Origin of the sequence: Pseudomonas aegrilactucae, from assembly GCF_019168305.1 — a bacterium.
Taxonomy (GTDB): Bacteria; Pseudomonadota; Gammaproteobacteria; order Pseudomonadales; family Pseudomonadaceae; genus Aquipseudomonas; species Aquipseudomonas aegrilactucae.
This window is the reverse complement of sequence record NZ_JAHTBI010000088.1, coordinates 1-54475: the sequence shown is the minus strand read 5'-3', so window position 1 is coordinate 54475 and position 54475 is coordinate 1. Positions and strand designations below refer to the sequence as shown.

46 protein-coding genes and 1 pseudogene are annotated in these 54475 nt (G+C 62.7%); 33 read left to right on the top strand and 14 right to left on the bottom strand.

Going from position 1 to position 54475, the window contains the following annotated elements; all coding sequences use genetic code 11:
• The 4 genes from KUO17_RS22075 to pvdO form a co-directional block, all read right to left on the bottom strand.
• Positions 1–1394: condensation domain-containing protein (locus KUO17_RS22075; RefSeq protein WP_425274888.1), on the bottom strand; the 1394-nt coding region annotated here is incomplete at its 3' end.
• Positions 1330–6132 carry a non-ribosomal peptide synthetase gene (locus KUO17_RS22070; RefSeq protein ID WP_217977685.1) on the bottom strand — a complete coding sequence of 1601 codons (4803 nt, stop codon included), beginning with the start codon at positions 6130–6132 and terminating at the stop codon, positions 1330–1332. The genes KUO17_RS22070 and KUO17_RS22075, both read right to left, overlap by 65 nt.
• A gap of 119 nt (positions 6133–6251) precedes the next feature.
• Positions 6252–7901, bottom strand: a complete 1650-nt coding sequence (locus KUO17_RS22065) for a cyclic peptide export ABC transporter (RefSeq protein WP_217977683.1) — start codon at positions 7899–7901, stop codon at positions 6252–6254.
• Positions 7902–8070: 169 nt separating this feature from the next.
• On the bottom strand, positions 8071–8949 hold the full coding sequence (gene pvdO / locus KUO17_RS22060; protein ID WP_217977682.1) for a dihydropyoverdine dehydrogenase: 879 nt from the start codon (positions 8947–8949) through the stop codon (positions 8071–8073).
• Positions 8950–9136: 187 nt separating this feature from the next.
• On the opposite strand from pvdO, the gene pvdP reads away from it, so the two are divergent.
• Complete coding sequence (pvdP, locus tag KUO17_RS22055; RefSeq protein ID WP_217977680.1) at positions 9137–10768, top strand: pyoverdine maturation tyrosinase PvdP; 1632 nt, start codon at positions 9137–9139, stop codon at positions 10766–10768.
• Positions 10769–10822: 54 nt separating this feature from the next.
• Here pvdP and KUO17_RS22050 read toward each other — a convergent pair whose 3' ends face one another.
• Genes KUO17_RS22050 through KUO17_RS22040 form a run of 3 tightly spaced genes read right to left on the bottom strand, consistent with a single transcriptional unit; the run spans position 10823 to position 15365 of the window.
• A complete protein-coding gene (locus KUO17_RS22050) occupies positions 10823–12211 on the bottom strand; it encodes an efflux transporter outer membrane subunit (protein WP_217977678.1) in 1389 nt (462 codons plus the stop codon).
• Between the two features lie 7 nt (positions 12212–12218).
• Positions 12219–14186 carry a MacB family efflux pump subunit gene (locus tag KUO17_RS22045; protein WP_217977676.1) on the bottom strand — a complete coding sequence of 656 codons (1968 nt, stop codon included), beginning with the start codon at positions 14184–14186 and terminating at the stop codon, positions 12219–12221.
• Positions 14187–15365 (bottom strand): efflux RND transporter periplasmic adaptor subunit, encoded by a 1179-nt coding sequence (locus KUO17_RS22040; RefSeq protein WP_217977675.1) that lies wholly within the window; start codon positions 15363–15365, stop codon positions 14187–14189. It lies immediately after the preceding gene.
• A gap of 244 nt (positions 15366–15609) precedes the next feature.
• Here KUO17_RS22040 and KUO17_RS22035 point away from each other — a divergent pair, with 244 nt between their 5' ends.
• The 3 genes from KUO17_RS22035 (at position 15610) to KUO17_RS22025 (ending at position 17971) form a co-directional block, all read left to right on the top strand.
• Positions 15610–15894, top strand: coding sequence for a sigma factor-like helix-turn-helix DNA-binding protein (locus tag KUO17_RS22035; RefSeq protein ID WP_217977674.1), 285 nt, complete (start codon positions 15610–15612; stop codon positions 15892–15894).
• A gap of 189 nt (positions 15895–16083) precedes the next feature.
• Positions 16084–16563, top strand: coding sequence for a histidine kinase (locus tag KUO17_RS22030; RefSeq protein WP_217977672.1), 480 nt, complete (start codon positions 16084–16086; stop codon positions 16561–16563).
• 91 nt (positions 16564–16654) lie between these two features.
• Positions 16655–17971 carry an MFS transporter gene (locus KUO17_RS22025; RefSeq protein WP_217977671.1) on the top strand — a complete coding sequence of 439 codons (1317 nt, stop codon included), beginning with the start codon at positions 16655–16657 and terminating at the stop codon, positions 17969–17971.
• Between the two features lie 102 nt (positions 17972–18073).
• Here KUO17_RS22025 and KUO17_RS22020 read toward each other — a convergent pair whose 3' ends face one another.
• Positions 18074–19738: an electron transfer flavoprotein-ubiquinone oxidoreductase gene (locus tag KUO17_RS22020; protein WP_217977670.1), complete on the bottom strand. Its 1665-nt coding sequence runs from the start codon at positions 19736–19738 to the stop codon at positions 18074–18076.
• 543 nt (positions 19739–20281) lie between these two features.
• Between KUO17_RS22020 and KUO17_RS22015 the strand changes: the two genes are divergently transcribed.
• The 9 genes from KUO17_RS22015 to KUO17_RS21975 all read left to right on the top strand — a co-directional run bounded on the left by KUO17_RS22015 (position 20282) and on the right by KUO17_RS21975 (position 27262).
• A complete protein-coding gene (locus KUO17_RS22015) occupies positions 20282–21031 on the top strand; it encodes an electron transfer flavoprotein subunit beta/FixA family protein (protein ID WP_043863151.1) in 750 nt (249 codons plus the stop codon).
• Positions 21032–21961, top strand: a complete 930-nt coding sequence (locus KUO17_RS22010; RefSeq protein WP_217977666.1) for an electron transfer flavoprotein subunit alpha/FixB family protein — start codon at positions 21032–21034, stop codon at positions 21959–21961.
• Between the two features lie 101 nt (positions 21962–22062).
• Positions 22063–22869 (top strand): substrate-binding periplasmic protein, encoded by an 807-nt coding sequence (locus KUO17_RS22005; RefSeq protein WP_217977664.1) that lies wholly within the window; start codon positions 22063–22065, stop codon positions 22867–22869.
• Positions 22870–22878: 9 nt separating this feature from the next.
• The gene (locus KUO17_RS22000; RefSeq protein WP_217977663.1) at positions 22879–23232 is read left to right on the top strand and encodes a DUF4398 domain-containing protein; all 354 of its coding nucleotides are present in this window, start codon (positions 22879–22881) and stop codon (positions 23230–23232) included.
• Between the two features lie 23 nt (positions 23233–23255).
• On the top strand, positions 23256–24038 hold the full coding sequence (locus tag KUO17_RS21995) for an OmpA family protein (protein ID WP_217977687.1): 783 nt from the start codon (positions 23256–23258) through the stop codon (positions 24036–24038).
• A gap of 190 nt (positions 24039–24228) precedes the next feature.
• Positions 24229–25674 carry an aminotransferase-like domain-containing protein gene (locus KUO17_RS21990; RefSeq protein WP_217977662.1) on the top strand — a complete coding sequence of 482 codons (1446 nt, stop codon included), beginning with the start codon at positions 24229–24231 and terminating at the stop codon, positions 25672–25674.
• A gap of 98 nt (positions 25675–25772) precedes the next feature.
• Entirely contained in the window at positions 25773–26240 is a 468-nt protein-coding gene (locus KUO17_RS21985; RefSeq protein ID WP_255263730.1) for a translation initiation factor 2, read from the top strand.
• Between the two features lie 127 nt (positions 26241–26367).
• Positions 26368–26622 (top strand): YkgJ family cysteine cluster protein, encoded by a 255-nt coding sequence (locus tag KUO17_RS21980; protein ID WP_217977660.1) that lies wholly within the window; start codon positions 26368–26370, stop codon positions 26620–26622.
• Between the two features lie 34 nt (positions 26623–26656).
• Positions 26657–27262, top strand: coding sequence for an START domain-containing protein (locus tag KUO17_RS21975; RefSeq protein WP_217977658.1), 606 nt, complete (start codon positions 26657–26659; stop codon positions 27260–27262).
• A 139-nt stretch (positions 27263–27401) separates the two neighbouring features.
• Here KUO17_RS21975 and gltA read toward each other — a convergent pair whose 3' ends face one another.
• Complete coding sequence (gene gltA, locus KUO17_RS21970) at positions 27402–28691, bottom strand: citrate synthase (RefSeq protein WP_163940680.1); 1290 nt, start codon at positions 28689–28691, stop codon at positions 27402–27404.
• A gap of 350 nt (positions 28692–29041) precedes the next feature.
• Here gltA and sdhC point away from each other — a divergent pair, with 350 nt between their 5' ends.
• The 12 genes from sdhC (at position 29042) to KUO17_RS21910 (ending at position 43364) form a co-directional block, all read left to right on the top strand.
• On the top strand, positions 29042–29428 hold the full coding sequence (gene sdhC / locus KUO17_RS21965) for a succinate dehydrogenase, cytochrome b556 subunit (protein ID WP_088515660.1): 387 nt from the start codon (positions 29042–29044) through the stop codon (positions 29426–29428).
• On the top strand, positions 29422–29790 hold the full coding sequence (gene sdhD, locus KUO17_RS21960; RefSeq protein WP_119142975.1) for a succinate dehydrogenase, hydrophobic membrane anchor protein: 369 nt from the start codon (positions 29422–29424) through the stop codon (positions 29788–29790). The genes sdhC and sdhD overlap by 7 nt, the downstream gene beginning before the upstream one ends.
• 3 nt (positions 29791–29793) lie before the next feature.
• Positions 29794–31566 carry a succinate dehydrogenase flavoprotein subunit gene (gene sdhA / locus KUO17_RS21955; protein ID WP_217977657.1) on the top strand — a complete coding sequence of 591 codons (1773 nt, stop codon included), beginning with the start codon at positions 29794–29796 and terminating at the stop codon, positions 31564–31566.
• 11 nt (positions 31567–31577) lie between these two features.
• A complete protein-coding gene (locus KUO17_RS21950; protein ID WP_163972621.1) occupies positions 31578–32282 on the top strand; it encodes a succinate dehydrogenase iron-sulfur subunit in 705 nt (234 codons plus the stop codon).
• A 245-nt stretch (positions 32283–32527) separates the two neighbouring features.
• Positions 32528–35359, top strand: coding sequence for a 2-oxoglutarate dehydrogenase E1 component (locus tag KUO17_RS21945; RefSeq protein WP_217977655.1), 2832 nt, complete (start codon positions 32528–32530; stop codon positions 35357–35359).
• A 42-nt stretch (positions 35360–35401) separates the two neighbouring features.
• Positions 35402–36625, top strand: coding sequence for a 2-oxoglutarate dehydrogenase complex dihydrolipoyllysine-residue succinyltransferase (odhB, locus tag KUO17_RS21940; RefSeq protein ID WP_217977653.1), 1224 nt, complete (start codon positions 35402–35404; stop codon positions 36623–36625).
• A gap of 87 nt (positions 36626–36712) precedes the next feature.
• Entirely contained in the window at positions 36713–38149 is a 1437-nt protein-coding gene (lpdA, locus tag KUO17_RS21935; protein ID WP_217977652.1) for a dihydrolipoyl dehydrogenase, read from the top strand.
• Between the two features lie 176 nt (positions 38150–38325).
• Entirely contained in the window at positions 38326–39492 is a 1167-nt protein-coding gene (gene sucC / locus KUO17_RS21930; RefSeq protein WP_043863134.1) for an ADP-forming succinate--CoA ligase subunit beta, read from the top strand.
• Positions 39492–40376 (top strand): succinate--CoA ligase subunit alpha, encoded by an 885-nt coding sequence (sucD, locus tag KUO17_RS21925; RefSeq protein WP_003254203.1) that lies wholly within the window; start codon positions 39492–39494, stop codon positions 40374–40376. The genes sucC and sucD overlap by 1 nt, the downstream gene beginning before the upstream one ends.
• A 350-nt stretch (positions 40377–40726) precedes the next feature.
• A complete protein-coding gene (brnQ, locus tag KUO17_RS21920; protein ID WP_217977650.1) occupies positions 40727–42040 on the top strand; it encodes a branched-chain amino acid transport system II carrier protein in 1314 nt (437 codons plus the stop codon).
• 185 nt (positions 42041–42225) lie between these two features.
• Entirely contained in the window at positions 42226–42966 is a 741-nt protein-coding gene (locus KUO17_RS21915) for a DUF599 domain-containing protein (protein WP_217977649.1), read from the top strand.
• Entirely contained in the window at positions 42963–43364 is a 402-nt protein-coding gene (locus tag KUO17_RS21910) for an MAPEG family protein (protein ID WP_217977648.1), read from the top strand. The genes KUO17_RS21915 and KUO17_RS21910 overlap by 4 nt, the downstream gene beginning before the upstream one ends.
• A gap of 46 nt (positions 43365–43410) precedes the next feature.
• Here KUO17_RS21910 and KUO17_RS21905 read toward each other — a convergent pair whose 3' ends face one another.
• Positions 43411–43692 carry a hypothetical protein gene (locus KUO17_RS21905; protein ID WP_217977647.1) on the bottom strand — a complete coding sequence of 94 codons (282 nt, stop codon included), beginning with the start codon at positions 43690–43692 and terminating at the stop codon, positions 43411–43413.
• A gap of 158 nt (positions 43693–43850) precedes the next feature.
• On the opposite strand from KUO17_RS21905, the gene KUO17_RS21900 reads away from it, so the two are divergent.
• The 4 genes from KUO17_RS21900 (at position 43851) to KUO17_RS21885 (ending at position 47582) form a co-directional block, all read left to right on the top strand.
• Positions 43851–44327, top strand: a complete 477-nt coding sequence (locus KUO17_RS21900) for a PaaI family thioesterase (protein WP_217977645.1) — start codon at positions 43851–43853, stop codon at positions 44325–44327.
• Positions 44324–44785, top strand: coding sequence for a PaaI family thioesterase (locus tag KUO17_RS21895; protein ID WP_217977644.1), 462 nt, complete (start codon positions 44324–44326; stop codon positions 44783–44785). Before KUO17_RS21900 ends, KUO17_RS21895 begins: the two co-directional genes overlap by 4 nt.
• A gap of 110 nt (positions 44786–44895) precedes the next feature.
• Complete coding sequence (gene htpG, locus KUO17_RS21890; protein WP_217977643.1) at positions 44896–46800, top strand: molecular chaperone HtpG; 1905 nt, start codon at positions 44896–44898, stop codon at positions 46798–46800.
• A 56-nt stretch (positions 46801–46856) separates the two neighbouring features.
• Positions 46857–47582, top strand: a complete 726-nt coding sequence (locus KUO17_RS21885) for a dienelactone hydrolase family protein (RefSeq protein ID WP_217977642.1) — start codon at positions 46857–46859, stop codon at positions 47580–47582.
• Between the two features lie 103 nt (positions 47583–47685).
• On the opposite strand, the gene KUO17_RS21880 is transcribed toward KUO17_RS21885, so the two are convergent.
• On the bottom strand, positions 47686–48546 hold the full coding sequence (locus tag KUO17_RS21880) for a pirin family protein (protein WP_217977641.1): 861 nt from the start codon (positions 48544–48546) through the stop codon (positions 47686–47688).
• Between the two features lie 114 nt (positions 48547–48660).
• On the opposite strand from KUO17_RS21880, the gene KUO17_RS21875 reads away from it, so the two are divergent.
• The 4 genes and pseudogenes from KUO17_RS21875 to KUO17_RS21865 all read left to right on the top strand — a co-directional run bounded on the left by KUO17_RS21875 (position 48661) and on the right by KUO17_RS21865 (position 51970).
• A complete protein-coding gene (locus tag KUO17_RS21875; protein ID WP_217977640.1) occupies positions 48661–49665 on the top strand; it encodes an amidohydrolase family protein in 1005 nt (334 codons plus the stop codon).
• Positions 49666–49739: 74 nt separating this feature from the next.
• Positions 49740–50204, top strand: coding sequence for a DUF3859 domain-containing protein (locus KUO17_RS21870; protein ID WP_217977638.1), 465 nt, complete (start codon positions 49740–49742; stop codon positions 50202–50204).
• A 140-nt stretch (positions 50205–50344) separates the two neighbouring features.
• Positions 50345–50839 (top strand): annotated as a pseudogene (locus KUO17_RS27325) (MCP four helix bundle domain-containing protein); the annotation flags it as partial.
• A gap of 54 nt (positions 50840–50893) precedes the next feature.
• Complete coding sequence (locus KUO17_RS21865) at positions 50894–51970, top strand: methyl-accepting chemotaxis protein (RefSeq protein ID WP_425274889.1); 1077 nt, start codon at positions 50894–50896, stop codon at positions 51968–51970.
• A 115-nt stretch (positions 51971–52085) separates the two neighbouring features.
• On the opposite strand, the gene fabB is transcribed toward KUO17_RS21865, so the two are convergent.
• From fabB to KUO17_RS21850, 3 genes are all read right to left on the bottom strand, one after another.
• On the bottom strand, positions 52086–53306 hold the full coding sequence (fabB, locus tag KUO17_RS21860; RefSeq protein ID WP_217977636.1) for a beta-ketoacyl-ACP synthase I: 1221 nt from the start codon (positions 53304–53306) through the stop codon (positions 52086–52088).
• A gap of 11 nt (positions 53307–53317) precedes the next feature.
• Positions 53318–53833 (bottom strand): 3-hydroxyacyl-[acyl-carrier-protein] dehydratase FabA, encoded by a 516-nt coding sequence (fabA, locus tag KUO17_RS21855; protein WP_217977635.1) that lies wholly within the window; start codon positions 53831–53833, stop codon positions 53318–53320.
• 205 nt (positions 53834–54038) lie between these two features.
• Positions 54039–54475: response regulator (locus KUO17_RS21850; RefSeq protein ID WP_217977633.1), on the bottom strand; the 437-nt coding region annotated here is incomplete at its 5' end.

Genomic DNA, 54475 nt, shown 5'->3' with positions numbered 1-54475 from the left:
AGCTCGGCATAGCTCAGGTGTTGTTCACCGAACACCAGTGCCGGTGCGTTCGGCGTTTGTTCGACCTGCGCCTCGATCAACTGGTGTACGCAACGGTCGAGCGGGTATGGGGTGGCGGTCGCGTTCCAGGCCTCGGTCACTTGCTGGCGCTGCGCGGTGTCGAGCATGTCCAGCTCGCCCAGGTGCAGGTGCGGATTGTCGCTCATGCGTTCGACAAGGTTGAGCAGGTGCTCGCCGATCGACTGCACGCCTGCATCGCTGAAGTGCTGGCGCGAGTAGCTGGCATGTATCAGCAGGGTGGTGCCGGCGCTGATCGCCAGGGTCAGGGGGTAGTTGGTCTGCTCATGGTAGTCGACCGTGCCAAATGTCAGGCCTGCGGGTGCTTCCTGCTCGAGGGCCTCGGCCACCGGATAGTTCTCGAACACCAGAATGTTGTCGAACAGGGCTTCGCCACGTTGGCCGGACCAGCGTTGAATCTCGCTCAGCGGGGTGTGCTCATGTTCGCGCAGGCCAAGGTTCTTTTCCTGTACCTGTTGCAGCCAGTTGGCGACGCTGGTGTCGGGACGCGGGCTGGCGATGACCGGCAGGGTATTGATGAACAGACCGATCTGCTGCTCTACGCCAGCGATATCGGCCGGACGCCCGGCCACGGTAGCCCCGAAACACACGCAGCGTTGGCCGCTGTACTGCTGCAGCACTACCAGCCACGCGGCTTGCACGAGGGTATTGAGGGTGACTTTCTGCTGGCGTGCGAAGTCGTTGAGGCGTTGTGTACGTTGGGCATCCAGGCTCAGGTAGCGGGCGCCGTGGCCCTGCGTCTGAGTGCTGTTGACGACGGAATGCGCCAGCCGTGTGGGTTCCTCCAGGTCGGCCAGTTGAGTATGCCAGTAGGCGTGGTCAAGCACGGCGTCCTGGCGGCCGAGCCAGCCGATGTAGTCGCGGTAGCGGCCTGGCGAGGCAGCGACGGCCTGGCCGCTGTAGCGCTGCAATACTTCACCCAGCAACTGCGAGGTGCTCCAGCCATCCATCAGGATATGGTGGCTGGTATGGATCAGGTGATGCTGCCCCGGCGCGGTGCACACCAGCACCAGGTTGAACAGCGGTGCCTTGTCCAGCGGCAGGTCCTGTTGCAACTGCTCGGCGGCCAGTGCGTCGAGTGCGTCAGGCAGGTCAGCGCGTTGCTGCCAGTCGAGCAAGCTGAACGGCACGCGTATCTGCTTGTACACCGCCTGCAGTGGCTGCGCCATTTCGCCTTGCCAGAGGAAACCCGTGCGCAGGCTGTCGTGCCGGTCGACGGCAGCCTGCCAGGCATCGGCGAATGCCTGGGGGTCAAGGCCGCTGATGTCCAGGCGCATCTGGTTGATGTAGCTGCGCCCCCCCCAGGTCGTGGGCATCCTGCTCATACAGGGTATGGAACAGCATGCCTTGCTGCAGCGGCGACAGCGGGTAGAGGTCGTCGATCAGTGCCAGGTCGATCGGCAGCGCATCCAGTTGCGCCTGGTCGAGCCCGGCCAGCGGGAAGTCCGATGGGGTGGCGCCTTGATTGAGGCTATCGCAGCAATGGTCGATCAGTGCGCCAAGTTCTGCGATGTAGTCATCTGCCAGGCGCTCGATCAGGTGCGGGGCGAAGCGGTTCTGGTCATAGGTCCAGCTCAGGCTCAGTTCGCCGGCGTACACCTGGCCATTGATGCTCAACCAGTTGCTCAGTGGCGTGCCTGGGTCTTTCTCGGCGCCGGCGGCTTCGCTGGCAGGTACCAGCAGTGGTTGCTGGGTGTCATCGAAGCTGGTGTCGAACTGGCCGAGGTAGTTGAAGGTGATGCGTGCCGCTGGCAGCGCCTGCAAGGCGTCGCGCGCGGCGTGCCCGCCCAGGTAGCGCAGGGCACCGAAACCGATGCCTTTGTCAGGTACGCCGCGCAGTTGTTCCTTGACCCGCTTGATGGTGGCCTGCAGGTCTTGACCCGCCGACAGCTTGAGCGGGAAGGCGCTGGTGAACCACCCCACTGTACGGGTGAGGTCCAGCCCTTCATGCAGCTCTTCGCGGCCATGCCCTTCGAGCTGGATGAGATTGTCGGCCTGTCCTGTCCAGCGTGCCAGCACACGGGCCAGGGCGCTGAGCAGAAGGTCGTTGACCTGGGTGCGGTAGGCGGCAGGCGCCTGTTGCAGCAGGCGACGCGTGCGTTCGCTGTCCAGGTGCGAATCGAGCAGGGTGACCTGTGCCGGTGCGTCAATGGCGTTTTGGGCGTCGGGCAGGTCGGCTGCAATGGCCTGGTGCTGGTCCAGCCAGTAGTCCAGCTCGCCGATGGCCGGGCCCTTGGCATGCTCGCGCAGCGCATGGGCGAAGGCTTGCAGCGAACTGGTGCGTGCAGGCAACTGTGGGGCCTGCCCAGCCAGGCACTGCTGGTAGGCGCTCTGCAGGTCGTCGAACAGGATGCGCCAGGACACTCCGTCGATCACCAGGTGGTGGGCTACCAGCAGCAGACGTTGTCGGCCATCGGCCAGGCTCACCAGCAGCGCGCGCAGCAACGGGCCGTGCTCGAGGTCCAGGCTGCGCTGTGCGCGTTCGCACAGCTGCTCCAGTTCGCGGTCATCCGACGCCACCGCCTGTAGCAGTGCGTTGTGGGCGTCGGCAGGCGCGCGGTAGACGCTGCTCCAGCCTTGGGCCTGCTGTGTGAAGCTCAGGCGCAATGCGTCGTGGTGGTTGAGCAGGGCGTCCAGGGCCTGTTCCAGCACATGGGCATCAAGTGGTGGCCCGGCCGGCTTGAGCAGGACCGACTGGTTCCAGTGATGACGCGATGGTACCGGCGTGTCGAAGAATGCCTGCTGAATCGGCAGCAGCGGGACCGTGCCGCTGGCCGGCCCTTGGTCGATCGCGGCGGCCTGGTCGTCGAACTGCGCAACCCGTGCCAGGCTTTGTACGGTCTGGTGCTGAAACAGTTGTTTGGGGGTGAAACGGATACCGGCCTGGCGGGCGCGGCTGACCACCTGGATGGAAACGATCGAGTCGCCACCCAGTTCGAAGAAGTTATCGCTCAAGCCGACTTGTGGCTGTTTGAGCACTTCCTGCCAGAGGGCTGCGATCTGGCGCTCCATGGCCGATTGCGGGGCCAGGAACAGGTGCTGAGCATGTGCTGCGTCCGGCAGCGGCAAGGCCTTGCGATCGAGTTTGCCGTTGCGCGTCAGGGGCATCCTGTCGAGCAGCACCAGGTGTGCAGGCACCATGTAGCCTGGCAATTGCTGCTTGAGTTCGGCGATCAGCGCGTGGCGCAAGCGGTCCTGGGCCGGCGCATCCGGCAGTGTGTTGCTGGCGACGATGTAGGCGACCAGGCGCTGGCTGCCCAGGTACTCCGGCGCCAGCACTACTGCCTCGGCAACCTGCGGTTGTTGCAGCAGGCGTGCCTCGATCTCGCCCAGCTCTATGCGCAGGCCGTGCAGCTTGATCTGGTGGTCGATGCGGCCGACGTACTCGATCACGCCGTTGTCGCGGTAGTGGGCCAGGTCGCCGCTGCGGTACAGGCGCGTACCGTCACCCGCGATCGGGTCGGGTATGAAGCGCTCGGCGGTCAGCCCGGGGCGTGCGTGGTAGCCGCGTGCCAGGGCCAGGCCACCGATCAGCAGCTCGCCACTGACGCCGATCGCGCAGGGGTTCAGGTCATGGTCCAGGATGTGGGTGTGCACGTTGCTGATCGGCTGGCCGATCGGCACGATGGCGCTTTCACCCAGCGCCTGCACCTGCAGGCAGCAGGTATCGATGGTGGCTTCGCTGGGGCCATAGAGGTTGTAGATATGCGCATTGCTGACGCTGCGCAGTTGCTGCACCAACACCGGGCTCAGGGCTTCGCCACCGAGCAGGATCGCCCGCAGGCTGGCCAGTTGCGCACGATCGGCCTGGGCCATCAGCGCCTGCAGCAGCGAGGGCGCAGCTTGCAGCACGGTAATGCCCTGGGCCTGCACCTTCGGCCACAGCAGCGACAGGTCGTCATTGAGCTCAGGGCTTGCCAGCACCAGTTGCGCACCGTTGAGCAGCGGCAGCCAGAACTCCCAGACCGAGGCGTCGAAGCTGAACGCGGTTTTTTGCAGCACCCGGTCGTGTGCGTGCAACTGCAGGGTACGTTGCATCCACAGCATGTGGTTGGTCAGTGCGCCGTGGCGCACTTGTACGCCCTTGGGGCGGCCAGTGGAGCCCGAGGTGTAGATGATGTAGGCCAGGTTGTCCGCGTCGGGGACGGGCGTGGGGTTGCTGTCGGCGTAAGCCTCCAGCCCGATGCCGGGGTGATCCAGCAGCAGGACCTGCAGTGTTGCGGGCAGCAGCAGGCCAGGTTGCACCGCAGTCTGGGTCAGCAGCAATTCAATGCCGCTGTGTTCGATCATGTAGGCCAGGCGGTCTTGCGGGTAACTGGGGTCCAGTGGCACATACGCGCCGCCGGCCTTGAGCACGGCCAGCAGGCCGATCACCATCTCCAGGCTGCGCTCGCACGCAATGCCCACGCCGACATCGGCACCGACGCCCAGCGCCAGCAGTTTGTGCGCCAGGCGATTGGCCTGCAGATTGAGTTGCTGGTAGGTGAGGGTGGCAGTACCCAGGCGAACGGCGACGGCATCCGGGGTGGCGTGTACCTGGGCTTCGAACAGCGCTTGCAGGTTGGCGTGCGCACCAAAGTCCTCGGCAGTGGCGTTCCAGGTGTCGAGCATCATCTGCTGTTCGGCGCGGTCGAGCATTGGCAGCTCACCCAGGCGCAGTTGAGGCGTGGCGATCAGGCCTTGCAGCAGGTGCTGCCAGTGGCTTGCCAGGCGCTCCATGGTCTGCGGCAAGAACAGCGCGGTGCTGTAGCTGAACGTTGCATCGATCTGTTGCTGGCTGTAGTCGATCTCCAGTGACAGGTCGAACTTGGCCTGTTGCTGCTCGACACCGAGAAATTCCACGTCCAGGCCATCCAGGCGCAATTGCGCTGCATCCTGGCTGGCTACGCGCCAGTTGAACAGGGTCTGGAACAGCGGGTTGGCCTGGGTGCTGCGTTGCAGTTGCAGGTCTTCCAGGATCAGCTCGATGGGGTAGTCGGCATGCTCCAATGCGGCCAGCGACTGTTCGCGCAGGCGCTGCAGGAATTCGCTGGCCGGCTGCGCGCCGTCGAGTCGAGCACGGTAGACCTGGCTGCTGACGAAGCAGCCGACCAATGCCTGAGTCTCGCCCTGGCTGCGGGTGGCGTTGGGCACGCCCACGGTAAAGTCGTGCTGGCCGGTGTAGCGCCCCAGCAGCAACTGCCAGGCACCCAGCAGCACGATGAAGGGGGTCAGCCCGTGCTGCTGGCAGAAGCGCTGCAGAGCGCTGCTCAGCGAGGCTGGCAGGCTCAGGGTATGGTTACCGACGGGGTGCAACTGGTCCGGGCTGCGGGGCGTGTCGAAGGGCAGGTCCAGGTTCGGCAACTCGCCGTCGAGCAATTGCTTCCAATGAGCCGCGGCCTGTTCGTGGGCGACGCTCAGCGGGTACTCCTGACGCTGCCAGTGGGCATAGTCGGCGTACTGGATGGCCGGACGTTGCAGGGCGCTCGGCGCACCCGCGCATCCTTGCGCGAAGGCTTGGGCAAGGTCCTGCAACAGGATCGCATTGGACCAGGCGTCGGAAACGATGTGGTGCATGTTCAGCAGCAACACGTGTTCGAGGGGCCCGGTGCGCAGCAGTGTGCCGCGCATCAACGGCGCCACGCTCAGGTCGAACGGTTGCATCAGGTCGGCTTCGTGGCACAGGCGTACGGCGTCGTCACGCTCGGCGGCCGGCAGTTCGCCCAGGTCTTGCCGGGCCAGGGTCAGTCGAGCCTGGCGGTCGACCTGTTGCTGCGCCAGGTTGTCGACTTCGACGAAACGGGTTCGCAGAATATCGTGCTTGTCGATCACCGCGTTCAACGCCTGCTCCAGCACGTCGGCGTTCAACTCCCCGCTCAGGCGCAGTGCACGCGGCAGGTTGTAGGCGCAACTGCGCGGGTCGAACTGTTGCAAGAACCACAAGCGCTGTTGAGCGAAGGACAGGGCGCAAGCCTCCTGTACCGCCCCTGCCCTGATTGCGTGTTCGGCGCCGGCTTCATCAGCCAGCAGCAAGGCCAGCAGGTCGTCGTCAGTGGGGTGATTCATTTGATTCATGTCGATCTCGTCGCCGTCGGCAGAATTAAGCGTTGTCAGGAAGACGAAGGGCGACGAATGCGATTTAGTTGCAAAGGCGGGCAACGGCGAGCGACGGCGCGCTCGCCGGGGTACAACCGTCAGGCCAGGACTTTCTCGCTGATCACGCGACCACTGTGCATGCGCACCAGCTGGTCGGCGACATCGAAGTAACGATCGTCGTGGGAGATCACGATGATGGTCTTGCCCAGGCGCTTGAGGTCGGGCAACAGCTCGGTGTAGAAGATCCGGCGGAAGGTCGGGTCCTGGTCGGCAGCCCACTCGTCGAACACCAGCACCGGGCGACCATCGAGCCACGCATTGACCAGCGCCAGGCGCTTGCGCTGGCCGGTGGACAGGTCGGTGGTGGTGAAGGCGCCATCGCGTACGCTGACCTTGTGCGCGATCTCCAGGCGCTCCAGGTATTGCGCGGCATCGTCGGGCAGGGCCCCTTCGCGCTGCACCAGTTCATCGAACAGGAAGTAGTCGGCGAAGATCGTGGTGAACAGCTGGCGGTAGTCGTCCAGCCCGCGCGCATCCACGGCGGCGCCATTGAGCAACACCGCACCCTGTTGCGGGGTGTACAGGCCCAGCAGCAGCTTGATCAGGGTGGTCTTGCCGCAGCCGTTCTCGCCGACGATGAACAGGATCTCGCCCGGCTCGATGCTCAGGTTGACCGGCCCCAGGCGGAACGGGGCAGCACCAGGCGCTGCCGGGAAGCTGTACTGCACATCGCGCATCTCCAGGCCTTCGAAGGCGCCAGGCGGTTTCTCGGCCGCGCTGAGCAGCAGGTGCGGCTCGGGCGAGGAGAAACGCTCCGAGAGGTCGGCAATGCGGCGAAAGGCAATTTGCGCACGGCTGATGATCGGGATGTTGCCGATCAGGTTTTCCAGCGGGCCCTTCATGTACAGCAGCACCAGCACGAAACCGCTCAGGGCGGTGGGGTTGCTGGCCGGCCAGAAGGCTTGCAGGGCCAGCGCCAGGCCGATGACCACGAAGAACAGCATCGAGCCCAGGCTCTTGGCGATCACGAAGATGTTGATCGCGCGCACATGGGTTTCGCAGATGAGGTCGGCGGTGCCCTGGATGTTGCGGGTGAACATGGCATGCCGGCGTGGGCGATGGATGCGCAGCTCCTTGGCACCCTCGGCAATCGCCTGGTAGTGCTTCTGCAGGTCGTCTTCGGCGTCACGTGCTGCGTGGAAGCCCTTGACGCCACGGCGCTGGGCAACGAACTGCACCGCCGAGCCGATGCCGATGGCCAGCAGGGTCATCACGCAGATGGGCCAGGAGAGCATGGCCAGGTACCCCAGGCAGCCGATGACCACCGTCAGCGAGATGGCCAGGGGGGCGAACGAGAAGGCGAAGTCGCTGATGGTGTCGACGTCGTGGGTCAGCACCGGGATCAGGCGGTGGGTACGGTAGCGCTCGATCTGTTCGATGGGCGCGGCCAGTACCTTGGCGCCCAGGTCCTTGCGCAGCTTGGCGATGATTTTCTGGCCAACGTAGTTGCTGCCGATGTCGGCCACGATGGTGCTGAGCAAGGCCAGCACGCACAGGCCGGTGAAGGCCAGGACCACGCCCTTGCCCATGCCGCCGGCGTCGTGCAGGCCCTGGTTGACGGTGGCCAGCAGGGCGGTGACGCTCAGCCCGCCAATGATGCCCAGGGTGATCGAGGCGATCACGAGGGTGCGGTATGGCCTGAGCAGGCTGAAGAGATCGCGGATGGCGCTACGCGGTGCTGCGGTCATGAAACTACCTCGGTCGCGACGTGGCTACGTGCTATGGGCGAGTGGAGGCCCGCTCGCACCAGGAACGTGTGCGTACGGCGGGCTGTCTGAAACTGGACGATTGAACAGGCGAGGGATTTAGTCGGTGAAGGCTGGCCGGGTTCCCTGGGCGGGCGCCCGGCGCATGCCGCTACAGCTCGCGCATCACGCGAAAGCCCAGCCAGTCGCCGGCGTTGTCCGAGCAGCGGTCGTTGCGGTTGCCGGAGCGCGAGAAGATCGGTGCTTCGGTCCAGTCGTTGCCGCGCATGTGCCGGTAGTCGCAGGACGGGTCGCGCTGCACGCTGTCGATCCAGGCGCTGCCGTCAGTGGGGGCACCGACATAGTCCTCGTGCACGGTGTCGGCGACCCATTCGTAGACATTGCCGTGCATGTCATACAGGCCGAATGCATTGGGTGCGTAGCTGCCCACGGGGGCGGTATAGCTGAAGCCGTCCTCCGGGCCATAGGTGTTGGCATGCTTGGCGATGCTGTACTCCTTGCCTTCATCGAAGGGGAACGGAAAGGGGCCGCTGCTGCCGGCCCGCGCGGCATACTCGCGCACCGATTCGCTGAGCATGCGGTAGGGCTTGCCGGTCTTCTTCGACAGCCAGTCGATGTAGCGCTGTGCTTCATGCCAGGTCATGCACACGGCAGGGTGGCGCGCGGTGGTCGGATAGCTGGGTTTGCCAGCGGTGCACTTGCGGCCCGGGCGGTCGTCGGCGTCGGGCATCGTGTAGCCGGTGTCGCGCAGGAATGCCTGCCACTGGCCCATGGTCACGGTGAAGCGGCTGACGGCGAACGGCTTTTTGAAGGTCACCTGATGCAGTGGCCCCTCGTCGGGCTGGCGGCCGATTTCGTCGTCGGGCGTGCCCATGGTGAAGGTGCCGGTGGGCAGCACGACCATTTGCGGGCAGTCCTTGCAGTCCTGGAAGACCTTGCCGGGCGCCAGGTCGGCGGCGTGGGCGGCGGGAAGCAGGCAGGCGAACAGAGCGGCAAGGGCCAGCGCGTGGCGCCAGGGTGTAGGGATCATCGGGGGTCTCCATGCAGGGCGAATGGCATCGCGCACCTATTGCGGGGTACGGGGGCTCCTGAGGAAGAACGAGCGCTGGGCGGATTAATTTATCGGGCCGCTCTGGCCGGGCCGGCACTAAATTTCGCCCCCAAGCCTACGTCCTAGCTTGGATAAAGCCTGCTTCCAGGCTGATACAGGTAGGGCAATGACGATATCTCGACGAGGGTTTGTCGCGGGCTTGGCACTGACCGGTGCCGCCGTGCCTGCGGCGCTGTACGCGCACCGCGAACTGACGCGACCGGAGTTCCCGATCACGCCGGGCGAGGCCAAGGTCGAGCTGGCGGACACGGCGGGTCGGCAACTGGCGGACCAGTTGCGTGGCGTGTGGAACCTGCGCCTGCACGGGCGCGAGGCCGGCTTGCGCGGCGTGCCCGCCGACGGCCTGGAGGTATTCATCGACATCGCGCCGCGCGGGCGTGCGGTGCGCGGCTACATCGACACCGCGCAGGCGCTGCGAGCGGCACCTGCACCACGCTACAGCCTGCTCGGCGACCTTGCCGCGGCCAAGCCCGGCGAGCTGACCTGGCGCCTGTTCGATCGCGAGCTCGGACCGGACCGTGCGGTGTATGAGCTGAGCATGGTGCTGGACGAGGTGTGGGGCGAGTTTGCCAATGCGGGCAGCGGCACGCTGACCGGGCGCATCCTGGACCTGGATCGCAGCCTTGGCCTGCCAGAGCAGGACAACCGTTTTGTCGCGACCCGTCAGCTGTTTCCGGAGGCGCGCGAGCGTATTGGCTTGCAGCCGGCCTTGCTGAGCTGGTTGATTTCCGATGAGCACCGGTTGTTCCATCAACTCTGGCACGCGTCGCGCGATCAGTGGCACGAGCTGTCCGAAGACAAGCGCAATGCGCTGCGCGGCCTCGGCTGGCAGCCGGGCCCGCGCGATCTGGAGCGTGATGCACGTGGTCCCAGGAAGGACCGCAATGGGTCCGGGGTGGACTTTCTGTTCATGCACCGGCACATGCTGCAGACGGCGCGTTCGCTGCAGCACCTGCCGTCCTGGTCGCGCTTTCCCGCGCCGCAGCCGGAGCTTGAGCGAGACCGGGCCGGTTTTGCGCGTTACTTCGACAACCATGACGGTTGCGCGGTACCGCCGACCTGGCTGGCGCCAGGGGATGAGGAGTACACCCAGTGGGTCAGCGACATCAAGAACCCCGAGACCTACCACGCCAACTTCGAGGTGTGGGAGTCGCAGTACCGTGACCCACGCTACCTGTCACGCTTGACCCTGGGGCAGTTGGGCTCGGAAATGGAGCTGGGCCTGCACGACTGGTTGCACATGCGCTGGGCCTCGGTACCGCGCGACCCGTCCAACGGCGCACCGGTACCGATGGCGCGTGACCTGGACGATTTTTCCCCGCGCTGGTACGGGCCCGACAACGATTTTCTCGGCGACCCGTTTTCCTCCCACGTGAACCCGGTGTTCTGGTTGTTTCACGGCTGGATCGATGACCGCATCGAGGACTGGTTTCGCGCCCATGAGCGCTTCCATCCGGGCCAGGTAGTGCGCATCCGGATCAATGAGGTGCCCTGGTTTGCGCCCGGCCGCTGGGTGGATGTCGAGCAGCCCTGGCTTGGCCCCGTTACCCATGGCTGCAGCACCACGCCGGGCCTGCAGTCAGGCAAGAGCGTCGAGATGGACCCGGAAACCATGAAGTTGGCGCTGCGGGTGATTTTCGCCAACGCCAAGGACAAGCAGCGCTTCCAGGGCCTGCTGCGCCGTGTACCGCAACGGCCCTGGTATGCGCGTCACCTGGTGGTCACGCGCCGTAGCTGAGGCGGGCTGTTGAAACCGGCTGTTGAAACCGACAGTTGAAACCGGCAGGTGCAGTCACTGTACCTGCCAGCCCCCTCCCACTGCCTTGTACAACGCGATACTGGCCTGCAGACGTTGCAGGTGCAGCAGCACGGCTTGGTCCTGGCTTTCATACAGCGTGCGTTGCGCATCCAGCACATTGAGCAGCAGTTCGGCGCCGGCCTCATAGCGTGTGCGTGCGATATCGAAGGCCTGCTGGGCCTGACTCAGTTCGACGCGTTGCCACTCGCGCTGGCGATCCAGGCCGTCGATGCTGTTCAGGGCCTTTTCGACGTCGGCAAAGGCATTGATCAATTCGCCACGGTACTTCTCCAGCAATTCCTGCTGCACGGCCGTTGCGCGGTCGCGTTCGGCACCGAGGCGGCCGTTGTTGAACAGCGGTGCGCTCAAGCCGCTGGCCAGGCTGTAGAACGGATTGCGCAGGATATCGGCGGCGGTTTCGGCGCCTGAGCCCAGGCCGGCGCTGAGGGTGACCTTGGGCAGCATGGCGGCGCGCGCGACGCGTACATCGGCCTGTGCGGCGGCCAGCCGGGCTTCGGCAGCGGCGATATCGGGGCGGCGGCTGAGCAGGTCGCTGGGCAGCCCGGCGGCTATCCCTGGCGCGGTAATGCGGTTGAAGTCGCTGGCGCTCAGGTTCAGCGCCTGAACCGGCTTGCCAAGCAAGGCGGCGAGGGTGATGCGTGCCTCCTTGGCCTGCTGCTGCAGCAGCGGCAGGCGGCGCTGCTGGGCAGCCACCAGCACTTGCTGCTGGGCCACCTCGAGTGCGGTGGCCGAGCCGGCCGTGCGCTTGGCCTGCACCAGCTCCAGGACGTGTCGGGCGTTGGCCAGGTTGAGCGCGGCAATGCGCTGCTGTTCGTCCAGGGCCAGGGCCTGCAGGTAGGTGCTGGCGACGTTGCTGAACAGCGTCAAAGTGACCGTGGCCTGGTCGAACTCGCTGGCGCTCAATGCCTGTGCCGCGCTGTCGCGTGCCGCCGCGTTGCCCCCCCAGAAATCGAGTTCGTAGCTGGCGTTGAAACTGGCGCTGTAGGCCACCGTTTCACGCCCGCTGGAGCTGCTCGAGGAGCTGTAGCCGTTGTGGTGCATCTGTTTTTCCCGGCTGCCTTCCAGTGCGCCGGTAACTTGCGGCAGCAGTGTGCCCGCGGCGATGCTGCGCGCTGCCCGCGCCTGGCGCACGCGTGCAATGGCCGCGGCGATGTCGTAGCTGCCGCTGTCGGCCTGGGCGATCAACTGGTCGAGTTCGGGGCTGGCAAAGCTGCGCCACCACTGCTGGTTGCTGGCGCGCAGCGCCTGGTCGTTTGGCGATTGCCAGGCGGCAGGCGCCTCGATGCCGAGTTCAGGGCTGGGTGCGGTACTGCAAGCGCTCAGCAGCAGCGCCAGGGTAAGCGCGCTCAGAAGGGGTTTCATCGAGGGATCATTCACTGGTAAGGGCCTTGACCGGATCGAGTCGAGCGGCTTTGCGTGCGGGCATGAAGCCGAATACCACGCCGGTAATCACGGCGCAGGTGAATGCGCCGAGAATGGCGCCCAGGGTGAACGCCACGGCGATGTCGGCCAGCAGCAGTCCGCCCCCGATCAGCAGCGCCAGGGCGATGCCGGTGACGCCGCCGACCATCGACAGCAGCACCGCCTCGCTGAGGAACTGGCGCAGGATGTCACGTTGGCGTGCGCCGGTGGCCATGCGAATGCCGATCTCACGGGTGCGTTCGCGCACGGTCATCAGCATGATGTTCATCACGCCGATCCCGCCCACCAGCAGGGAAATGGCCGCAATCGCGCCGAGCATCAGCGACAGGGTGTTCTGTGTACGCGCTTCGGCCTGGATCAGGGCCGCGTCGTTGGTCAGTTCGAAGTCGTGCTTGCCCTGATGCAGGCGCCGCATCAGTTGGTCGATGGCCTGCTCGGTTTCCTTGACTCGGGCCGAGTCGACGGCACCGATGGTCACGTACTCCGGGTCGCGGCTGCCGAACAGGCGTACCGCTGCGGCGGAGTAGGGCACCACGATGCGTCCGTCGCTGTCCTGGTTGCCCGAGCTGGAGCCTTTCTCGGCAAGGATGCCGATGACCTGGAAGGGCACGTTGCCAATCAGGATGTACTGGCCGATCGGATTGCCGGCATCCTTGAGCAGTTTCTCCTTGACCTTGCGGCCGATCACCGCGACCGCTGCAGCCGAGCGTTCGTCGGCCTCGGTGAAGAACGCGCCTTCGACCACTGGCCAGTTGAAAATCTCGGGAAAATGCGTGTTGTTGCCACCGACGTAGAAGCTCTGGCTGTTGTTGCCGTAGCGCACGGTCAGCTCATTGCCGATCACTGGCATGATCATCTTGACCTGAGGCAGTTGCGCCACTGCGGCGACATCGTCGAGGGAGATCACCCCGGCCGGTGCGCTGTGGGTCGGCTCGCTGCCGCTGAGGTAGAGAATATTGGAACCGAACGCCGCCATCTGCGCCATGACCTGGCGTTTGCTGCCTTCACCCACCGCCAGCATCACCACCACCGAGGCCACGCCGATGACGATACCGAGCAGGGTCAGTGCGGTACGGAACCGGTTGATCCACATAAGCCGCCAGGCGGCCTGCAAGGCCTCGATCAGTTCGCCTTTCCAGGCGCCGCTCTGGGTGGCGCCGCTATCCAGGCGCTGACGCAGGTCTTCGGCATTCAGGCTGGCGACCTGCCCCCGCGCGGGCGCCGCTTCATTGGCCGAGTCGCTGAGGATCAGGCCGTCACGAATCTCGATGATGCGCTTGGCGCGTGCCGCGACTTCACGGTCATGGGTGATCAGGATCACCACATGGCCCTGGCTGGCCAGTTCGTCGAGCAGGGTCATCACTTCGGCGCCGCTCTGGCTGTCGAGTGCGCCGGTGGGCTCGTCGGCCAGGATGATGTGGCCACCGTTCATCAGCGCGCGGGCAATCGACACGCGTTGTTGCTGTCCACCGGACAGCTGGTGCGGGCGGTTGCCGGTGCGGGTTGCCAGGCCCAGTCGGCCCAGCAGGCCAGCGGCACGCGCATGGCGCTCGCTGGCGGGAGTGCCGGCGTAGATGGCCGGCATCTCGACGTTTTCCTGGGCAGAGCCCGAGGCGATCAGGTGATAGCCCTGGAACACGAAGCCGAACGCTTCACGGCGAATCCAGGCCAGTTCGTCGCTGTCCAGCTCGGCGACGTCCTTGCCGGCGAAGTAGTAGTGGCCGGACGTGGGGCGGTCCAGGCAGCCCAGTATGTTCATCAGGGTCGACTTGCCGGAGCCGGAGGCCCCGACGATGGCCACGAATTCACCGGGGTGGATGGCCAGGCTGATACCGCGTACCACCTCGACCTTGGGCGTGTCGATGCCGCCGTAGGACTTGCGGATGTCGCGCAGCTCGATCAGGGGCGTGGACATTCAGCCTCCCTTGGCGGCGGGCGCGCCGATCAGCAGGGTATCGCCCTCGGCAAGGCCGTCGAGAATCTGCACCCTTAGCCGATCGCTCAGCCCGGCGCGCACCTTGCGCTGCTCGACCTTGCCGTTGGGGCGTACCACCTGGGCCAGGCGCATATCGTCCTGCAGTGCGTCCGGTTCCAGGGCCACTACCGGGGCGGTCAGTACATTGCTGGCCTGGCCGGCGACGAAGAACACCTGCGCGGTCATCTCTGCCATCAGCGAGTTGTCGACGTTGTCCACGTCCAGCAGCACGGTGTACAGCACGACCTTGCCGCCCCCGCCGGCGCTGCTAGAGCTGCTGGGGCTGCCGCCGCCCTGGCTGATCTGGTCGAGCGGTTTGGGAGGGACCGGCAGGATCTGGCGCACGGTGCTGCTCCAGCGGCGCTTGCCGCCGGCCAGGGTGGTGAAGTAGGCCTGCATGCCGGGTTTGACGTTGCCGATGTCGGCTTCGGAAACCTCTGCCCATACGGTCATCGGCGTGAGCTTCGCGATCCGCAGGATCAGCGGGGTCTGCTGCTGCGCATTGAGGGTCTGGCCCTCGCGTGCGTCGACCGCCACCACCGTGCCGGACATTGGCGCGTAGATGCGCGTGTAGCCCAGTTCTGCTTCGTCGCTGCGCAAGCTTGCTTGCGCCTGCAGGATCTGCGCCTGGAACATGCCGATACGGGCCTGGGTGACTTTCAACTGCGCCTGCGCGGTCTGTACGTCTTCGTCACGGGTCGCGCCGCTGGCAGCCAGGTGCTGCTGACGCTTGAACTGGTGTTCGGCCAGGGTGTACTGGGCGCGTTGCTCCTGCAGTTGCGCCTTGAGATTTTCGATCGAGTAGCGGCCTGCATCGAGCCGCGCACGTTGCGTGGATGGATCGATTTCGACCAGCAACTGACCTTCCTCGACCCGATCGCCGACTTCCACATGCAACTTGCGAATCTGCCCGGACGCCTGGGCGCCCACATCGACATAGCGACGAGGCTGCAAGGTTCCCAGCGCGGTCACGCTGCTTTCTATATCGGCACGGGTGACCGTGACCGTGTTCAGGCTATTGCCACCACCTGGCAGGGTTTTCCAGGCGACCAGTGCACCGATGCTGATCAAGCCGACGACACACAGCAGCAGGCGGCGTTTGAACGGGGGACGTCTCATGCAGGGGTTCCAGCCAAAGGGTATGCGTGGTGCCGCGATGGACGCAGGGCAGACACGGGAAACTCACAGTTAAACGTTGCGCCGCGCATGGAATTTACCCAAGGGGTTCAGCGGCCGGGCGTGGGCAGGCTGAACCGTCGCGGTGCGGGCGCGAGTATAACCAAATGGAGTTGAGAATGATTCCGCATTATAGTGTTTGTTGTTTCGACCCCACACCTTCTCAGATCAAGGACGCCTCCCGTCGATGCTGCAGTTCGCTGCTGTGCTGCAACGCCGTTGTCGCCAATGGTTGGCCTTGTGCCGTGCCCGCGCCAAGCGATCAGCCGTGGACCCGCGTCTGGCATCGATCGAGCACACGCTGGCCGAGCTGGATCCAACGTGCCGTGCCTGTTTTGTGCTCTATCGGCTAGAGGGCCTCAGTTGCACGCAGATAGCCGAGCGCCTGGGCATTGCACCTGATCAGGTGCAGGTCAACATTGTCACGGCCTTGAAGCGATGTCGTAGCCGGATGCCGGGCGTGTCGGGCTAAGGTGGCCTTTTGATGGCGCCTGCCGTGGCGGGCACAGTATTCGTGTGCTCACCTTGCGTTCCTGGGATTTTGCGACAACTATCAATGAAGACCCTTCATTTGACGAAGTCCCCGTCATAGCCTGAAGTTCATGGTGGTGTAGTAGTGGTCAGGGAATGTCTTCCATGTTCACTACCCAGGTTGTCCACGATGCCCAACAAATCCATGCGCATCCTCATCGCCGACGAACACCCCAGCCAGTTGCTGCAGTTGGAGAAGATGCTCAACGGCCTGGGTTATTACCGGATCGCGCCCGTTGAGTCGTTCGATGATCTGCAGCACCTGGTGCAGAACGCGCTGCAGCCGTTCAGCCTGCTGATCGGCAATATCGACCTGGCCAGCCACGTGGGCGTGGACCTTGAACGCTTCTGCAGGGTCAACGCGCAGATCCAGCATGCGCTGCTGTACGAGTCGCAACACCTCAAGGTGCCTGCAGTACCGGCCGGTCAGCGCCAGGCGGTGAGCATCAGTCTGCCCAAGGTGCCGGACAACGAGGCCCTGCAGTCCTTCATGGCGATCATTGATACGCCGTTGCTGCTGGGGCAATTGCCAATGCCCGGCTACAAGGCGCCTGCCCACGTACACCCGCGGCGCTGGCTGAACCAGGGCCATACGGTGTTTTCCCGCTAGACCTGAGCCCTGCGCGGCTTTTTGTTATGCTCTTGCGCTTGTTCCGGCGCGCCATGCTGCGCGCGGTGTGTTTACCGATGCGGAAGCCTTTATGACTGCCACCGACCCTGCGCGCCCGTTGCTGCTTTCGCGCAGCGACCACAAGACCCTGAGCCTGGCGGCATTGGGCGGCGCGCTGGAGATCTACGATTTCATCATTTTCGTGTTCTTCGCGCTGACCCTGAGCCAACTGTTCTTCCCGCCCGAAATGCCTGAGTGGCTGCGCCTGCTGCAGAGCTTCGGGATTTTCGTCACCGGCTACCTGGCGCGCCCGCTGGGCGGCATCCTGATGGCGCACTTTGCCGACCACCTGGGGCGCAAGAAGGTGTTCAGCCTGAGCATCCTGATGATGGCGCTGCCGTGCCTGTTGATCGGCATGATGCCGACCTATGCCGATATCGGCTATGGCGCGCCGCTGATCCTGCTGGGCCTGCGTATCCTGCAGGGGGCGGCGGTGGGGGGCGAGGTACCGAGTGCGTGGACCTTCGTTGCAGAGCATGCGCCGCCTGGGCGCCGCGGCTATGCGCTGGGCTTCCTGCAGGCCGGGCTGACCTTTGGTTACCTGCTCGGTGCATTGACGGCCACGGCGCTGGCCCAGGTGTTCACCGCGCAGGAGATCCTGGATTACGCCTGGCGTTATCCGTTCCTGCTGGGCGGGGTGTTCGGCGTGATCGGCGTGTGGCTGCGCCGGTGGTTGAGCGAGACCCCGGTGTTCCTGGCCCTGCGCGAGCGGCGCGAGCAGCCGGTGGCCTTCCCATTGCGCACGGTGCTGCGCGAGCACCGTCGGGCATTGGTGCCGGCCGCGTTGCTGACCTGCGTGCTGACCTCGGCGGTGGTGGTGCTGGTGGTGATTACCCCGACTGTGATGCAGCAGCGTTTCGGCATGAGCGCGGCAGACACGTTTGCCATGAGCAGCCTGGGGATCGTGTTCCTGAATATCGGCTGTGTGCTGGCCGGGCTGCTGGTGGACCGGGTCGGTGCCTGGCGTGCGCTGATGTTCTACAGCCTGTTGCTGCCGGTGGGTATCGCGGCGCTGTATGGCAGCCTGATCGGTGGCTGGGGCTGGACCGGCATTGCCTACGCACTGGCCGGCCTGGCGTGCGGTGTGGTCGGTGTGGTGCCGTCGGTGATGGTCGGGCTGTTTCCGGCGGCCATTCGGGTGTCGGGCATCTCGTTCACCTACAACGTGGCCTACGCCCTGTGGGCCAGCACCACGCCGTTGCTGCTGATCGCTCTGATGCCGTGGAGCCCCTGGGTGTGTGTCGGGTTCTGTCTGCTGATGGGGGCGGTGGGGCTGTTGAGCGCGGTGTATTTCGGTGCGCGTGAGGATCTGCGCGCCGGGGATGAGCAGGTGCTGGCCAAGGTGTAGGTAGCCCTGTCAGATCGGCATTTTCAGCCTTGTTTTTCAGGCAGCAGCTCGTAAAAAAGCCCCCTGCGCCATCAGGCGAGGGGGCTTTTTCGCGGGCGTTACTTACATGTTCGGGTAAGTCGGCCCGCCCGCACCTTCCGGGGTGACCCAGGTGATGTTCTGCGAAGGGTCCTTGATGTCACAGGTCTTGCAGTGCACGCAGTTCTGGGCGTTGATCTGGAAGCGCTTGCTGCCGTCTTCCTGGCTGACCACCTCGTACACACCGGCCGGGCAGTAACGCTGTGCCGGTTCGTCGTACAGCGGCAGGTTGGTGCCGATCGGGATGCCCGGATCGGTCAGCTTCAGGTGGCACGGCTGTTCTTCTTCATGGTTGGTGCTGGAGAGGAACACTGAGCTCAGCTTGTCGAAGCTCAACTTGCCATCAGGCTTGGGGTAGTCGATTTTCTTCGAGTCGGCCGCCAGCTTGAGGCAGGCGTAGTCGGGCTTGGTGTCGTGCAGGGTGAATGGCAGCTTGCCAGCGAACCAGTTCTGATCGACATAGTTGAAGGCGGCGCCCAGCATCGGGCCGAACTTGTGCATCGCCGGGCCGAAGTTGCGGCTGGCGAACAGCTCTTCATGCAGCCAACTGGCCTTGAAGCCTTCGACATACGCATTCAGTTCGTCGCCACCTTCGCCGCCAGCCAGCAATGCATCGGCCACCGCTTCGGCGGCGAGCATGCCGGACTTCATGGCGGTGTGGCTGCCCTTGATCTTGGCCACGTTCATGGTGCCAAGATCACAGCCGATCAGCGCGCCGCCCTTGAACACCATTTTTGGCAGCGAATTGATGCCGCCCTTGGCCAGGGCGCGGGCGCCGTAGCTGATGCGCTTGCCGCCTTCCAGGTACTGCGCGAGCACCGGGTGGTGCTTGAGGCGCTGGAATTCGTCGAACGGCGACAGGTAGGCATTGGCGTACGACAAATCGACGATCAGGCCGACCACCACCTGGTTGTTTTCCAGGTGATACAGGAACGAGCCGCCGGTGTTCTCGGTGCTCATCACGTCCAGCGGCCAGCCGGCGGTGTGGATCACCAGGCCCTGCTGGTGCTTGGCGGGGTCGATTTCCCAGATTTCCTTCAGGCCGATGCCGTAATGCTGCACGTCGGATGCGTTGTCCAGGTCGAAGCGCTTGATCAGTTGCTTGCCGATGTGGCCACGGCAGCCTTCGGCAAACAGGGTGTACTTGCCGCGCAGTTCCATGCCGGGGGTGTACACGCCTTCCTTGGGGTTGCCTTCACGGTCCACGCCCAGGTCGCCGGTGATGATCCCGCGTACCACGCCGTTCTCGTCGAACAGGGCTTCCTGCGCCGCGAAGCCCGGGTACACCTCTACGCCCAGATTTTCGGCCTGCTGGGCCAGCCAGCGGCACAGGTTGCCCAGCGAGATGATGTAGTTGCCTTCGTTGTGCATGGTCTTGGGCACGAACAGGTCGGGCACCTTGACCGAGCTGTTGGCGTCGCGCAATACATAGATGTCGTCGCGCTTGACCTCGGTGTTGAGGGGGGCACCGAGTTCCTTCCAGTCCGGGAACAGTTCGTTCAGGGCGCGCGGCTCGAACACCGCGCCGGAGAGAATGTGTGCACCGACTTCGGAGCCTTTCTCGACCACGCAGACGCTGATTTCGCTACCGGCTTCGGCGGCCTTCTGCTTCAGTCGGCAGGCGGCGGACAGGCCCGCCGGGCCGGCGCCGACGATGACCACGTCGAATTCCATGTATTCGCGTTCCACAGGTTCTCTCCTACTCAAGGCTCATCGGTTTTTCTGGGTTGGCGTGTGTCAGGCGGTCATTTGCTGGGTGCCCGGGCCTGTAGCTCGGGCGATGACGGACTACACCGCTTTCTCTTGGCCGCGCATTATATCTACACCACTTGCGCGGTCCAATACAAACGTTTGTTTGAATTTGCCGCAGGCCAGTAAAATCAAAGTGCCACGGCTTGAAGCTGGCCGGTTTGCCGTATTGACCGGATTGGGCGTTACGGTCAAGATACGGGCGGTTTTACGCTCGCCGTAGGCTGACCGTCGGATGCAGGAGCACCCCTAAAAACCAGGCAAAAAGCAGGGCAGTTACGCCAGAGCCCGCTTTGTAGTGGAGTTTACACGCCACGACAAACATTGACCCACGGGTTTTGTGCGCAAGCGTCGTGATCAGACTGAGCAGTCAGTTTAATTTCACCTGCCCGCGTTCGTTTTTGGAGGTGCCCTTGTACCCACGCGCTATCGCCAGGTCCTGCCCAGGCGACATTCTTTTCACCGGAGAGTAACGAGGAATCCATGAAGGTTCTTGTAGCTGTCAAACGAGTGGTCGACTATAACGTCAAGGTTCGCGTCAAGGCGGACAACTCCGGCGTAGATCTTGCTAACGTCAAGATGTCCATGAACCCCTTCTGCGAAATCGCCGTAGAAGAAGCCGTACGCCTGAAAGAGAAGGGCGTGGCGAGCGAGATCGTCGTCGTTACCGTCGGCCCGGCCACTGCCCAGGAGCAACTGCGTACTGCGCTGGCGCTGGGTGCCGATCGCGCCGTACTGGTCGAATCCGCTGAAGAGCTGACCTCGCTGGCCGTGGCCAAGCTGCTCAAGGCTGTGGTCGACAAAGAGCAACCTCAGCTGGTGATCCTTGGCAAGCAAGCCATCGACAGCGACAACAACCAGACCGGCCAGATGCTGGCTGCGCTGACCGGTTACGCCCAGGGCACCTTCGCCTCCAAGGTCGAAGTCGCCGGCGACAAGGTCAACGTCACCCGTGAAATCGACGGTGGCCTGCAGACTGTTGCGCTGAACCTGCCTGCCATTGTCACCACCGACCTGCGTCTGAACGAGCCGCGCTACGCGTCGCTGCCGAACATCATGAAGGCCAAGAAGAAGCCGCTGGAGACTGTCACTCCGGACGCGCTGGGCGTTTCCACCGCCTCCACCAACAAGACCCTGAAAGTCGAAGCGCCGGCTGCACGCAGCGCGGGCATCAAGGTCAAGTCGGTGGCTGAACTGGTCGAGAAACTGAAGAACGAGGCGAAGGTAATCTAAATGACTATCCTGGTTATCGCTGAACACGAAAACGGCGCCGTTGCCCCGGCGACCCTCAATACCGTTGCTGCTGCCGCAAAAGTCGGTGGCGACATCCATGTGCTGGTCGCAGGCCAGGGCGTGGGTGGTGTCGCCGAAGCCGCCGCGAAAATCGCTGGCGTGGCCAAGGTGCTGGTAGCCGACAACGCTGCCTACGCGCACCAGTTGCCGGAAAACGTCGCGCCCCTGGTCGCGGAGCTTGGCAAGGGCTACAGCCATGTGCTGGCACCTGCCACCTCCAACGGCAAGAACATCCTGCCGCGCGTTGCTGCGCTGCTGGACGTCGACCAGATCTCCGAGATCATCGCGGTAGAATCGGCCGACACCTTCAAGCGTCCGATCTACGCCGGCAACGCCATTGCCACCGTGCAATCGAGCGCTGCGGTCAAGGTCATCACCGTGCGTGCCACCGGCTTTGACGCCGTTGCGGCCGAGGGTGGTTCGGCTGCGGTCGAAGCGGTTGCTGCTGCGCACGACGCCGGCAAATCGGCGTTTGTTGGCGAAGAGCTGGCCAAGTCCGACCGTCCCGAGCTGACCGCTGCCAAGATCGTCGTTTCCGGCGGCCGCGGCATGCAGAACGGTGACAACTTCAAGCACCTGTACGCCCTGGCCGACAAGCTCGGTGCGGCCGTCGGCGCCTCGCGCGCTGCGGTCGACGCAGGTTTCGTGCCCAACGACATGCAGGTCGGCCAGACCGGCAAGATCGTTGCACCGCAGCTGTACATCGCGGTCGGTATCTCCGGCGCGATCCAGCACCTGGCCGGCATGAAAGACTCCAAGGTGATCGTTGCGATCAACAAGGACGAAGAAGCGCCGATCTTCCAGGTGGCCGACTACGGCCTGGTGGCTGACCTGTTCGAGGCCATCCCGGAGCTTGAGAAGCTGGTTTAATCCGACCGCTTCACTTATAAAGAGCCCGGTCTTTTGATCGGGCTTTTTTATTTCGCGCGCGACAGGGTTAGGGAGGCATGTGCATGGGGTGGGTTGGCCGAATGGCAGCGGCAGGACTGCTGGGTATTGCCTGTGTGCCTGCGACGGCAATGGCAGTGGGCAAATGCGAGCGCCTGGTGGCGACCGGTAGCCCCGACGCGCCGCCGTATGCCTGGCGCGACCCGCAGGACCCCAGGCACCTGATCGGCGCCAACGTCGACCTGCTCAGGCAAGTGGCCGGCGAGCTGGGCCTGAAGGTCGATGTGCTGTACGCCGGCAAGCGCAGCGAGGCGCAGGATGAAGTGCGCAGCGGGCGCATGGACCTGCTGGTGGATGCGCCGTTGAGCGTCGCCGACCTGACGTCGCTCGATTACATCCACCCTGCGTTGTCGCAGAACGACTACGTGGTGTGGACCCGTCATGACTCAATCCTCGCGTACGACAGCGTGGGTGATCTGCATCAGCACCAGGGTGCGATTTCCGAGAAGGCGCGGCTGACGCCGGAATTTTCGGCATTCGCCAAGGATCAGTTGAAGCTGGCCCCCGTACAGAACCTGACCCAGGCGTTTCAGAAGCTCTTGCTCGGCCAGGTCGACTACGTGTTGGCCGGTCGTTACGCCGGAATGGCCATGGCGCAGACCCTGGGCATGAGCAACGACCTGATTGCCCGTGGCGTGCCGCTGGACCGGCCGGGGCTGTACCTGGCGCTGTCGCACAATTCGGCATGCAATGATGCGTGGTTGCGCGGACAGCTGGCCAAAAAACTGACAGAATTGCCAGCCTCTGGTGTGTACCAGGCGGTACTGCAACGCAATGTCGAGCGCTGGAAAGCGCAACTGCAGCAGCCGCTCGACGCCCCCAAACAGTAGGAAGATTGTGTGAGAACTCAACCGCTTTTCGCTGCCCTGGCGATACTGGCCCTGGCCGGTTGCGCTGCCGATCCGGCCCCCCATGAGCAACTGCGTCTGTCTGAGCAGGCACTGGAGCAGGCCAAGGCTGTCGGTGCCACCGACGACGTGCCCGAGTTGAAGATGGCCGAAGCCAAGTTGGAGCGTGCTCGCGCCAACATGGCCGGTGAGTCGTTTCGCGACGCGCGGCTGCGCGCCGAACAGGCCGAGCTGGACGCACGCCTGGCCGAGGCCCGGGTACTGACCCTCAAGAGCCAGGAGCAGCTGACGCTGCTGGAGTCGCGGGTCAATCGTCTGCGCAAGCAGTTGGGGGAGCAGCAGTGAGTTCGATCAAGCCGTTGGCGACAATGATGTTCGTGGGGGTGCTGGGTTTGCAGGGCTGCGCCAGCGAGCGCAGTGAGTCTGCCCTGGACGAGGCCAGCACCCGTTTTCAGGCGGTCAAGGATGATTCCAACGTGTTGCGCAGTGCACCGCGTGACGTGATCCGTGCCGGGGAGTCGCTGGCGCGTGCCGAGCGCCTGTCCAGCTATATGGGCACCGGTGCCGATGTGCGCCATTACGCCTACCTCAGCCAGCGTTACAGCGAGATTGCCCGCGAGCACAGCAACCTGGTGCTCAATCAGGAGCGCCAGGCCAAGCTGGAGCTGGAGCGTCAGCGCCTGCAACTGGCCCTGCGCGAGGCCAAGCTGGTCAGCGTGCAGCAGCAGGGCAAATGGCTCGAGGCGCAGATCGTCAGCCTGGCGACCACGCAAAGCGACCGCGGCCTGGTGATGACGCTGGGTGACGTACTGTTCGATACCGGGCACGCCGAACTGAAGAACTCTGCCAGCCGCACCGTGCTCAAGCTGGTGCAGTTCCTGCAGCTCAACCCCAGGCGTGTCGTGCGTATCGAGGGTTACACCGACAGTACCGGCGCGTCCGAGGACAACCTGGTGTTATCGCGTGACCGTGCACAGGCGGTGGCGGACATGCTGGTGGATCTGGGCGTCGATGAAAGGCGCATCCAGGTCGAAGGTTATGGTGACCAGTACCCGGTCGAGGCCAATGCCTCGGAGCGGGGCAGGGCGCAGAACCGTCGCGTGGAGATCGTGTTCTCCGACGAAAAAGGCCGGTTGGGCGCAGCGCGCTGAACGTGCACGTATACAAGAACCGGTGATGATCACCGGTTTTTTTATGCCCAGAACCACGAAAACGCCACTGTCACACAACCGTGTTGTCGATTATTCTGGCATCTGTGCCCGTACACTTATGCACTGTTCCGGTATGCTCTGCCGGCTCGTACAAGAATAACTAGACTGCCCGCGTGTCGAGAGTTCACCCATGACCAACCTGTTGCTCTACCAGCGCATCGCCCAGCAACTGGCGGAAGACATCCGCCGAGGCGTCTATCAGCCTGGCGAGCGCGTGCCGTCGGTGCGCAAGATGAGCTCACAGCTCAATGTCAGCCATGCCACGGTGCTGCAGGCCTATGCCAACCTTGAAGACCAGGGCCTGATTCGGGCGCGTCCGCAATCGGGCTACTACGTCCACCAGACACCCGCCCTGACTGCGCAGACGCCAGATATCGCCCGGGTCGAACGCCCGGGGCTGGTCACGCGCAGCAGTATCATCCAGCAGGTGCTGACCGAGGCCCGGCGCGATGGCGTCTTTCCGCTGGGCGCTGCGGTGCCGCATGTCGACTACCTGCCGGTGCGGGCGCTGCATCAGCAATTGGCCAAGGTGACGCGGTTCCAGAGCCCACGGGCCTTCAGTTACATGTTCAGCCCGGGGTTCGAGCCGCTGCGCCGGCAGATCGCCATCCGCATGCGCGACGCCGGGGTGGTGGTCGACCCGTCCGAGGTGGTGGTCACCCATGGCTGTGTCGACGCGCTGCAGATGTCGTTGCGCGTGCTGACCCGCCCCGGCGATCTGATCGCTGCTGAGTCCCCGACCTATTACGGGCTGCTGCAGTTGGCTGACTTGCTGGGGCTCAAGGTGATCGAGATCCCCAGTGATCCGGCCACCGGCATCAGCCTGGAGGCATTGCAGCTGGCGGCCAACCAATGGTCGATCAAGGCCCTGGTGTTGACTGCACGCTTGAGCAATCCGCTGGGCGGCACCATCCCCGAGGAGCGACAGAAGCAACTGTTGCGCCTGGCCTCGGATTTCAATATCCAGGTCATCGAAGACGATATCTACGGCGAATTGATGTTCGAGCAGGGGCGTACCAAGGCGCTCAAGGCGTTCGATCGGCTTGGGCGGGTCATCTACTGCTCGAGTTTTTCCAAGACGCTGTCGCCTGGGGTGCGTATCGGCTGGATGATCGCCGGCAACTACCAGCAGGAAATTCAGCGACTGCAAACCTTTACCACGCACTCGGCGTGCAGCGTCACGCAGATGGGGGTGGCGGCGTACCTGGAGAATGGCGGTTACGACCGGCACCTGCGCTACATTCGCCAGGAGTACCGCAAGAACCTCAGTGCCTATCAACTGGCGGTGCAGCAGCATTTCCCGGAAGGTACGCAGATGAGCCGGCCGACCGGCGGATTCATTCTGTGGGTCAGCCTGCCAGGGAGGGTCAACACCCAGGAGCTGCATGTGCGGGCCTTGCAGCAGGGCATCAGCATCGCGCCGGGCCTCATTTTCAGCAATACCGAGCAGTTCAACCATTGCATACGCCTGAACTGCGGGATTCCGTGGAACCGTGAGGCAGAGCGGGCGCTACTCACGCTGGGGATGCTGGCCCACCAGTTGTGCCAGGAGACAGCATCAGGCGCCTACCTTTAGTCGACAGGCTTGCCAGCGGACGCAGGAACGAGGAGCATACGCGTTTTGATGAATACGTCTCGTTGCCTATGAACGCGTTGCGGTGTACTGGAGTGGTCATGCTGTGTGTGCTGGGTATGTGCCTGGTGCGCCCGGCGCTGGCGATGCCTGCGGCTGCGCCGGTGCTGCTGGCGCAGTCGGCGACCCAGCCGGCCCCGGCCAGGAACAAGCCGTCGCAGCCGGCCGCCAAGCCAAAGGCCAAGCCTGTTACCAGCAAGAAGACACCTGCCAGGGTTGCCAAATCCGGCAGGCGCAAGGCGGCCGAAGTCATCGCGGCGCCATTGCCCAAGGCGCGCCTGGACCTGAGCCTGCCCCCGGACATGGTCAATGAGCTGCAGCCGCCCAGCCAGCTCGGTGCGCAGGTGCGGCGCCCATTGTTGCCGGCGCTGTTCCAGGACAAACCCTCCTCCGACAGCCCGTTCCAACTCAATGGACGGTTGTTGAGCAACGAAATGCAGCTGCAACTGCGCAATGACAGCCGCCAGGATGTCGAGGGCGCAGCCATCGATTTCGAGTTCAAGCAGTAAGCGCCGGGCGACCCTGCAGTCACTTTTCGTACGCTGATATTTCATCTTGGCGGTAATTTCAAACGCCTGTTTTAGCGGTTACTATCCCCCTTCATCCATCATTTGTTATGCCGAGGTCTGTGTCGTCATGAACTGCCGTGAAGGCTGTGGCGCTTGCTGCATTGCCCCCTCCATCAGCTCGCCGATTCCGGGTATGCCAAACGGCAAGCCGGCGGGCGAGCGCTGTGTGCAATTGTCCGAACTCAACCTGTGCGGCATTTTCGGCAAGCCCGAGCGGCCCGCGGTGTGTTCTGGGTTCAAGGCAGAGGTGGATACCTGCGGCAGTGATCGTGACGAAGCGATCAGGATCATCGGTTGGCTGGAGCAAATGACGGCGGCTTGAGTGAGTGGACTTCGAAAACAAGGAAAACAACACGATGGGTTCGATGACGCGGGTGGCGGTGGTGTGTGGTCTGAGTGCGATGTTGATGTCGGCAGCGCAGGCTGAAGATTGGAAGGTTGCCAGGGATGAAGACGGCATCAAGGTGTCGCTGAGCGAGGTGGCTGGGTCGAAGTACAAGGCCTATCAAGGTGTGACGACCATCAAGGCGCCGCTGGCCAGGGTTCGCGCCCTGCAGGAAGACGTGGCAGGTGCCTGTGCCTGGATTCATGAATGCAAGAGCCAGAAGCTGCTCAGACGCGAGGGGGATCAGAGCTGGACCTACACCCAATTCAATGCCCCGTGGCCAGTGACCCCGCGTGATTCGATCATCCATGTGACCACTGTTCAGGGGGCTGACGGCAGCCTGACGCGCACCTTGGAAGGGGTGCCTGCTTATCTGCCTGAAGAGAAAGGCTATGTGCGTGTCGCGGCGGTGGATGGGTTTTGGAAGCTGGTGCCCAAGGGTGACGGCACCGAAGTGACCTACCAGGTGCACACCGAGCCTGGCGGCAGCGTGCCGGCGATGGTGGCCAACAAATTCGTGGTGGATGCCCCCTTCAATACGCTGAAGGCGTTGAAGGCGCGTGCCGAGAAGCCTTGATCGGTACAGTTCTTTTCTGGGTGTATGGTCAGGAATTTGTATTGGTTTTCAGGGCCTCTTCGCTGGCTGGCCAGCGAAGGGGTCGGCACAACAAAAAAAGGCTGCCCGAGGGCAGCCTTTTCTATCAGCCGGACAACGCTTACTTGCGATCGTCCAGTTTGACGATGTTGCGCGACTCGTAGCCGGTGTACAGCTGGCGTGGGCGGCCAATCTTGTACGGGCTGGAGAGCATTTCCTTCCAGTGCGAGATCCAGCCGACGGTCCGCGCCAGGGCGAAGATCACGGTGAACATGCTGGTTGGAATACCGATCGCCTTGAGGATGATCCCCGAGTAGAAGTCGACGTTCGGGTACAGCGAGCGCTCGATGAAGTACGGATCGGTCAGTGCGATCTCTTCGAGGCGCATCGCCAGTTCCAGCTGCGGGTCGTTGGTGATGCCCAGCTCGCGCAGTACTTCGTCGCACGTCTGCTTCATCACGGTGGCGCGTGGATCACGGTTCTTGTAGACACGGTGACCGAAGCCCATCAGCTTGAACGGATCGTTCTTGTCCTTGGCCTTGGCGATGAAGGTGTCGATGTTCGAGACATCGCCAATTTCGTCGAGCATGGTCAGCACGGCTTCGTTGGCGCCGCCGTGGGCAGGGCCCCACAGTGCAGCGATGCCGGCAGCGATACAGGCGAACGGGTTGGCACCCGAGGAGCCGGCAAGGCGCACGGTGGAGGTCGACGCATTCTGCTCGTGGTCGGCGTGGAGGATGAAGATCCGGTCCATTGCCTTGGCCAGTACCGGGCTGATCGGTTTGATCTCGCACGGCGTGTTGAACATCATGTGCAGGAAGTTCTCTGCATACGTCAGGTCGTTGCGCGGGTACATCATGGGCTGGCCCATGGAGTACTTGTACACCATCGCTGCCAGGGTCGGCATCTTGGCGACCAGGCGTACGGCGGAGATTTCGCGGTGCTGCGGGTTATTGATGTCCAGCGAGTCGTGATAGAACGCCGACAGGGCGCCAACCACGCCGCACATGACGGCCATCGGGTGGGCGTCGCGACGGAAACCGTTGAAGAACGACTTCAACTGCTCGTGCACCATGGTGTGATTCTTCACGGTGCTGACGAACTGGGCCTTCTGCTCGGCATTCGGCAGTTCACCGTTGAGCAGCAGGTAGCAGGTCTCGAGGTAATCGGATTGCTCGGCGAGCTGTTCGATCGGGTACCCGCGGTGCAGCAGGATGCCCTTGTCGCCGTCGATGTAGGTGATCTTGGACTCGCACGAGGCGGTCGCCATGAAACCAGGGTCGAAAGTGAAGTGACCCGTGGCCCCCAACCCTCTAACGTCGATAACATCGGGACCAACGGTGCCGGTTAAAATGGGCAGCTCGACGGGGGCTGCGCCCTCGATGACCAACTGCGCTTTTTTGTCAGCCATGTGGCCTCCTATTAATGCTTGAAATCATCAGACAGACCCCCCACGCAGGGCCCGCACCACTATAGTGAGATAAATTCGAATGTCAATTTGCCTAAAGCATGGTTGTAAAGGCCTTTGGGCGCTGTTTTTCCTCGAAATTGCCGCCCATTTACGCCTTTTGCGGGCTAAAGGCAATGCGCTATTTGGGCTAGGCCTTCACGTTGTCATTAGTAGCCTAACTGTCTATACTCGGCACCCGACCGCCAGGGGCTCTCAAGCCCGCTTTTCTGGGGTCGTCACTCCCTGGGTGGTGGGTACCTGACCAGTACACTTACCAACAACTTTGCCCTGCTTGCTAGGGGCTCTTCAGTGTGAAAAAAGCCGTGAAAAGCCAACGACCTGTAAACCTAGACCTAAGGACCATCAAACTCCCCATTACCGGCGTTACGTCATTTCTTCACCGTGTTTCCGGCATCATCCTCTTTCTGGGCCTGGGCATCATGCTGTACGCATTGAGCCAATCCCTGAGCTCCGAGGAAGGTTTCGCCGAGGTGAAGGCATGCCTGACCAGTCCGCTGGCCAAATTCGTGGCGTGGGGCCTTCTGTCCGCCTTGCTGTATCACCTGGTTGCCGGTGTGCGCCATCTGATCATGGACATGGGCATCGGTGAGACGCTGGAAGGCGGAAAACTGGGCTCGAAAATCGTTATCGCCATTTCCGTGGTGGTGATCGTTCTGGCGGGAGTTTGGATATGGTAACTAATGTCACGAACCTGTCGCGTTCGGGCCTCTATGACTGGATGGCGCAGCGCGTATCTGCGGTCGTTCTCGCGGCTTACTTCATCTTCCTGATCGGCTATCTGGTGGCGCACCCTGGCATCGATTATGTCCAGTGGCACGCTCTGTTCTCCCACAACGCGATGCGGATCTTCAGTCTGCTGGCCCTCGTTGCCCTGGGCGCTCACGCCTGGGTCGGCATGTGGACCATTGCCACCGACTACCTGACGCCGATGGCGCTGGGCAAGTCGGCGACTGCAGTTCGTTTCCTGTTCCAGGCGGTATGCGGCGTCGCGATGTTCGCTTACTTCGTCTGGGGTGTGCAGATTCTCTGGGGTATCTGATTCATGGCTAACATTCCAACGATTTCCTTCGACGCCATCATCATTGGCGGTGGCGGTGCCGGCATGCGCGCAGCGCTGCAGCTGGCTCAAGGCGGCCACAAGACCGCTGTGATCACCAAGGTCTTCCCGACCCGTTCGCACACTGTATCGGCCCAGGGTGGCATCACCTGCGCCATCGCCTCGGCCGACCCGAACGATGACTGGCGCTGGCACATGTACGATACCGTCAAGGGTTCCGACTATATCGGTGACCAGGACGCTATCGAGTACATGTGTCAGGAAGGCCCGGCTGCGGTCTTCGAACTGGACCACATGGGTCTGCCGTTCTCGCGTACCGAAACCGGCCGTATCTACCAGCGTCCGTTCGGTGGCCAGTCCAAGGACTACGGTAAAGGTGGCCAGGCCGCCCGTACCTGCGCCGCTTCCGACCGTACCGGTCACGCGCTGCTGCACACCCTGTATCAGGGCAACCTGAAAGCCGGCACCACCTTCCTCAACGAGTGGTACGCGGTCGACCTGGTCAAGAACCAGGACGGCGCGTTCGTCGGTGTGATCGCGATCTGCATCGAAACCGGCGAAACCGTCTACATCCGTGCCAAGGCCACCGTACTGGCCACCGGCGGTGCCGGGCGTATCTACGCCTCCACCACCAACGCCCTGATCAATACCGGCGACGGTATCGGCATGGCCCTGCGTGCCGGCGTGCCGGTGCAGGACATCGAGATGTGGCAGTTCCACCCGACCGGCATCGCCGGCGCAGGTGTACTGGTTACCGAAGGCTGCCGTGGTGAAGGTGGTTACCTGATCAACAAGCACGGCGAGCGTTTCATGGAGCGCTACGCGCCAAACGCCAAAGACCTCGCCGGTCGCGACGTTGTGGCCCGCTCGATGGTCAAGGAAATCATTGCCGGTAACGGCTGTGGGCCGAATGGCGACCACGTGATGCTCAAGCTCGACCACCTGGGCGAAGACGTACTGCACAGCCGCCTGCCAGGCATCTGTGAACTGTCCAAGACCTTCGCTCACGTCGATCCGGTCGTTGCACCAGTACCAGTAGTTCCAACCTGCCACTACATGATGGGCGGCGTTGCCACCAACATTCATGGCCAGGCCATTACCCAGAACGCCGACGGCGTCGACACCATCATCGACGGGCTGTTCGCGGTCGGTGAAGTGGCGTGCGTATCGGTTCACGGTGCCAACCGCCTGGGTGGCAACTCGCTGCTCGACCTGGTGGTATTCGGCCGTGCGGCCGGCCTGCACCTGGAAAAAGCCCTGAGCGACGGTATCGAATACCGCGACGCCAGCGACACCGACGTCGACGTCGCGCTGAACCGTCTGAACAAGCTCAACGAGCGTACCGACGGCGAAGACGTGGCAACCCTGCGTCGCGAGCTGCAAAGCTGCATGCAGAACTATTTCGGTGTGTTCCGTACCGGCGAATACATGCAGAAGGGTATCGAACAGCTGGCTGGCCTGCGCGAGCGTATCGCCAACGTCAAGATCAACGATAAGTCCCAGGCCTTCAACACCGCGCGTATCGAAGCGCTGGAGCTGCAGAACCTGCTGGAAGTCGCTGAAGCCACTGCAATCGCTGCAGAAGTGCGCAAAGAGTCCCGCGGTGCCCACGCCCGTGAAGACTTCGAAGACCGTGACGACGAAAACTGGCTGTGCCACACCCTGTACTTCCCGGGTGAGAAGCGGGTTACCAAGCGTGCAGTCAACTTCGCGCCGAAAACCGTACCGACGTTCGAGCCTAAAGTCCGGACTTACTAAGGGTGGCCACTATGTTGAAAGTCGAAGTTTATCGTTACAACCCCGACACCGACTCGGCACCTAAGACTCAGGTGTTCGACGTCGATACCGGCGGCAAGGACCTGATGGTTCTGGATGTGCTGGCACTGATCAAGGAACAGGACGAAGGCTTCTCCTATCGTCGTTCGTGCCGCGAAGGCGTGTGCGGTTCCGATGGCATGAACATCAATGGCAAGAACGGCCTGGCCTGCATCACTCCGCTGTCGGCGGTGGTGAAGAAGAACAAGCTGGTCGTGCGTCCGTTGCCTGGCCTGCCGGTGATCCGTGACCTGGTCGTCGATATGAGCATCTTCTACAAGCAGTACGAGAAGGTGAAGCCATTCCTGCAGAACGACACGCCGGCTCCGGCCATCGAGCGTCTGCAGTCGCCTGAAGAGCGCGAGAAGCTGGACGGTCTGTACGAGTGCATCCTGTGCGCCTGCTGCTCGACTTCCTGCCCTTCGTTCTGGTGGAACCCGGACAAGTTCCTGGGCCCGGCCGCACTGCTTCAAGCTTATCGTTTCCTGGCCGATAGCCGTGACACCAAGACTCAGGAGCGCCTGGCGTCCCTGGATGACCCGTTCAGCGTATTCCGCTGCCGCGGGATCATGAACTGCGTCAACGTTTGCCCCAAAGGTCTGAACCCGACCAAGGCAATCGGCCACGTACGTAACATGCTGCTGCAAAGCGGCACCTGATTCTAAAAGTGTTGTACCCGTAGTACACCGAGGTGCGGGCACTTGCCCGTACCGAGGTGCAACTTGAGTGACGGTCAAAAGCCGACACTTTTACCTATGAAGATATGAGACCAGCAGGGGCGTCCGGGCTGGTACCCGGTAAATCTGCGGAACTCTCGGTGGCTTGGTTCAGTCGCTGCACACGGACTCAACTCAGCTTGCTGTGGTTCTTGCCGATCGAGGCCCCTAACCGAGGGTGACCAAGCATGCAAGAAAGCGTGATGCAGCGCATGTGGAACAGCGCCCACCTTTCCGGTGGTAACGCTGCCTATGTGGAAGAGCTCTATGAGCTCTACCTGCACGACCCTAACGCTGTGCCAGAAGAGTGGCGCACTTACTTTCAGAAGTTGCCCGCCGAAGGCAGCACTGCCACCGATGTATCGCACTCGACGATCCGCGACCATTTCGTATTGCTGGCAAAGAACCAGCGCCGCGCCCAACCGGTTTCCGCCGGTAGCGTGAGCAGTGAGCACGAGAAGAAGCAGGTTGAAGTGCTGCGACTGATCCAGGCCTACCGTATGCGCGGCCACCAAGCCGCGAAGCTCGACCCCCTGGGGTTGTGGCAGCGCCCTGCGCCAGTAGACCTGTCGATCAATCATTACGGCTTGACCAATGCCGATCTTGATACGACCTTCCGTGCCGGCGACCTGTTCATCGGCAAAGAGGAAGCGAGCCTACGCGAAATCTTCGACGCTTTGCAGCAGACATATTGCCGCACCATTGGCGCCGAGTTCACCCACATCGTCGACTCCGAGCAGCGCAGCTGGTTCCAGCAGCGTCTTGAGAGCGTGCGTGGGCGTCCAGCGTTCTCCGCCGATATCCAGAGCCACCTGCTCGAGCGCATCACTGCGGCCGAAGGTCTGGAGAAGTACCTGGGTACCAAATACCCGGGCACCAAGCGTTTCGGCCTGGAAGGCGGCGAAAGCCTGATTCCGATGCTCGACGAGCTGATCCAGCGTTCCGGTTCCTACGGTACCAAGGAAGTGGTCATCGGCATGGCTCACCGTGGTCGCCTCAACGTGCTGGTCAACACCTTCGGCAAGAACCCGCGCGAGCTGTTCGACGAGTTCGAAGGCAAGAAGAAGGTCGAGCTCGGTTCCGGTGACGTCAAATACCACCAGGGCTTCTCGTCCAACGTGATGACCGCAGGCGGTGAAGTTCACCTGGCCATGGCGTTCAACCCGTCTCACCTGGAAATCGTTTCGCCAGTGGTCGAAGGCTCGGTACGCGCCCGTCAGGACCGTCGCAACGACAGCGTGGGTGACAAGGTTCTGCCGATCTCGCTGCACGGTGATGCTGCATTCGCCGGCCAGGGCGTGGTCATGGAAACCTTCCAGATGTCGCAGACCCGCGGTTTCAAGACCGGCGGTACCGTGCACATCGTGATCAACAACCAGGTTGGTTTCACCATCAGCAACCCGCTGGACTCGCGTTCCACCGAGTACTGCACCGACGTCGCCAAGATGATTCAGGCGCCGATCCTGCACGTCAACGGTGATGACCCGGAAGCGGTGCTGTTCGTGACCCAGCTGGCGGTCGACTACCGCATGCAGTTCAAGCGTGACGTGGTCATCGACCTGGTCTGCTACCGTCGTCGCGGCCACAACGAGGCCGACGAGCCGAACGGCACCCAGCCGCTGATGTACCAGCAGATCACCAAGCAGCGCACCACTCGCGAACTGTACGCCGACAGCCTGATCCAGGCCGGTCGTCTGGACGCCGAGCGTGTGCAGGCCAAGATCGACGAGTACCGCAACGCGCTGGACAACGGCCTGCATGTAGTGAAAAGCCTGGTCAAGGAGCCGAACAAGGAACTGTTCGTCGACTGGCGTCCGTACCTGGGCCACGCCTGGACCGCGCGTCACGACACCCGCTTCGACCTCAAGACCCTGCAAGAGCTGTCGGCCAAGCTGCTGGAATTGCCAGAAGGCTTCGTGGTTCAGCGTCAGGTCTCGAAGATCTACGAAGATCGCCAGAAGATGCAGGCCGGTGGCTTGCCGATCAACTGGGGTTACGCCGAAACCATGGCGTACGCCACCCTGGCCTTCGAAGGTCACCCGATCCGCATGACGGGTCAGGACATCGGTCGTGGCACCTTCTCGCACCGCCACGCGGTGTTGCACAACCAGAAAGACGCCAGCACCTACATCCCGTTGCAGAACCTCTACAAGGGCCAGCCACGTTTCGACCTGTACGATTCGTTCCTGTCCGAAGAAGCGGTACTGGCCTTCGAATACGGCTACTCGACCACCCAGCCTAACGCGCTGGTGATCTGGGAAGCCCAGTTCGGTGACTTCGCCAACGGTGCGCAGGTGGTTGTCGACCAGTTCATCACCAGTGGCGAGCACAAGTGGGGCCGTCTGTGCGGTCTGACCATGCTGCTGCCGCACGGTTATGAAGGGCAGGGCCCTGAGCACTCCTCGGCGCGTCTGGAGCGTTACCTGCAACTGTGTGCCGAGCACAACGTTCAGGTCTGCGTGCCGACCACCCCGGCTCAGATCTACCACCTGCTGCGTCGTCAGGTCATTCGTCCGCTGCGTAAGCCGCTGATCGTACTCACGCCCAAGTCGCTGCTGCGCCACAAGCTGGCCATCTCGACCTTGGAAGAACTGGCCGAAGGCTCGTTCCAGACCGTCATCCCGGAAATCGACAGCCTCGATCCGGCCAAGGTGACACGCCTGGTTCTGTGCAGCGGCAAGGTCTACTACGATCTGCTGGAAAAACGCCGTGCCGAAGGTCGTGAAGACATCGCCATCGTGCGTATCGAGCAACTGTATCCGTTCCCTGAAGACGACCTGGTCGAAATCCTTGCGCCTTACACCAACCTGAAAAACGTTGTGTGGTGCCAGGAAGAGCCAATGAACCAGGGCGCGTGGTACAGCAGCCAACACCACATGCGTCGCATCCTGAGCCGTCACAACAAGGACCTGGTCCTCGAGTACGCCGGTCGTGACGCCTCGGCAGCACCTGCCTGTGGTTACGCTTCGATGCACGCCGAGCAGCAGGAAAAACTGCTGCAAGATGCCTTCACCGTTTAATGCCATCGCGCACTTGAAACCGAATTTAAGGAACCACTGATAATGGCTATCGAGATCAAAGCCCCTACTTTCCCGGAATCGGTTGCCGATGGCACCGTTGCCACCTGGCACAAGAAGCCGGGCGAAGCCGTCAAGCGTGACGAGCTGATCGTCGACATCGAGACCGACAAGGTCGTCCTGGAAGTGCTGGCCACCGCCGACGGCGTGCTGGGCGACATCGTCAAGGGCGAAGGCGAGACCGTACTGTCTGACGAAGTGCTGGGTTCGATCAACGAAGGCGCTGCTGCCGCTGCTGCTCCGGCTGCCGCTGCTGGGGCACCTGCCCAGGCCGCTGCCGCTGCCGACGCCGGTGAAGACGACCCGATTGCTGCGCCAGCCGCACGCAAACTGGCCGAAGAGAACGCCATCGACCTGGCCAGCGTTGCAGGCACCGGCAAAGGCGGTCGCATCACCAAGGAAGACGTCGTTGCCGCCGTCGCCAACAAGAAGGCCGCGCCTGCCGCTGCTGCTGCCAAGCCGGCCGCTGCCGCTGCCGCTGCCGCCCCGGTCGTCGCCACGGGCGATCGCACCGAGAAGCGCGTGCCGATGACCCGCGTGCGCGCTACCGTGGCCAAGCGCCTGGTAGAAGCACAGTCGAACATGGCCATGCTGACCACCTTCAACGAAGTCGACATGACCGAAGTCATGGCCCTGCGTTCGAAGTACAAGGACCTGTTCGAGAAGTCCCACAACGGCGTGCGCCTGGGCTTCATGTCGTTCTTCGTCAAGGCCGCCACCGAAGCGCTGAAACGCTTCCCGGCCGTCAACGCGTCGATCGACGGCAGCGACATCGTCTACCACGGCTACGCCGACATCGGTGTTGCCGTGTCCAGCGACCGTGGCCTGGTCGTACCGGTTCTGCGCAACGCCGAGCAGATGAGCCTGGCTGAAATCGAAGGCGGCATCGCCACCTTCGGCAAGAAAGCCCGCGACGGCAAACTGTCGATCGACGAAATGACCGGTGGTACCTTCACCATCACCAACGGTGGTACCTTCGGTTCGATGATGTCGACCCCGATCGTCAACCCGCCGCAGGCTGCGATCCTGGGCATGCACAACATCATCCAGCGTCCAATGGCCATCAATGGTCAGGTCGTGATCCGTCCGATGATGTACCTGGCGCTGTCCTACGATCACCGCCTGATCGATGGCAAAGAAGCCGTGACGTTCCTGGTGACCATCAAGAACCTGCTGGAAGACCCGGCTCGTCTGCTGCTGGACATCTAAATAGACAGCTGCAGGTTGCGGGTGACCGGTTTGGGCCGGTTGCCTCGCGGCGTGCAGCGTGTGGCTTGAAGCTAAAAGGAATCTTTTATGACCCAGAAATTCGACGTGGTAGTGATTGGTGCAGGTCCTGGCGGCTATGTGGCTGCCATCAAGGCCGCACAGCTCGGTCTGAGCACTGCCTGTATCGAGAAGTACGTTGACGGCGAAGGCAAACTGGCCCTCGGCGGTACCTGCCTGAACGTGGGTTGCATTCCGTCCAAGGCGCTGCTGGACAGCTCCTGGAAGTACAAGGAAGCCAAAGAAAGCTTCAACCTGCACGGCATCTCCACGGGCGAAGTGAAGATGGACGTTGCCGCGATGGTTGGCCGCAAGGCCGGCATCGTCAAGAACCTGACGGGCGGCGTTGCCACCCTGTTCAAGGCCAACGGTGTTACCTCGATCCAGGGCCACGGCAAACTGCTGGCCGGCAAGAAAGTCGAAGTGACCAAGGCTGACGGCACCACCGAAATCATCGAAGCCGAGAACGTGATCCTGGCCTCCGGTTCGCGTCCGATCGACATTCCACCGGCTCCGGTCGACCAGAACGTCATCGTCGACTCCACCGGTGCCCTGGAATTCCAGACCGTGCCCAAGCGTCTGGGCGTCATCGGCGCCGGCGTCATCGGCCTGGAGCTGGGTTCGGTATGGTCGCGCCTGGGTGCCCAGGTGACTGTCCTGGAAGCCCTGGACACCTTCCTGATGGCTGCCGACACCGCGGTTGCCAAAGAAGGCCTGAAAACCCTGACCAAGCAAGGTCTGGACATCAAGCTGGGCGCTCGCGTGACCGGTTCCAAGGTCAATGGCGACGAAGTCGAAGTGACCTACACCGACGCCAACGGCGAACAGAAAATCACCTTCGACAAGCTGATCGTTGCGGTCGGCCGTCGTCCGGTGACCACTGATCTGCTGGCTGCCGACAGCGGCGTGACCATCGACGAGCGCGGTTTTGTGTTCGTTGACGACTACTGCGCTACCAGCGTGCCGGGCGTGTACGCCATCGGTGACGTGGTGCGTGGCATGATGCTGGCGCACAAGGCCTCGGAAGAGGGCATCATGGTTGTCGAGCGCATCAAGGGCCACAAGGCCCAGATGAACTACGACCTGATCCCGTCGGTTATCTACACCCACCCAGAGATGGCATGGGTCGGTAAAACCGAGCAAGCCTTGAAGGCTGAAGGCGTTGAGGTTAACGTGGGCACCTTCCCGTTCGCGGCCAGCGGCCGTGCGATGGCTGCCAACGACACCGGTGGTTTCGTCAAGGTCATCGCCGATGCCAAGACCGACCGCGTTCTGGGTGTACACGTGATTGGCCCAAGCGCCGCCGAACTGGTGCAGCAGGGTGCAATCGCAATGGAATTCGGCTCCAGCGCCGAAGACCTGGGCATGATGGTCTTCTCCCATCCGACCCTGTCTGAAGCGCTGCACGAAGCCGCGCTGGCAGTGAATGGCGGTGCCATCCACGTCGCCAACCGCAAGAAGCGTTAAACAATAAGAAACCACGGCGGACGGCCCGTCGTGAGTCTTGCGTGCATGACTCACCGCGGAAAGTCCGCCGGACTCGAACTCCCGGAGCATACCGGGGGCAAGCGGTCACAGGTGGCGCGGCACTCCCAAGGAGCGCAGCGCCGAAGCGCAGTACCTAACGAAGACGGTAATAAAGCATGAATCTTCACGAGTATCAGGGTAAGCAGCTGTTCGCTGAATACGGCCTGCCAGTTTCCAAGGGTTTCGCAGTCGACACCCCTGAAGCTGCAGCAGAAGCCTGCGACAAGATCGGTGGCACCGAGTGGGTTGTAAAAGCCCAGGTTCACGCCGGTGGTCGCGGTAAAGCGGGCGGCGTCAAGCTGGTTCGCAGCAAAGAAGACGCCAAGGCGTTCGCTGCCCAGTGGTTGGGCAAGCGTCTGGTTACCTACCAGACCGATGCCAATGGTCAGCCAGTCACCAAGATCCTGGTTGAATCGTGCACTGATATCGCTAAAGAGCTGTACCTGGGCGCTGTCGTTGACCGTTCGAGCCGTCGCATCGTGTTCATGGCTTCCACCGAAGGTGGCGTGGACATCGAGAAAGTCGCTCACGATACGCCAGAAAAAATCATCAAGGCCACTATCGATCCACTGGTTGGCGCTCAGCCATTCCAGGGTCGCGAGCTGGCATTCCAGCTGGGTCTGGAAGGCAAGCAGGTTGCTCAGTTCGCCAAGATCTTCGTCGGTCTGGCCAAGCTGTTCAAAGAGCACGACCTGGCCCTGCTGGAAGTGAACCCGCTGGTGATCAAGGCCGATGGCGATCTGCACTGCCTCGATGCCAAGATCAACATCGACGCCAACGCCATGTACCGTCAGCCCAAGCTGAAAACCTTCCACGACCCGTCGCAGGACGATCCTCGTGAAGCCCACGCTGCCAGCTTCGAGCTGAACTACGTGGCCCTGGAAGGCAACATCGGTTGCATGGTCAACGGTGCTGGCCTGGCCATGGGTACCATGGACATCGTCAACCTGCATGGCGGCAAGCCAGCCAACTTCCTCGACGTAGGTGGTGGTGCAACCAAAGAGCGCGTAACCGAAGCGTTCAAGATCATCCTGTCCGACAGCAATGTCGCGGCCGTACTGGTCAACATCTTCGGCGGCATCGTTCGTTGCGACATGATTGCCGAAGGCATCATCGGTGCAGTGAAAGAAGTTGGCGTCAAAGTGCCGGTTGTTGTTCGTCTGGAAGGCAACAACGCTGAACTGGGCGCTAAAGTACTGGCAGAAAGCGGTTTGAACATCATTGCGGCCACCAGCCTGACCGACGCTGCTCAACAAGTTGTAAAAGCTGCGGAGGGCAAGTAATGAGCGTCCTGATCAATAAAGACACCAAAGTCATCTGCCAGGGCTTCACCGGCTCGCAGGGCACTTTCCACTCCGAGCAAGCCATCGCCTACGGCACCAAGATGGTTGGCGGCGTGACCCCGGGCAAGGGCGGCACCACTCACCTGGGCCTGCCAGTGTTCAACACTGTGAAAGAAGCCGTAGAAGCCACTGGCGCCGATGCGTCGGTCATCTACGTTCCAGCTCCTTTCTGCAAGGACTCGATCCTGGAAGCGGCCTTCGGCGGCATCAAGCTGATCGTGTGCATCACCGAAGGCATTCCTACCCTGGACATGCTGGACGCCAAGGTCAAGTGCGACGAGCTGGGTGTTACCCTGATCGGCCCTAACTGCCCAGGCGTGATCACCCCGGGCGAGTGCAAGATCGGCATCATGCCAGGTCACATTCACTTGCCAGGCAAGGTCGGTATCGTGTCGCGTTCCGGCACCCTGACCTACGAAGCTGTGAAGCAGACCACTGACGCCGGTTTCGGTCAGTCCACCTGCGTCGGCATCGGCGGTGACCCGATCCCGGGCTCCAACTTCATCGACATCCTGAAGCTGTTCCAGGAAGACCCGAAGACCGAGGCGATCGTGATGATCGGCGAGATCGGCGGTTCGGCTGAAGAAGAAGCGGCTGCCTACATCAAGGCACACGTGACCAAGCCAGTGGTTTCCTACATTGCTGGTGTGACTGCCCCTGCGGGCAAGCGCATGGGCCATGCTGGCGCCATCATCTCTGGCGGCAAGGGTACTGCAGACGAGAAGTTCGCAGCCCTGCAAGACGCCGGTGTAAAAACCGTGCGTTCGCTGGCCGACATCGGCAAGGCCCTGGCCGAGCTGACCGGTTGGGAAGCCAAGAAGTAAGCTTCGGCTGACCTTCCAGCTTCAGGCAAAGGCCACCTTCGGGTGGCCTTTGTCGTTATGGGAGTGACCGCTGTTCCTGTGGGAGCTGGCTTGCCAGCGAAGAAGTCAACGCGGTTTTTTATGTAAAAGTCGGTCATCCACGCGACATGCCTATTCGCTCATCGGACAAGCACCCCTCTGGCAGTGCGTTTTGCCATCAAATTCGTTAACCTGTGCACTCATTTTGTGCCCGCACCCCAAAAGGGAGCGACACGCTAAACGGGTCTGCTCCATCCGGGCAGGCAGCATTTCCCTCATCCAAGGGGAAATCCCTCTCTAAATCCCGATTTCAGCAGTGTGGTATTTCCTTAATGAAAGTCTTGAAAGGCCAGGACATCCTGGCGCTTGGTTTTATGACGTTCGCGTTATTCGTGGGCGCAGGCAACATCATTTTCCCGCCGATCGTCGGCCTGCAGTCCGGTCCGCACGTGTGGATGGCTGCGCTGGGCTTTCTGGTAACCGCGGTCGGCCTGCCGGTGATCACCGTGGTCGCACTGGCCAAGGTCGGTGGCGGCATGGACGCGCTGAGCAGCCCGATCGGTAAAGTCGCCGGTGGCCTGCTGGCCGCTGCCGCGTACCTCGCCGTAGGCCCGCTGTTCGCGACCCCGCGTACCGCCACGGTATCGTTCGAAGTGGGTGTTGCACCGCTGACGGGTGAGAGCCCGACCGCGCTGTTCATCTACAGCCTGGTGTACTTCACCGTGGTGCTGGCGGTGTCCATGTACCCCGGCAAGCTGCTCGACACCGTCGGCCGTTTCCTCGCACCGCTGAAGATCATCGCGCTGGCCGCGCTGGGCATCGCTGCATTCATGCTGCCCGCCGGCACCATGGGCGATGCGCAGCCCGAGTACGTGGCCGCACCGTTCTCGCAGGGCTTCATCAATGGTTACCTGACCATGGATACCCTGGGCGCGCTGGTGTTCGGCATCGTCATCGTCAATGCGATTCGCTCGCGTGGCGTCGACTCGCCACAGCTGATCACCCGCTACGCGATCATCGCCGGCCTGATTGCCGGTGTCGGCCTGGCGCTGGTGTACATCAGCCTGTTCCGCCTGGGGGCGGGCAGCCATGAGATCGCCGCCGGTGCCACCAACGGTGCAGCCGTACTGCACGCCTATGTGCAGCACACCTTCGGTTCGCTCGGCAGTGGCTTCCTGGCTGTGCTGATCGCGTTGGCCTGCCTGGTGACTGCGGTGGGCCTGACGTGCGCCTGCGCCGAGTATTTCAGCCAGGTACTGCCGCTGTCGTATCGCACGCTGGTGGTGATGCTGGCCGGCTTCTCGCTGCTGGTGTCGAACCTGGGCCTGACCAAGCTGATCGCGTTCTCGATTCCGGTGCTGACGGCCATCTACCCGCCGTGCATCGTGCTGGTGGCGCTGAGCTTCTGTGCCGGCCTGTGGCATTCGCAAAGCCGCATTCTGGCACCGGTGATGGCCGTGTCGCTGCTGTTCGGCGTGATCGACGCGCTCAAGGGTGCCAGCTTCGCTGGCTGGTTGCCTGAGTCGCTGGCCCACCTGCCGCTGAGCGAGCAGGGCCTGGCCTGGCTGGTGCCATCGGTGGCCATGCTGGTCGTGGCAGTGCTGTTCGATCGCATGCTCGGCAAACCGAGCGAAGCCATCGCCTGAGGCGTTGCCCAGGTGGGCGTGGGCCACAAGCCATGATCGCCAGCCCCGGCAGCCCTTGAAGAAAACCCCGCATCCTGACTGGATGCGGGGTTTTTTCGTTGTGGGGCGCCGCACGTGCCTTTTTTCCGCTGGCGGCGTCGAAAGGCGGTCGATGCACGATTGTGTGCCTTTTCCTCGGGAGCGCCATGAGCTTCATTCAGAACAACCTGATCAACCTGCTGGCAGCCTGCTGGTTCGTCGCGTGCTGGGGTGGCTACACCCGCTATGCGACCTGGAAAGGCCGCGATACCGCGTGCCTGGCCAGCGTGATGCACCTGTACCGCGAAGACTGGATGCGCCGCATGCTACTGCGTGACAACCGCATCGCCGACGCCAGCGTGATCGGCAACCTGGAGCGCAATGCGTCCTTCTTTGCCTCCAGTACCTTGATCATCCTGGCCGGTATCCTCACGGTACTGGGTGCCACCGACCGCGCACTTTCGCTGCTGGCCGACCTGCCATTGGTGCAGCAGGCATCCCAGGGCATGTCGGAGATCAAGTTGCTGTGCCTGGCGATGGTATTCGTGTACGCCTTTTTCACGTTCAGCTGGTGCATGCGCCAGTACAATTTTGCGGCCGTGCTGGTGGGTTCGGCGCCGATGATCGGCGAGCGCCAGGTCAGCGAGCAGGAGCGCAAGGCCTTCGCTCAGCGCGGGGCGCGGGTGATTTCGCTGGCAGCCAACCAGTTCAACTTCGGGCTGCGTGCCTATTACTTCGGCATGGCGTTGCTGAGCTGGTTCATCAGCCCGTGGTTGCTGATCCTGATGAGTACCGGCGTGGTGCTGGTGCTGTACCGCCGCGAATTTCACTCCGACGTGCTTGAGGTGATGGTCTATACCCCTACAGAGGCGCCATTGCCTGAGCCGAACAAGGAGCCGGTTGCATGAGCATCCCTTTCTGGTGTGTGTTTATCAGCGCATTGCTGATTTTCGTGGCGCGGGTGCCGGTGTCGCGCGCAATGAAGGAGCAGGGCGGTTACAACAATCACCAGCCGCGTAGTCAGCAGGCGCAGTTGACTGGGCTGGGCGCGCGTGCGGTGGCGGCGCACCAGAACAGTTTCGAGGCCTTCCTGTTGTTTGCCGTGGGTGTACTGATGGCCCATACCACGCAAACTCACGGCTTCCTTATCGATACCCTGGCGATCATCTTTGTCGTTGCGCGGATTATCTACTTGCCGCTGTATTGGTATGACCTGGCCTGGCAGCGCAGTCTGGCCTGGTCGATTGGACTGATCAGTTCATTGTTGTTGATGTTGAGTCCGACCTTTCGGCAACTAGTGGCGTGACATAAAAAAACCCGACCGAAGTCGGGTTTTTTATTGAAGCGCTTACTTATTTGGCAGGTTCTGCCGGAGTCGCTTCTGGCGCTGGCGTTACAGGAGCGGCCTGGTTGGCTTCTTCTGCACGCTTTTGTTCGGCTTCAGCACTGTCTTTGGCGGCTTCGGCGTTTTCTTTCGCAGCGTCATTCATCTTATCCTGAGCATCGTCCATTTTCTCCTGGGCTTGCTCAGCATGTTTCTGGGCGTCTTGGGCTTTGTCTTCGCTGGCTTTATCGCAGGCAGCGAGGCCCAGGGCGGCGGCAAGCATCACGGCAAAAGCAAAGGGTTTACGCATGGGGTGTTTCTCCTTGTGGAATAGGGTTACTTGAAATATCTGAGTTCAAGTAAGCCGCATTAGTTCCACGCCGTTTGCACATATATAAGTGTCGGATCCATATAGACTTTCCCTCGGGCTTATGCAGTACCTGAAGGGGTACGCGAGGAGCACTCGTCATGCAACAGTCACCCTTGAGGGCGCAGGCCGAACGCTTCCTGTCGGCGTTGCGTCATTGCCAGTTGTTGCAGATGCGCGTGGAGCAGGCCGATGGCGATGGCGTGACCCTGTGTTTGCCATACTCACCCTCCATCGTCGGCAACCCGTCGACCGGTGCGATCCATGGCGGAGCCATCACCACCCTGATGGACACCGCGCTGGGCATGGCCACGCTGTGCGTGCTGCCCAGCTTCGAGGTGTGTCCCACGCTGGACCTGCGCATCGACTACATGCACCCGGGGCTGGCCGACAAGCCGGTGTACGGCCATGCGCAGTGCTACCGGGTGACGCGCGACGTGATCTTCATTCGTGGCAGCGCCTACCAGGACGACCCTGGCCAGCCAATCGCGCAGGTGGTCGGTACCTACATGCGCCTGGGCAAGGACATCAAGGGCGGCCTGGGGGTGGCCACGCGCCTCCAGGGGCCAGGCCAATGATCCCGGCCGACGTCCATGCGCAATTGCGCTTGGCCCATGCCCGGGGCGACTACGCACCGCTGTTGCAGCTGATTCCCTATGCGGGTCTGATCGGCATAGAGTGCAGCCGTGACGGCGACGACCTGCTGTTTCGTCTGCCGGCCCGTGCCGAGAATATCGGCAACCCGTTGTTGCCGGCGATTCATGGTGGGGTGATCGCGGGCTTCATGGAACTGTCGGCGGCGCTCTACCTGCTGATTTTCAGCGAGAGCGCAACCATCCCCAGGATCATCGACTTCTCCATCGACTACCTGCGCGCCGGGCTCTACCGCGATACCTACGCGCGCTGCCAGTTGTGGCGTCAGGGGCGGCGCGTAACCAACGTCGCGATCACCGCCTGGCAGGCCGATCCAGCAGAGCCGATCGCCACCGCCCGGGCACATTTCAAAATCAAAGAACTGCCTGGGCCCTTGAAATAGGTCGGCCCGCCCCCATCTGCTGTTCATCCCGCCACGAAAGGCCGGACGCTGCACCGTGTGGTGCCGTCGGCCCGAGTGACTACTGCCATCAGATCGGAGTGTTGAAGACCATGAGTGTGGAAACTCAAAAAGAAACCCTGGGCTTCCAGACCGAGGTGAAGCAGCTGCTGCACCTCATGATCCATTCGCTGTATTCGAACAAGGAAATCTTCCTTCGCGAACTGATTTCCAACGCCTCCGACGCCGTGGACAAGCTGCGCTTCGAGGCCCTGGCCAAGCCGGAGCTGCTTGAAGGTGGCGCCGACCTGAAGATTCGTGTGAGCTTCGACAAGGCGGCCAACACCGTCACCCTCGAAGACAACGGCATCGGCATGAACCGCGATGACGTGATCACCCACCTGGGCACCATCGCCAAGTCCGGCACTGCCGACTTCATGAAGAACCTCACCGGCGACCAGAAGAAGGACTCGCACCTGATCGGTCAGTTCGGTGTGGGCTTCTACTCAGCCTTCATCGTCGCCGACAAGGTCGACGTGTACAGCCGTCGCGCCGGTACCCCGGCCGCCGAAGGCGTGCACTGGTCTTCCCAGGGCGAGGGCGAGTTCGAAGTTGCCACCGTGGAGAAGGCCGAGCGTGGTACGCGCATCGTGCTGCACCTGAAAAAGGGTGAAGACGAGTTTGCCGATGGCTGGCGCCTGCGCAACATCATCAAGAAGTACTCCGACCACATCGCCTTGCCGATCGAGCTGCCCAAGGAAGCCGAGGCTGGCGAAGGCGAAGAGAAGCCGGCTGTCGAATGGGAAACCGTCAACCGCGCCAGCGCGCTGTGGACCCGTCCGCGCACCGACATCAAGGACGAGGAATACCAGGAGTTCTACAAGCACATCGGTCACGACTTCGAAAACCCGCTGGCCTGGAGCCACAACAAGGTCGAAGGCAAGCTGGAGTACAGCTCGCTGCTGTTCGTGCCGGCCCGTGCACCGTTCGACCTGTACCAGCGTGAAGCGCCGCGCGGCCTGAAGCTGTACGTGCAGCGCGTGTTCGTGATGGACCAGGCCGAGTCGTTCCTGCCGCTGTACCTGCGCTTCATCAAGGGCGTGGTCGACTCCAATGACCTGTCGCTGAACGTCTCGCGGGAGATCCTGCAGAAAGACCCGATCATCGATTCGATGAAGTCGGCGCTCACCAAGCGCGTGCTGGACATGCTCGAGAAGCTGGCCAAGAACGAGCCTGAGCAGTACAAGGGCTTCTGGAAGAACTTCGGCCAGGTGCTCAAGGAAGGCCCGGCAGAAGACTTCGCCAACAAGGAGAAGATCGCCGGCCTGCTGCGCTTTGCCTCCACCAGCGACGACAGCGGCGAGCAGAGCGTGTCGCTGGCCGACTACCTGGCGCGCGCCAAGGAAGGTCAGGACAAGATCTACTTCCTCACCGGTGAATCCTACGCGCAGGTCAAGAACAGCCCGCACCTGGAGGTCTTCCGCAAGAAAGGCATCGAAGTGCTGCTGCTGACCGACCGTATCGACGAGTGGCTGATGAGCTACCTGAGCGACTTCGACGGCAAGGGCTTCGTCGACGTTGCCCGCGGCGACCTGGACCTGGGCAAGCTGGACTCCGACGAGGACAAGAAGGCCCAGGAAGAAGTGGCCAAGGACAAGGAAGGCCTGGTCGAGCGTCTGAAGGCTGCGCTGGGTGACACGGTCAGCGAAGTGCGTGTGTCGCACCGCCTGACCGATTCGCCGGCGATCCTGGCCATCGGTGAGCAGGACATGGGCCTGCAGATGCGCCAGATCCTCGAGGCCAGCGGCCAGAAGGTGCCGGACTCCAAGCCGATCTTCGAATTCAACCCTGGCCACCCGCTGATCGAGAAGCTGGACAACGAGCAGAGCGAAGACCGTTTCGCCGACTTCTCGCACATCCTCTTCGACCAGGCGGCGCTGGCGGCGGGCGACAGCCTCAAGGATCCGGCGGCGTATGTGCGCCGGCTGAACAAGCTGCTGGTCGAGCTGTCGGCTTAAGCAGTTGCAGGAAAGCCCGCTTCGGCGGGCTTTTTTCATTGTGCAAGGAGGGGTTCATGAGCAACGTCACAATCGAGTCGCTGGTGTATCACATCGCGGGCAAGCCGTTTGAAAGCCGCCTGGTGTACACCCACGGCGCCAAGGAGCAGCCGGGCCTGGTGATGGCGCCGAACTGGATGGGCATCGGCGAAGGGGCCGAGCGTATCGCCAAGGCGGTCGCGGCGCAGGGCTATGTCGTGCTGATTGCCGACCTGTATGGTCAGTCGGTGCGTCCGGACAACGCCGACCAGGCGGGGGCCGCGATGATGCCGCTGAAAAATGACCGTGCCGAACTGCGCAAGCGCATGCAGGCGGCGCTGGATCAACTGCTGGGGCAGTCCCGTGCGGTGCTGACCCCTGGCAAGCTGGCCGCGTTCGGCTTCTGCTTTGGCGGCTGCTGTGCGCTGGAGCTGGCCCGCCATGGTGCGCCGCTCGATGCGGTGGTGTCCTTCCATGGCACGCTGGATACGCCGAACGTGGCGGATGCCCGCAAGATCAAGGGTTCGGTGCTGGTGTTGCATGGCGCGGACGATCCGCTGGTGCCGCGCGAGCAGCTGCCGGCGTTCGAGGCGGAGATGAATGCGGCCAGGGTCGATTGGCAATTGATCAGCTACGGTGGCGCGGTGCATTCATTCACCGACCCGGCGGCAAACGTACCAGGCAAGATGAAGTACGACGCCAGGACGTCCAAGCGGGCGTACCAGGCGATGCACAACCTGCTTCAGGAAGTGTTCCAGGCCTGAGGGGCCGGCAGGCTCCTGCAGGTACGGTGGCGCTCTCAAAGACGGCGCCATCCCTGTGGGAGCTGGCTTGCCAGCGAACGACCGCGTAGCGGTCGCAGCAAGCTCAGGGCAACTCGATCCGTCCGATCTCACCCGGCACCACCGGCCAGTCTCCGGCTGCCCAGCGTGCCCGCGCCTGCTCGATCAGCGCCGGGTCACTGGCCACGAAATTCCAGTTCATCCGCCGCGGCCCATCCAGCGCTGCACCCCCGATCACCACCAGGTGGCAGTCGCTGTCGGCATACAGGCTCATCGCTTCGCCTGCGGGCAGCACCACCAGGCTGCACGGTTCCAGCGCCTCATCGTTCAGGCTCGCCTCACCGTCAATCACATAGATGGCACGCTCTGCATGCTCATCTGCAATCAGCAGGGTGGTCGCGGCCTGCATGTGCACTTCGGCATACAGGGTCGGCGACAGCACCGGTACCGGTGAGGTGAGGCAGAACCCGCTGCCGGCGATCATGCGGATGCGCACGCCCATCGCCTCGCTGCAGGGCAGGCTGCTTGCCGGGTGATGGCTGTAATGCCCCGGCCCCTGTTCATGCGCCTTGGGCGAGGCCAGCCACACCTGCAGCCCATGCAGGCGCTTGGGCTGTGCCAGCACGTCTGCCGGGGTGCGTTCCACGTGCGCCACCGCGCTGCCGGCGGTCATCCAGCTGACCTCGCCGGGCTTGACCCGCTGGTCCGAGCCCAGGCTGTCCCTGTGCTGCAGTTCGCCCTCGAACAGGTAGGTGAGGGTGGACAGGCCGATATGCGGATGCTGGCGGATGTCCATGCCATGCCCCGGCGCATAGTCGGTCTCAAGCATATGGTCGAAGAACACGAACGGCCCGACGCTGCGGCACTTGGCCGACGGCAGCGGGCGCAGGATGGGCTGGCCTTCGACGGCCTCGGCACGCGGGCGGATCACCAGGGGAGGGTTCATCACAGGCTCCAGGCCAGAGGGGAATGACGCGAAGCATAACCCGCCTGCCGCCAGGGCTGAACCGTTGCGCTCGGCGGTGGGTCTATCCTGTCTGACGTCTACAAGGGGAATGCGATGGTTGCCAGAAGGCTGGGATGGCTGTTGTTGTCAGGGATGCTGGTGGGTACGGCCCAGGCGCGGGAGTATCGCTACAGCGACGCGCACCTGCATTACGTCGATTTCTTCCAGGAAAGTGCCGGCATGGACGAGCTGCTCAAGGCCATGGACGCGGCACGCATCGACCAGTCGATGATTTCCGGGGTCTCGGTGGCCAAGAAATGGCATGAGGACGAGCCCAAACGGCCGCGCTACTACGCCGGTGACGATGCCGATGCCTATTGGTACAGCGCCACCGATATCTACGTGGCGGCGGCCTTGCAGAAATTGCCTGAGGCTCAGCGTCGTCGTTTTCATCCGTTTCTGACCGGCTTCAACCCGGTGGACAAGAACGCGGCCACCCATATCGAGCGCATGCTCGAACTCTACCCTGGCCTGTGGCAGGGCATCGGCGAGGTGTTCACCCGTCACGACGACCTTACGGCGCTGACCAGCGGCGACACCCCGCGGGCCAACAACGAAGCGCTCACCCTCATCTATCACCTGGCGGCCGAACACGACATGCCGGTGCTGATTCATTCCAACATCACCTCCAAGCGCGAGCGCAACCCGCTGTACCTGGCCGAAATCGAAGAGCCGCTGCGCAACCACCCGCACACCCGCTTCATCTGGGCGCATGCCGGCACCAGCATGGAGATCCATCGGCACCAGACCCTGCTGGATTTCCTGCTGCCGACCCTGACGCGCATGCTCGACGCCTATCCGAACCTGTACATCGACCTGTCCTGGAGCGTGCTGCAGCCTTACCTGCTGGATGAAAAGGGGGTGCCGAGGGCCGAGTGGCTAGCCCTGGTGCAACGCTTTCCAGAGCGCTTCATGCTCGGCTCGGACGTGGTAGGGCGGTTCAACAGCCTGGGCGAACAACTGCACAGCTTCGATCCGTTCCTCGACGCCTTGCCGGCCGAGGTGGCGCAGAAGGTGGCCAGGGACAACTTCCTGGCGATACTGCCCAGGTCACGCTGATGAGTCACGTTGATGTCATCAACCTGTCATGCAAGCTGCCTAGCCTGCCGCCATCAACCCAGAGGGAGAGCGGTATGTTGAAGAGTCGTTTGGGCGCCGTGGCTGCGCTGATGCTGGTGAGCGCGGTGGCTGGCGCCGAGGTGCGCGTGCAGGGGCCGGTGGAGTACGGCGTGTTCGAAACCCGTCACCAGGATTTCAAGCCTGGTGAGCGCGTGCTGGCGCAAACCAACCAGACCATCACCCACACCGATCAGGTACCGGCCCGGCTGGGCAGCAAGTTCGGCCTGCGCTACCGCCTGGAGGGCAAGGTGGCTGAAGACACGCCATTGACGCTGCTGTACCTGACCCCGGGCGTGGTCACGCCCGACGGCAAGCGCCATGACAAGTTCGAAGTGGTGCAGAAACTGGTGCCCGGTGCGCCGCAGGATGTGATGGCCTATGAGTTCACCGAAAACCACGAGGTGGTCAAGGGCCAATGGCACTTCATGGTGTTCCAGGGCGACCGTCTGCTGGCCGAGCAGCGTTTCAGCGTTCAATAACGGCTGAGGGGCAGGGCCTCGCAATCACCGGGCGCTTTGATATCACCTTTTCGTCTTACGCAAAAATCTCAAGGGCCGATACCTTCTATTAAGCACGTCAGCTGCATGACCGATGCAGCGCTTTTGGAAGGAACCGGAAGATGAGTCTGAGACGTTTGAACATTGCGCCACGGGCCGGCCTGGGATTTGGCCTGGTGGCGTTGCTGGTGTTTGCATTGGGGGTGTTCTCGCTGATGCAGATGACCAGCATGCGCCAGCAGTCCGAGCAGGTGGACAGCAACTGGCTGCCCAGTGTGATTTCGGTGGGGCAGATCAGCCAGGACATGTTCCGCGTGCGCGCGCTGACCCTGCGCCTGCTGCTCAACAGCGACAGCGTGGCCCAGCAGCAGAACAGCGCGCGTATCGACGAGATCAAGACCGCCCTGGGCGAGGCCCAGCAAGCCTACCAGGCGCTGATCGTACTGCCTGAGGAGCAGGCATTGTTCGACCGCTACCTCAAGCTCGAGCAGCAGTACCTCGCCTACCAGGCGCAGGTCACGCAGCTGGCGCTGCAAGGCCAGCTCGACGCGGCAACCACCCTGGTGAACGGTGAAATGAACCAGCTGGCCGACCAGTTGACCGCTGCCCTCAACGAACTCATCGCCCTCAACAACCAGCACGCCAATACCGCCACCGACCTTGCCGAGGCGGTGTACAGCCGTGCGCGGGTGTGGGTGGTCGCCTTGCTGGGGGCGGCGCTGGTGCTGACCGTGGTGCTGGCCTTGACCCTGACCCGCAGCATTGTGCGCCCGCTGGCGCAATCGCTGCGGGTGGCCGAGGTGGTCGCCACCGGCGACCTTACGCCGCAGATCAGCGTGCAGGGCAGTGACGAGCCGGCGCGCCTGCAGGCGGCCTTGAAGCAGATGCAGCAGAGCCTGCGCGACACCATCGGGCGCATTTCCGACTCCTCCAATCAGTTGGCATCGGCCTCGGAGGAGCTCAGTGCGGTGACCGAAGACGCTACCCGTGGCCTGCATCAGCAAACCCAGGAGATCGAGCAGGCTGCCACGGCGGTCAACCAGATGACTGCCGCGGTGGAGGAGGTGGCGAGCAACGCGGTGGCTACCTCCGAGGCGTCACGCGAATCGGACCGCATTGCGCGCCAGGGGCGTGAGCAGGTGCGCCAGACCGTGGCCTCGATCGAGGCGCTGGCCAGCGGTGTCACCGCCAATGCCGAGCAGGTCGGGCAACTGGCGCAGCAGGTGCATGGCATCACCAAGGTGCTGGATGTGATCGGGGCGATCGCCGAGCAGACCAATTTGCTGGCGTTGAACGCGGCCATCGAGGCGGCGCGTGCCGGGGATGCCGGGCGCGGCTTTGCGGTGGTGGCCGATGAGGTGCGGGCGCTGGCCCACCGTACTCAGCAGTCCACGCGGGAAATCGAGCAGATGATCGGCGGCATTCAGCACGGTTCCGACCGGGCGGTGGAGGGCATGCAACAGACCAACCAGCGTGCCCAGGGCACCCTTGAGGGCGCCCATGCGGCCGGTGAGGCGCTGGAAGAGATCGCCCGCGCCATCAGCCTGATCAACGAGCGCAACCTGGTGATCGCCAGCGCCTCGGAGCAGCAGGCGCAGGTGGCGCGGGAGGTGGACCGCAACCTGACCAATATTCGCGACCTGGCGTTGCAGAGTTCGGCGGGGGCCAACCAGACCAGTGCGGCGAGCCAGGCGCTGTCGCAGCTGGCGGTCGAGCTCAATACACTGGTGGGCAGGTTTTCGGTGTAAGGCTGGATGTTGGGTTGCGCCCTTCGCGGGCTTGCCAGCGAAGAGGCCCGAAAGCCGCAAACAAAAACGCCCCGAACCAGTCGGGGCGTTTTCACCGCAAGGGACTAGCCCCGGCTTACTTGCCTGCCCAGCGCTTGAGCACCAGGGTGGCATTGGTGCCGCCGAAACCGAAGCTGTTGCTCATCACGGTATCGATCTTGGCGTTCTCGCGGGTTTCACGCAGCACCGGCAGGTCGGCGACTGCCGGGTCCAGCTCGTCGATGTTGGCGGAGCCGGCAATGAAGTTGCCTTCCATCATCAGCATGCAGTAGATCGCCTCGTGAACACCTGCAGCGCCCAGCGAGTGACCCGACAGGCTCTTGGTCGAGCTGATGGCCGGGGCCTTGTCGCCAAACACTTCACGCACGCCTTTCATTTCCGCAACGTCACCTACCGGGGTCGAGGTGCCGTGGGTATTGAGGTAGTCGATCGGGGTGTCGACAGTGGACAGCGCCTGCTGCATGCAGCGGATCGCGCCTTCGCCGCTCGGGGCAACCATGTCGTAGCCATCGGAGGTGGCGCCGTAACCGACGATTTCGGCGTAGATCTTCGCACCGCGGGCCAGCGCGTGCTCCAGCTCCTCGACCACCACCATGCCGCCACCGCCAGCGATGACGAAACCGTCACGGTCGGCATCGTAGGCGCGCGAGGCTTGTTCCGGGGTGTCGTTGCGCTTGCTGGACAGGGCGCCCATGGCGTCGAACAGGAACGACTGGCTCCAGTGCTCCTCTTCACCGCCGCCGGCGAACACGATGTCCTGCTTGCCCATCTGGATCTGTTCCATCGCGGTACCGATGCAGTGTGCGCTGGTGGCGCACGCCGAGGCGATGGAGTAGTTCAGGCCCTTGATCTTGAACGGAGTGGCCAGGCACGCCGACACGGTGCTGCTCATGGTCCGCGTGACGCGGTACGGGCCAACACGCTTGACGCCTTTCTCGCGCAGGATGTCCAGCGCTTCCATCTGGTTCAGGGTGGACGCGCCGCCGGAGCCGGCGATCAGGCCGGTACGCGGGTTGGACACCTGCTCTTCGGTCAGGCCCGAGTCCTTGATCGCGTCCTGCATCGCCAGGTAGGCGTACGCAGCGGCATGACCAACAAAGCGGAAGACCTTGCGGTCGATCAGCTCTTCGAGGTTCAGGTCGATGGAACCGGAAACCTGGCTGCGCAGCCCCATTTCCTTGTAGTCCGGGTTGAAACGGATGCCCGGACGGCTTTTACGCAGGTTTTCGGAGACGGTCTCTTTGTCATTGCCCAGGCACGATACGATGCCCAGACCTGTGATTACGACGCGGCGCATGCGAATAACCCTTAGAAATTTTCAGTGGAGGTAAATACACCGACCCGAAGGCCTTCGGCGGTGTAGATCTCGCGGCCGTCGACGCTGACCGAGCCATCGGCGATGGCCATGTTCAGCTTGCCTTTCAGGACGCGCTTGATATGGATGTTATAGGTGACCTTCTTGGCGGTCGGCAGGACCTGACCGAAGAATTTCACCTCGCCCGAACCCAGGGCGCGGCCACGGCCTGGCAGACCCTGCCAGCCCAGGAAGAAGCCGACCAGTTGCCACATGGCATCCAGGCCCAGGCAGCCTGGCATCACCGGGTCGCCCTCGAAGTGGCAGGCGAAGAACCACAGCTCTGGAGTGATATCCAGCTCGGCGACCAATTCACCCTTGCCGTACTTGCCACCCTCTTCACTGATATGCGTGATGCGATCCACCATCAGCATGTTCGGGGCGGGCAGTTGCGCGTTACCTGGGCCGAACAGCTCACCGCGACTGCAGCGCAGCAGGTCTTCCCGGGTAAAGGCGTTTTGTTTGGTCATGCGAGCTCCTCAATAGTCACCGTGCGGCACGGGGTAGATCTTCCCGACCGACCCAAAAGCCTCAGGCTTGGGGCGGCAGCCTACACATAGACTATTGCGTTGTAGTGAAAGTCACAGCACAGCGAACGAAGATGTACACTTGTGCACTGAAAATTTTATGACAAGCCCGACAAGGGCCCGGTTCAGTCTGTAAGACTGCCGCACTTTAGCATTTATCGCCAGTCACAGATGCCTCGGCGGGCAGCCATCGTTGCAGAATCTGCTGCAGGTCGGTGCGTTTGAACGGCTTGCTCAGGTAGTCGTTCATGCCGGCGCTCAGGCAGTGCTCCCGATCCCCCTGCAACGCATTGGCGGTCAGGGCGATGATCGGGATGTGCGCGGCATGGGGGATCTGGCGGATACGCCGGGTGGCTTCGTAGCCGTCGATGATCGGCAAGCGGCAATCCATCAGGATGGCGGCCAAGCGTTCGGCACTGGCCAGCGCCACCGCCTGGGCGCCGTCGGCGGCGACATGCACCTCGAACCCCAGGCTGCGCAACATGGCCTGGGTGACCGCCTGGTTCACCGGATTGTCCTCCACCAGCAGCACGCGCCGGCCCTGGCCGGCGCTGGCGCCGGGCGGGGCGGCGGGCAGGGCGCTGG

Excerpts from the sequence above, each read along its gene's own strand:
- KUO17_RS22070 (WP_217977685.1), bottom strand. The coding sequence starts at position 6,132 with ATGAATCAAATGAATCACCCCACTGACGACGACCTGCTGGCCTTGCTG.
- KUO17_RS22065 (WP_217977683.1), bottom strand. The coding sequence starts at position 7,901 with ATGACCGCAGCACCGCGTAGCGCCATCCGCGATCTCTTCAGCCTGCTC.
- pvdO (WP_217977682.1), bottom strand. The coding sequence starts at position 8,949 with ATGATCCCTACACCCTGGCGCCACGCGCTGGCCCTTGCCGCTCTGTTC.
- pvdP (WP_217977680.1), top strand. The coding sequence starts at position 9,137 with ATGACGATATCTCGACGAGGGTTTGTCGCGGGCTTGGCACTGACCGGT.
- KUO17_RS22050 (WP_217977678.1), bottom strand. The coding sequence starts at position 12,211 with ATGAAACCCCTTCTGAGCGCGCTTACCCTGGCGCTGCTGCTGAGCGCT.
- KUO17_RS22045 (WP_217977676.1), bottom strand. The coding sequence starts at position 14,186 with ATGTCCACGCCCCTGATCGAGCTGCGCGACATCCGCAAGTCCTACGGC.
- KUO17_RS22040 (WP_217977675.1), bottom strand. The coding sequence starts at position 15,365 with ATGAGACGTCCCCCGTTCAAACGCCGCCTGCTGCTGTGTGTCGTCGGC.
- KUO17_RS22035 (WP_217977674.1), top strand. The coding sequence starts at position 15,610 with ATGCTGCAGTTCGCTGCTGTGCTGCAACGCCGTTGTCGCCAATGGTTG.
- KUO17_RS22030 (WP_217977672.1), top strand. The coding sequence starts at position 16,084 with ATGCCCAACAAATCCATGCGCATCCTCATCGCCGACGAACACCCCAGC.
- KUO17_RS22025 (WP_217977671.1), top strand. The coding sequence starts at position 16,655 with ATGACTGCCACCGACCCTGCGCGCCCGTTGCTGCTTTCGCGCAGCGAC.
- KUO17_RS22015 (WP_043863151.1), top strand. The coding sequence starts at position 20,282 with ATGAAGGTTCTTGTAGCTGTCAAACGAGTGGTCGACTATAACGTCAAG.
- KUO17_RS22010 (WP_217977666.1), top strand. The coding sequence starts at position 21,032 with ATGACTATCCTGGTTATCGCTGAACACGAAAACGGCGCCGTTGCCCCG.
- KUO17_RS22005 (WP_217977664.1), top strand. The coding sequence starts at position 22,063 with ATGGCAGCGGCAGGACTGCTGGGTATTGCCTGTGTGCCTGCGACGGCA.
- KUO17_RS21995 (WP_217977687.1), top strand. The coding sequence starts at position 23,256 with ATGATGTTCGTGGGGGTGCTGGGTTTGCAGGGCTGCGCCAGCGAGCGC.
- KUO17_RS21990 (WP_217977662.1), top strand. The coding sequence starts at position 24,229 with ATGACCAACCTGTTGCTCTACCAGCGCATCGCCCAGCAACTGGCGGAA.
- KUO17_RS21985 (WP_255263730.1), top strand. The coding sequence starts at position 25,773 with ATGCTGTGTGTGCTGGGTATGTGCCTGGTGCGCCCGGCGCTGGCGATG.
- KUO17_RS21980 (WP_217977660.1), top strand. The coding sequence starts at position 26,368 with ATGAACTGCCGTGAAGGCTGTGGCGCTTGCTGCATTGCCCCCTCCATC.
- KUO17_RS21975 (WP_217977658.1), top strand. The coding sequence starts at position 26,657 with ATGGGTTCGATGACGCGGGTGGCGGTGGTGTGTGGTCTGAGTGCGATG.
- gltA (WP_163940680.1), bottom strand. The coding sequence starts at position 28,691 with ATGGCTGACAAAAAAGCGCAGTTGGTCATCGAGGGCGCAGCCCCCGTC.
- sdhD (WP_119142975.1), top strand. The coding sequence starts at position 29,422 with ATGGTAACTAATGTCACGAACCTGTCGCGTTCGGGCCTCTATGACTGG.
- sdhA (WP_217977657.1), top strand. The coding sequence starts at position 29,794 with ATGGCTAACATTCCAACGATTTCCTTCGACGCCATCATCATTGGCGGT.
- KUO17_RS21950 (WP_163972621.1), top strand. The coding sequence starts at position 31,578 with ATGTTGAAAGTCGAAGTTTATCGTTACAACCCCGACACCGACTCGGCA.
- KUO17_RS21945 (WP_217977655.1), top strand. The coding sequence starts at position 32,528 with ATGCAAGAAAGCGTGATGCAGCGCATGTGGAACAGCGCCCACCTTTCC.
- odhB (WP_217977653.1), top strand. The coding sequence starts at position 35,402 with ATGGCTATCGAGATCAAAGCCCCTACTTTCCCGGAATCGGTTGCCGAT.
- lpdA (WP_217977652.1), top strand. The coding sequence starts at position 36,713 with ATGACCCAGAAATTCGACGTGGTAGTGATTGGTGCAGGTCCTGGCGGC.
- sucC (WP_043863134.1), top strand. The coding sequence starts at position 38,326 with ATGAATCTTCACGAGTATCAGGGTAAGCAGCTGTTCGCTGAATACGGC.
- sucD (WP_003254203.1), top strand. The coding sequence starts at position 39,492 with ATGAGCGTCCTGATCAATAAAGACACCAAAGTCATCTGCCAGGGCTTC.
- brnQ (WP_217977650.1), top strand. The coding sequence starts at position 40,727 with ATGAAAGTCTTGAAAGGCCAGGACATCCTGGCGCTTGGTTTTATGACG.
- KUO17_RS21915 (WP_217977649.1), top strand. The coding sequence starts at position 42,226 with ATGAGCTTCATTCAGAACAACCTGATCAACCTGCTGGCAGCCTGCTGG.
- KUO17_RS21910 (WP_217977648.1), top strand. The coding sequence starts at position 42,963 with ATGAGCATCCCTTTCTGGTGTGTGTTTATCAGCGCATTGCTGATTTTC.
- KUO17_RS21905 (WP_217977647.1), bottom strand. The coding sequence starts at position 43,692 with ATGCGTAAACCCTTTGCTTTTGCCGTGATGCTTGCCGCCGCCCTGGGC.
- KUO17_RS21900 (WP_217977645.1), top strand. The coding sequence starts at position 43,851 with ATGCAACAGTCACCCTTGAGGGCGCAGGCCGAACGCTTCCTGTCGGCG.
- KUO17_RS21895 (WP_217977644.1), top strand. The coding sequence starts at position 44,324 with ATGATCCCGGCCGACGTCCATGCGCAATTGCGCTTGGCCCATGCCCGG.
- htpG (WP_217977643.1), top strand. The coding sequence starts at position 44,896 with ATGAGTGTGGAAACTCAAAAAGAAACCCTGGGCTTCCAGACCGAGGTG.
- KUO17_RS21885 (WP_217977642.1), top strand. The coding sequence starts at position 46,857 with ATGAGCAACGTCACAATCGAGTCGCTGGTGTATCACATCGCGGGCAAG.
- KUO17_RS21880 (WP_217977641.1), bottom strand. The coding sequence starts at position 48,546 with ATGAACCCTCCCCTGGTGATCCGCCCGCGTGCCGAGGCCGTCGAAGGC.
- KUO17_RS21875 (WP_217977640.1), top strand. The coding sequence starts at position 48,661 with ATGGTTGCCAGAAGGCTGGGATGGCTGTTGTTGTCAGGGATGCTGGTG.
- KUO17_RS21870 (WP_217977638.1), top strand. The coding sequence starts at position 49,740 with ATGTTGAAGAGTCGTTTGGGCGCCGTGGCTGCGCTGATGCTGGTGAGC.
- fabB (WP_217977636.1), bottom strand. The coding sequence starts at position 53,306 with ATGCGCCGCGTCGTAATCACAGGTCTGGGCATCGTATCGTGCCTGGGC.
- fabA (WP_217977635.1), bottom strand. The coding sequence starts at position 53,833 with ATGACCAAACAAAACGCCTTTACCCGGGAAGACCTGCTGCGCTGCAGT.